Genomic DNA, 56,071 nt, shown 5'->3' with positions numbered 1-56,071 from the left:
CGTATTACCTGATGATCCCGGAACGCAAGGTCGAGTCAGCATCATTACGCGCTTTTCGCGATTGGCTGGTTGCGCAAGCCGAACGCTACGCCGCAGCCCATAAGGACGACAGCCACAACCTGACCCCGTAGTCAGTAAAAATGGAGCCCTACAGATGTACGGAAATGTCGCAATTAACACAACTGTTTCGGCACCCCCTTCAACAACCCTTAACCCTGCTAATTATGCGGCTTTCACCGCATAAATCGCGTTTTGAACAGCGCATTCAGAGAATTCGGCGGAATTTTTTCAAAAATTACCGTAATCTCCCTGAAGCCCGCAGTAGGCGGGCTCCAGGCCCGTTCTTGCGACATTCGGTCACAGGGTGACTTGTAGTTTGATTACCGTCACCCTTCAAAACTGGTTGAAGCGACTCAGGAATCGCCTGCAAAATGCCGCGCCCCGCCTGAATTTGGCGGGATCGTGCTGATCGGCCGCCCCAGACGCACCATCCGCAGTGCGCTGGTTTACCAACAAAAGATCACGCAGGAGATTTGACGTGCACATTGGTGTTCCACTGGAAACGCAGACGGGCGAAACACGGGTTGCTGCAACCCCCGAAACCATCAAGAAACTGATTGGTCAGGGGCATCAGGTCACCGTCCAGCGTGGCGCCGGCATTAATGCCAGCGTTCCGGACAGTGCCTATGAAGCAGCAGGCGCCACTATTGGCAGCGCTGCCGATGCGTTTGGTGCACAGCTGGTACTGAAGGTTGTGGCTCCCGACGATAGCGAACTGGTCCAGATCAAGAGCGGCACTGTTCTGGTCGGCATGCTCAATCCATTCAACAACGACATCATCGCCAAGATGGCTGAGCGCGGCATTACCGCCTTCGCCCTCGAGGCTGCTCCGCGCACCTCGCGAGCGCAAAGCCTTGATGTGCTGTCTTCGCAGGCCAACATTGCCGGCTATAAGGCCGTGCTACTGGCTGCTCATCACTATCCGCGCTTCATGCCGATGCTGATGACCGCCGCAGGCACCGTCAAAGCTGCGCGAGTGCTGATTCTCGGTGCCGGTGTGGCCGGGTTGCAGGCCATCGCGACGGCCAAGCGCCTCGGTGCAGTGATCGAAGCCTCGGACGTGCGTCCGGCGGTGAAGGAGCAGATTGAGTCGCTGGGCGCCAAATTCATCGACGTTCCTTACGAGACCGATGAAGAACGTGAATGCGCAGAAGGTGTCGGCGGTTACGCACGACCGATGCCCGCCAGCTGGATGCAGCGTCAGGCACTGGCGGTGCATGAGCGCGCCAAACAGGCCGACATCGTCATCACCACGGCATTGATCCCCGGGCGCAAGGCGCCGACCCTGCTAAGCGCTGAAACTGTCGCGCAGATGAAGCCCGGTTCCGTCGTCATCGATCTGGCCGCAGCCCAGGGTGGCAACTGCCCACTGACTGTCGCCGATCAGGTGGTCGTCGAGAATGGCGTGACTATTGTTGGCCCGACCAACCTGCCTGCGCAGGTAGGGGCCGATGCCTCGGCCCTGTATGCACGTAACCTGCTCGACTTCATGAAGCTGCTGTTCGACAAAGACAGCGCGCTGGTGATCAACCTCGAAGACGATATCGTCGCCGCGTGCCTGATGTGCCGCGACGGCCAGATCATCCGCAAGAACGGATAAGGAGCCAGACAATGGAAGACATGCTGATCTCTCACGGCGTCTACAACCTGATCATCTTCGTGCTGGCGATCTATATCGGTTATCACGTGGTGTGGAACGTCACCCCTGCATTGCATACCCCCCTGATGGCGGTTACCAACGCCATTTCCGCCATCGTCATCGTCGGTGCCATGTTGGCCGCCGCCCTGACCGTGACACCGCTGGGCAAGACCATGGGCACCCTGGCGGTAGCCCTGGCAGCGGTTAACGTATTTGGTGGTTTCCTGGTCACCCGGCGCATGCTGGAGATGTTCAAGAAGAAAGCCGCAAAGGCTGAGGGGAAGCAGTAAACATGAGCATGAACCTGGTAACACTTCTCTACCTCGTCGCCTCGGTGTGCTTCATTCAGGCACTCAAGGGCCTGTCGCACCCGACCACGTCGCGACGTGGCAACCTGTTCGGCATGCTCGGCATGGCACTGGCAGTGATCACTACCATCGGCCTGATCTACAAGCTGGGGGCAGAACTTGCGACCGATGGGATCGGCTATGTAATTGTCGGCCTGCTGGTCGGCGGTACCGCCGGCTCGATCATGGCAAAACGCGTCGAAATGACCAAGATGCCTGAGCTGGTTGCCTTCATGCACAGTATGATCGGTCTGGCCGCGGTGTTCATTGCCATTGCCGCAGTGGTCGAACCGCAGTCGCTGGGTATCGTCTCCAGCATCAGCGACCCAATCCCCACCGGCAACCGCCTGGAGCTGTTCCTTGGCGCTGCCATCGGTGCAATCACCTTCTCCGGTTCGGTGATTGCCTTCGGCAAGCTCTCGGGCAAGTACAAGTTCCGCCTGTTCCAGGGCGCACCGGTACAGTTCAGCGGCCAACACAAGTTGAACCTGGTTCTGGGGCTGGCAACCATCGGTCTGGGCCTGATCTTCACCTTCACCGGCAGCTATAGCGCTTTTGCCTTGATGCTGATTCTGGCCTTCGTCATGGGCGTGCTGATCATCATCCCGATTGGCGGCGCTGACATGCCGGTCGTGGTATCGATGCTCAACAGCTATTCGGGCTGGGCTGCAGCCGGTATCGGCTTCTCGCTGAACAACTCGATGCTGATTATCGCAGGCTCGCTGGTGGGTTCGTCCGGTGCCATCCTCTCGTACATTATGTGCAAGGCGATGAACCGCTCGTTCTTCAACGTGATCCTCGGCGGTTTCGGTGGTGCGACAGATGTTACTGGCCCAGCTGGTGCTCAGGAAGCCCGTCCGGTGAAATCCGGCTCGGCCGATGATGCGACGTTCCTGCTGAGCAACGCCGACACCGTCATCATCGTTCCCGGCTATGGCCTGGCGGTGGCACGCGCCCAGCACGCGCTCAAGGAACTGACCGAAAAGCTGACGCACAACGGCGTGAACGTGAAGTACGCGATTCACCCGGTAGCGGGGCGTATGCCAGGCCATATGAACGTATTGCTAGCCGAAGCCGAAGTGCCGTACGACCAGGTGTTCGAGATGGAAGACATCAACTCTGAGTTCGGACAGGCCGACGTGGTGCTGGTGCTCGGCGCCAACGACGTGGTCAACCCGGCGGCAAAGAACGATCCGAAATCGCCAATCGCCGGCATGCCGATCCTTGAGGCCTTCAAGGCTAAGACCATCATCGTCAACAAGCGCTCCATGGCCAGTGGCTATGCCGGTCTTGATAACGAATTGTTCTACCTGGACAAAACCATGATGGTTTTCGGTGACGCCAAGAAGGTCATCGAAGACATGGTCAAGGCAGTCGACTAAGCCTTTGCCAGGCTGTGACAATTAGCCCCAGCGCGGTATCGGCTGGGGCTTTTTAATGCCCGGCCCGCCGACAGAAGACTCTACTTCATGGCTTTGCATTCGACCTTGGTCGCGGGACGCCGAGCTACTAAATCACTAGACTGCGCATCTAGCTTTAGTAGCCCGAGATAACAATCCATGTACCGTGATCGTATCCGCTTGTCCTCCCTGCACAGCAAGGTAATGAGTGCGGCTGATGCCGCTGGCCTGATCGAGGACGGCATGACCGTCGGCATGAGCGGTTTCACCCGCGCCGGCGAAGCCAAGGCTGTGCCCCATGCACTGGCCGAACGTGCCAAGCAATCACCGCTGCAAATCAGCTTGATGACCGGTGCCAGCCTGGGCAACGACCTGGACAAGGAGCTGACCGAAGCCGGTGTACTGGCTCGTCGTATGCCATTCCAGGTCGACAGCACGCTGCGCAAGGCTATCAACGAAGGCAAGGTCATGTTCATCGACCAGCACCTGTCGGAAACCGTAGAACAGCTGCGCAACCAGCAACTGAAGCTGCCGGACATCGCCGTCATCGAAGCCGTCGCCATCACAGAACAAGGCCACATTGTGCCAACCACCTCGGTGGGCAACTCGGCCAGCTTCGCGATTTTTGCCAAACAGGTGATCGTTGAGATCAACATGGCGCACAACGCCAACCTCGAAGGCCTGCATGACATCTACATCCCGACTTACCGTCCAACCCGCACGCCGATCCCGCTGGTAAAAGTCGATGACCGCATCGGCAGCACCGCGATTCCGATCGACCCGGCGAAGATCGTCGGTATCGTCATCACTGAGCAACCAGACTCGCCGTCCACTGTGCTGCCACCAGACGACGAAACCCAAGGCATCGCCAACCACCTGATCAACTTCCTCAAGCAGGAAGTGGACGCAGGTCGCATGACCAACAAGCTCGGCCCGCTGCAAGCCGGTATCGGCAGCATCGCCAACGCGGTGATGTGCGGCCTGATCGATTCGCCGTTCGAAGACCTGACCATGTACTCCGAAGTACTGCAGGACTCGACCTTTGACCTGATCGACGCTGGCAAGCTGAGCTTTGCTTCGGGTAGTTCCATCACCCTGTCGACCCGCCGCAACGCCGACGTGTTCGGCAACTTGGAGCGCTACAAGGACAAGCTGGTCCTGCGCCCACAGGAAATCTCCAATCACCCGGAAGTGGTCCGCCGCCTGGGCATTATCGGCATCAACACTGCTCTTGAGTTCGACCTGTACGGCAACGTCAACTCTACCCACGTCTGCGGCACCCGCATGATGAACGGTATCGGTGGTTCCGGCGACTTCGCTCGCAACGCGCACCTGGCGATCTTCGTGACCAAGTCCATCGCCAAGGGCGGCGCAATCTCCAGCGTGGTGCCAATGGTCAGTCACGTCGACCACACCGAGCATGACGTCGATATCCTCGTCACCGAGCAAGGCTTGGCCGACCTTCGTGGCCTGGCGCCACGCGAGCGTGCGCGGGTGATCATCGACAACTGCGTGCACCCAGACTACCGCGAAGCGCTCAATGACTACTTCACCCGCGCTTGCGAGCGTGGAGGTCATACTCCGCACATCCTGCGGGAAGCACTGGCTTGGCACGAAAACCTCGAAGAAACCGGGCGCATGCTCGCTAGCTGAGTGTGACAGTTTTCAGCCGGTGAAGCGCAACGCTCACCGGCTGAACAGTTACAACCAATAATTTATCAAAAACTGTTCTACTGTACCGGCGTTTTGACCCTCTGATTCACCTCCCGCACACCCTTCTCGATCAAAAACGCACCAATGTAGTGCCTACCAGTACAGTTACGCCTATTCAGAGTGCAACAGTGCTCTTAAACAGTTAACTGGCCCATCACAATCTAGGTGAACTGTATCTACTGTTATGGACGGCAGAGGAGGATCATTGGCATCAGTTAAATCACTACCTAATGCCGCCACAAGCGGAAGGATGACATCATGGAACGTACCCTCAGTTCCGATCTGGTTTTCGAAAGCACCAATCAACAATCCAAGGCCGCGCTGCCACTGCGCCTGCTGGCTAACCTGATGCTGTGGCAACGCCGCATTGCCAGCCGCCACCAATTGGCCCGCCTGGATTCGCGCCTGCTGGCCGACGCTGGCATCAGCGAAGCACAACGCTACGAAGAGCTGAGCAAGCCGTTCTGGCGTTAATGCAGGGCTCGCCGGCCAAGGCCGGCACCTCGAATTCCCAAAACCCGTCGCAGGTGACTGCTGACGGGTTTTGTCGTTCTGAAGCCGTGTAATAGAGCGGTTGCACTACGCATAGGTACAGTTTTAATAGAGTTATTTTTTATAGGTACAGTTGATAAATTGCGCTGCGACCTTGTCCAACTCGCAGACGCTTATCGCGTGATACCCTTACTGCACCCAGCTTGAATAAGAAGTAGCGCAACAAGCTGAGCGTGCGTCTGATACAAGAACCAGCCTTAACTAGGAGATCGACCATGTTCCGTTCACGCTTGTTTGGCGCCGCAGTACTGTTGGCCCTGGCATCTACCGCCAACGCCACCAGCTTCGTCGTGACCACTGACACCATCGTTCGCGGTGTTGCCGCCTCTACCGATGCCACCTCTGATGTGTCTTCGTCGTTCCGGGACGACAAAATCGTCCGCGCTGCCCGTGACGACGCTGCCAGTTTCGTTGCCAGCCACGGTGATATCCGCGGCGCCAAGCTCGAAAGTGCGTTTGCCCACATCCGTCAGCAGGCGCCAAGCCTGCAGGCCAGCGACGCGCAATTGGCCCAGGCTATCCTGGCCCTCTAAGCTCGTCTGATTCCGGCTTCATCATGTAACAACATGCAACGAAGCCGGGAACCCTGCGCTGGTCCTTGCCAGCGCATTGGGATAGCCTTTGCCGCTTGATTGACCAGCCTTACGAGACCCATGCGTTATCTATCATTGCTGTTGCTTGTGCTGTGCTGGACCAAGTCCGCCCAGGCCTTGGACCTCACCACTGCCAACCTTGTCGTCAGCGGTTATGTCACCAGCAAGGTGACCTCAGCGCCCTTCGATCGCAAACTGCTGCTGGAAGCGCACGACGGTGCTGCCGCATTTGTCGCCAGCGACGGCCAGATCCGCGGTGCCCGACTGCAGGCTGCCTTGAACCTGCTGCGCCAGACCAACCCTGAACTTCATGCCGGCGACCTTGAACTGGCGCAGGCAATTCTCGTCCAATGATTACCCTCGTTCTTCCGGAGATGCTCCATGCGTAACCCGCTGATTGCCGCCACTCTTGGCCTTCTGTTACTGGCCGATGTAGCCCAGGCACAAACCCTGGTGGCCACCAGCAACATTATCGTGCGCGCTTTCGGTCGTTCAATCGACTTTACGTCTGATACGACCACCTCGATTCGTGACTCCAAGGTTGTGCGCGAGGCCCGTGACGATGCGGCCAGTTACGTCGCCAGCCGCGGTGAGATCCGTGGCGCACAACTGGAAGCCGCCTTCGATACCCTGCGCCAGCGAGTGCCTGAAGCACGCCAGGCCAGCGATCAGGATTTGGCTGAAGCTATCCTCGCCCTGTGAATACCCTGCGCGCCTGGTTGCTCGGTGGCCTGCTGACGCTACTGGGTAGCCCAGCACTGGCCGATCTGCAGTTGCAATTGCAGACTGACGGCCTTGAGCCGGCGCAACAACGCGCCAGCCAGACGTTGCTGGATGAAGCCATGCGGGCACTGCCAGCCAGCTTCAAAACACGCCTGGACCGCCGCATCCAGGTCAGCTGGAGCGCGAAGATGCCTGAGGATGCCTACGGCCAGGCATCACTCGTATCAACCCTGCAACTCAATCAACGGCTATTGCCCAGCCTCACTGACGGCAGCGCGGCCACCCACAAGACCGGGCGTCCCCACGGCACGGTACGCCAGGAGTTGCTAGCCACAGTACTGCACGAGCTGACTCACATTTATGATCGCTCTCGCCTCTGGCAAGGCGCTGAACGGCGCCTGATCAATCAATGCACCAGACACATGAGCAGCCAGGGTAAGGTAGGCCTGCCCGAACAATGCCGCGGCCAGACCGAGCGGCGCTTTACCCTCAGTGATGACCCTCGCCTGCTCGACCTGGCAGGCTGGCCGCAATACGTCGGCCGGCGAGGGGAGCGCGAGCAGCATAACCACCAAGTGGCGCGCAGCCCCGACAGTTATGAATTGAGCAGCCCTAAGGAGTTCATCGCGGTCAACATGGAGTACTTCCTCCTTGACCCGAGCTTCGCCTGCCGTCGACCCGCACTGCAAAACTACCTGCAAGCACATTTCAATTGGGCTCCGGAGCACCCGGCCTGCGCGCAAGCGCTGCCCTTTCTGAACGCGGGTAACGACTTCGCCAAAACGCCCCTGGGCGAGATCGATCCAGAGCGCGTATATGCCGTGGACTACTTGCTCGCTGAAGCCAACCAGAACCTGGTCAGCCGCTGGGGCCACAGCATGCTGCGCCTGGTCATCTGCGCCCCCGGGCGCCCGCGCGGGCCGGACTGTCGGCTCGACCTCGACCAGCACCTGGTACTGTCTTACCGTGCCTTCGTCAATGATGTGCAACTGTCGAGCTGGGACGGTCTGACCGGCGCTTATCCTTCACGCCTGTTCGTCCTGCCGCTTGCCCAGGTCATCGACGAGTACACCAAGACAGAACTGCGCAGCCTCGCTTCGATCCCGCTCAAGCTTGACCGCAATGAGCTGGAAAACCTGGTCCGCCAGGCGGCCGAGATGCACTGGAGCTACGACGGCAACTACTACTTTCTGTCCAACAACTGTGCGGTGGAAACCCTCAAACTGTTGCGCAGCGGTACTGCCAATCCACGCCTGACGGACCTGGACAGCATCATGCCCAATGGCTTGCTGGAAGTGCTCAAAGGCCGTGGACTGGCTGATGTCAGCGTGCTTGATGACCCACGTGAAGCACTACGCCTGGGTTACCGCTTCGACTCCTACCGCGACCGCTACCAGGCCATGTTCCTGGTCCTCAAGCAGCAGCTACCGATCCCTCAGGACAGTGTCGAAGCCTGGCTGGAGCAAACCGCCCATCAACGCCAGCAATGGTTTGCCCGCGCCGACCTGCGCACCAGCGCAGCATTGCTCCTGCTGGAGCAGGCCAGCCTGCGCCAGCAATTGCTGCAGGCGCAGGACGAGGTCAAGCAGCGTTACCTGAGCGGACGCGAGCAGAACGATGCCACTGTGGCCAAGGCCAACGGCACGCTGCAGCAGATTCTTGCAAACAGCGGCTTCCTCAGTCGGCCGGCAGAACTGCTGGGCAGCAGCGGCTACGGCTTGCCGCAAACGAGTGAGCGCCAGCAATTGATCAGTGAAACCAGCCAACGGCAAAAGCAGCTGCAAACCCTCAGCGCCGATCTGGACAAAGAGGTCCGTGCGCTGCTGGACCCAGCCAGGGCGGCGGAAATTGCCGCCGTCGAGGCCAACATCAAGCAGGTCGGCGAACATTTGCGCACGCTGCACAAAGCTGCAGGTGGTCTGCAGTTGCCCTAAAGGCTTTCTTCGGGCTCACCTGGCAGCTGTTCATCCAGATGCAGCCAGGGTAGGCGGCTGCTGGTCCAGATATGCCGGTTAGGCTGGGCCAGTTCTGGTTGGTCGAGGGTCGTGATGGTGATGTCGATGGTTTCCGGGCTCAAATCAGTAGCCAACGCCACATGCGCCCCGCAGCGGCTGCAGAAGTAGCGCACGCAGCTGGGTGATGAGTCATAGCATTGCGGGCTACCGTTCAACCACTGGAAATCAGCACAGGGCAGGGTGGCCCAGGTCACCAGCAGTCCACCACTGACCCGACGGCACACCGAGCAATGACAATGGGCCACGTCCGAGAACGGCCCACGCACCCGGTAACGCAGGGCGCCACAATGGCAACCGCCTTCATACGTATCGCGCATCAATTCTCCCTCCCGAGCATTGGTCTTCCCCTCAACAATGCACCTCTCGTCGCCTTTGGGCCAGCGAAAGCTGGCTGAAAGCTTGCCGCCTTAGGATGACCGCCACTACCGGCACAGACCGGTCAGCCAGGGCACCTGACTCCTTGTACAGCGCCCGGCCCAATTAACAACAACAATGGTGATTCTGATGCTTGCTTACAACCGCCTCCCTGCAGCATACCCTCCGCTACTCCATGTGCCGCGCTTCGCGCGCTGATCCGCCCGACTCGTTCCTTTTCGACGCGATACGCCTGGAGTACTCCCATGCTGACCTTCCTCGGCTTTGCCATGGTCATTACCTTCATGTACCTGATCATGACCAAGCGCCTATCGGCCTTGATCGCCCTGATTCTGGTACCGATCCTGTTCGCCCTGTTCGGCGGTTTCTCGGGCGATATCGGTCCGATGATGTTGCAAGGCATCACCAAGCTGGCTCCAACCGGGGTGATGCTGATGTTTGCCATCCTGTATTTCGGCCTGATGATCGACTCCGGTCTGTTCGACCCGGCGGTGCGCAAAATCCTCAAGATGGTCAAAGGTGACCCACTGAAGGTCTCGGTCGGTACTGCCGTACTGGCCCTGGTCGTGTCACTGGATGGCGACGGCGCCACCACCTACATGATCTGCGTGGCGGCCATGCTGCCGCTGTACAGCCGCCTGGGCATGAGTCCTCGAATCATGGCTGGCTTGATCATTCTCGCCGGCGGGGTAATGAACATGACCCCATGGGGTGGCCCGACCGCCCGCGCAGCCAGCGCCCTGCATGTCGATCCTTCGGACATTTTCGTACCGATGATCCCCGCCATGCTCTTCGGTGTGCTGGCCATTTTGGCTATTGCCTACATGTACGGAAAACGTGAGCGTGCTCGCCTGGGCGAGCTGCACCTGCCGGGTGATGAAATCGACCACAGCGAAATCAGCGTTTCGCAGTTCCCCGATGCCCGCCGACCGAAAATGATCTGGTTCAACGGCGCCCTGACCGCAGCACTGATGGTTGCCCTGATCGCCGGCCTGTTGCCTCTGCCAGTCCTGTTCATGGTGGCCTTCAGTATCGCCATGATCGTCAACTATCCGTGCCTGCAGATGCAGAAAGATCGCGTTGCCGCCCACTCTGGCAGCGTCCTGGCGGTAGTCGGGCTAATCTTTGCCGCCGGCATCTTTACCGGCATCCTCTCGGGCACCGGCATGGTTGAAGCCATGTCCAAGAGCCTGCTAGCGGTGATCCCCGATGCGTTGGGGCCTTACCTGGCAGTGATCACCGCAATCGTGAGCATGCCGTTCACCTTCTTCATGTCCAACGACGCCTTCTATTACGGCGTACTGCCGGTGCTTTCCGAAGCAGCCAGTCACTACGGCATCTCGCCAGTGGAAATGGCCCGTGCGTCGATCGTCGGCCAGCCCGTGCACTTGCTAAGCCCGCTGGTACCCTCTACCTATCTGCTGGTGGCACTGGCGGGTATCGACTTTGGCGATCATCAACGCTTCACCCTGAAGTGGGCAGTGTTGGTTTGCCTGTGCATAATGCTCGCCGCGCTGCTCATGGGAATTTTCCCGCTGTTCAGCAGCCTATAAGACAACAGATTGATCAAATCGCAGTGGCGCCCCTTGCCCGGGCCCACTGCACCTATCACGCGAAGGAATACACATGGAATGGCTGACCAGCCCAGAAATCTGGGTTGCCTTTTTTACCCTGACGGCCCTTGAGATCGTTCTCGGCATCGACAACATCATCATGATCTCGATCCTGGTCAGCCGCATGCCCAAGCACATGCAGCAACGCACCCGGATTTTCGGCCTGGCCCTGGCTATGGTCACCCGTATCCTCCTGCTGCTGTCGATCACCTGGGTCATGCGTCTGACCGCCGACCTGTTTGTGGTGTTCGACCAGGGTATTTCCGGTCGCGACCTGATCTTGTTCTTCGGTGGCTTGTTCCTGCTGTGGAAAAGCTCCCAGGAGATCTACCACGGCCTGGAAGGCGAAGATGAAACCCACGACGAACCTGCCGGCAAAGGTGGCAAGTTCCTCTACACCATCATCCAGATTGCCATCATCGACATCGTGTTCTCCCTCGATTCAGTGATCACCGCAGTCGGTATGGTCTCCCACGTGCCGGTGATGATCGCTGCAATTGTCGTCGCGGTACTGGTGATGATGCTCTGTGCCGGTGCCATCAGTAACTTCATCGACAAGCATCCTTCGCTGAAGATGCTCGCGCTGTCGTTCCTGATCGTGGTCGGTACGGTGCTGATTGCAGAAGCCTTCGAAGTGCATGTGCCAAAGGGCTACGTCTACTTCGCCATGGCGTTCTCGCTGGCAGTCGAAGCCATCAATATCAAGATGCGCACTGCCATGGCCCGCAAGAGAAACAAGGAACAAGGCGACCCGGTGAAACTTCGCAAGGATATTCCAGGTCAGTAAACCTGGAGCATCTGCAGAAAGGGCCCTATGGGGCCCTTTTTTCATGTGTTTTCATCACGGTTTAGTTTCAAACCCCGCGCGGGCTATGCGATGCTGGCGCCTAGCCTTCGGGCCGACTACAGCTTAAGTGAGCACTGGTAAAAACCGCCTGTGATCAGGCCAGGCTCACAGCATCATCCAATTGCCCCGTTGGGGCACGACCAACAGGGGGCCTGTTCAATGCTGACCCTGCTCAATCTGCTCTCCGCCGTGGCGCTGTTGATCTGGGGCACGCACATAGTGCGTACCGGCATCTTGCGGGTATACGGCTCCAACTTGCGGCGAGTACTGAGCCAGAACATGTCCAAGCGACCGCTGGCCTTCATCGCCGGTATTCTGGTAACAGCCATGGTCCAGAGCAGTAATGCGACGGCGATGCTGGTGACCTCCTTTGTCGGGCAAGGGTTGATGACCTTGACCCCTGCACTAGCCATCATGCTCGGTGCGGATGTCGGCACGGCACTGATGGCGCGGGTGCTGACCTTTGATCTATCGTGGCTATCGCCACTGCTGATCTTTCTTGGGGTGATCTTCTTTCTGTCGCGCAAGCAGACGCGTGCCGGGCAACTGGGCCGTGTCGGGATCGGTTTGGGCCTGATTATTCTCGCGTTGCAACTGATCGTCGAAGCCGCCGCACCCATTACCCAGGCGCAAGGCGTGAAGGTGCTGTTTGCCTCACTGACCGGTGACATTCTCCTCGACGCCCTGATCGGTGCATTGTTTGCGCTGATTTCCTATTCCAGCCTTGCCGCCGTGCTGCTCACCGCGACCCTGGCCGGTGCTGAGCTGATCAGCCTGCCTGTAGCCATCGGCCTGGTGATTGGCGCCAACATCGGCAGTGGCTTGCTGGCGTTCCTCAGCACCAGCATGCAAAACGCCGCCGGGCGTCAGGTCGCCTTGGGAAGCCTGCTGTACAAGCTGATCGGCCTGATTCTGATCATCCCAGTGCTCAACCCGCTGGTGCACTGGATGGACAGCCTGAGCTTCAGTGCCCAGGAGCTGGTGATCGGCTTCCATCTGCTCTACAACAGCCTGCGTTGCCTAATCATGCTGCCGACGGTTACGCCCATGGCCCGTATCTGCAGTTGGCTGCTGCCGGAGCGGGCAGAGACCAATGGTAGGGCCAGTCCGCGCCACCTGGACCCAGCGGCCCTGAGTACGCCTAGCCTGGCGCTGGCCAACGCCGTACGTGAAACCCTGCGTGTCGGCGACTTGATCGACACCATGCTCGACGCTATGCAGGGTGTGTTGCTGGGGACCCATACAGCGATGACCCAACAGGTCCGCAGCCTTGCTGAAGACGTCGAAGCCCTTAACAATGCGATCAAACTCTATCTGGCCCAGATGCCCCGCGAGGACCTGAGCGACCAGGACAGCAAGCGCTGGGCAGAAATTATCGAGCTGGCGATCAACCTCAAGCTGGCCAGCGACCTGATCGAACGTATGCTACGCAAGGTACAACAGCAGAAAACGTCCCAGCGCCGCGAATTTTCTGACGTCGGCCTAGAAGAACTGACCGGTCTACACGGCCAATTGCTTGCAAACCTGCGCCTTGGTCTGTCGGTGTTCCTCAGTGCTGACTCGGAAAGCGCTAGACAATTACTACGGGAAAAACGCAGATTTCGTGCGCAAGAACGGCGCCTGGCCCACGCCCATGTCAGCCGGCTGCAACGTAAAGTGGTGCAAAGTATCGAAACCAGCGCTTTGCACCTGGAACTGATTGCCGATATGAAACGACTGAACTCCTTGTTCTGTAGCAGTGCCTATGTGGTATTGGGTGGTTCCGATACCGGCGGCCTGTTGCTCGATAGTGTGCCGGATGATGCCCGTTCACCTTGACCGCTCTCCCAGAACTCCCGCAAGGAAGCTCGCCATGCGTTGCCTGATGTTCTTGTGCCTGCTGCTAGGTGCGATGCCCAGCTTTGCCCTCGACCGCTCGAAAGTCGAAGGCTACCTGCTGCCCAATGGCCTGCAGGTGGTGCTCAAGTCGGGCTATGAGCGCGATCATGTATCGATTCGCCTGGTGGTCGGTGTCGGCTTCGACGACTTTCCTTGTGAGCAGCAAGAGCTGCCGCACTTGCTTGAACATGTGCTCTTCAGTGGTCTCGACGACAGCGGTGAAGGGGGCCTGGAAACGCGAATGCAGGCGCTGAGCGGGGAGTGGAATGCCTACACCAGCAGTGCCGACACGACGTTTGTCATCGAAGCACCGGCTCGCAACCAACGCAAGGTGCTCGACCTGCTGCTGGCGGTAATCAAGGACACCAAAGTCGACGAGAAGGCGCTGGCGCTGTCGAAGAAGATCGTCGAACGCGAAGACGGCGGCCACTATTCCCACCTGCAGCGCTGGCTAGACCGCCAGGATCTGGGCCACGGCGCCAACGACCAGCTCGCCGTGGAGCTAGGGCTCAAGTGCGCCGAACGCTCGGCGGTAGCTGACATGACCCTGAAGCAGGTCAGCGATGTGCGCCAACACTGGTATGCAGCCAATAACATGAGCCTGATTGTGGTGGGCGGGCTTGATCGCCTGCTGCCCGCTTATCTGGAACGTACCTATGGTGAACTGGAACCGGCCGAGCCCGGCGAGCGCCGGACGCTGGAAGGTGTCACTCATAAGGCCGACGCCCGTCGTGAGCTGAGCCGTGGCTGGCTCGGGGATAGTGCCCGCCTGCACTGGATGTTCCTGGAGCCCGTACTGGATAACGAGCACGGCCAGACATTCGACTTGCTGCAACGCTATCTGGATTGGGCAATCTACGACCAGTTACGGCTCAAGCACGGGCTGTCATATGGGCCTTTCAGCCAACGGGAAAGCTTCGGCGACACCGGCTTGATGAGTCTCAACGCCGACCTGGATCGCGCCGACGTCAAGGAAGCCGAGCAGGCTCTGGGCGACATGCTCAAACAGTTGCGTAAAAACGGCCTGGACCCGGCAACCTTCGAGCGGGTCAAGCAAGCAGCAATTGATCGCGAGGCCTGGACCACCCAAGGTAACGCGGCCCTGGCGGACTACTATTGGGGCGCCCTGAACGACTACCTCGACGGCAGCTTTACCGATCCGGTGCGGACCCTGCGCCGGGTCAGCCTGGAGGATGCCAACCAGGCCTTGCGTCAATTGCTGGCCGAGCCTGGGTATGTGCGCGTAGAACAGCCATTGATCAGTTACAACGAACTGTATGGCCTGATTGCGTTGGGCCTAGGTTTGATCTTGGCCGCCATACTGCTGTGGATAAAACGCCACCGACAGCCGTAGCCGCTACCGTGAGGCTGCGAGCGGGCGCGAAACGGCCGCAAAACCGGGCCGCCGCGATGTGTCAGGCTCAACAAAGTGCCGAATTGCAACTGCCCTGCAGTCGATCGCAGCCTCGTACCCCGTTAGCGGCTACAACTAGTCGTGAAAGGGCCTTGCCAGCAGCACTGGCTCCCGCAGGAAGAAAGGGTATCCTTGTAAACGTTTATTACCTCACCCTGCGAACACCTTCATGCCTCTCTACCTCCAGCGCGTGATCGAACTGATCAAGCGCTACCCCGGCGTCATCGCCCTTGGCGGGTTTATTTCCGGTATTGCCAGTTTCATCCTGGTCGACCGTCAGGAAAGCTTGGCCAGCTGGATCGCCATCGTGATGCTGATCAGCTGGATCTGGCTGATGCTGGAAAACACTTTCACCCAGTTGTTCAGCAAGGTGTTCAAGCGCGAGATCCCGCAGCCACTGCTGCGCTATGCCACACAGATGATTCACCAGGAAAGCCTGTTCTTCGTCCTGCCGTTCTTTTTCGTCACTACCACCTGGAACAGCGGCCAACTGGTGTTCACCGGCCTTCTAGGTGCCGCCGGGCTGATATCGATCATTGATCCCCTGTACTACAAGTGGCTAGCGCCACGACGCTGGCTGTTTCTTGCGCTGCATACCCTGACACTGTTCGCCGCGCTGCTCACAGCGTTGCCGATCATTTTGCACCTGACCACCTCGCAAAGCTTCAAACTGGCCTTGGTAATCGCCATGCTGCTGTCGTTCCCCAGCCTAGCCAGCAGTTTCCCCATCAGCCACTGGCGCCGCGGGGTGATGCTGGTGGTCATGACTCTCGCTGTCGGAGCCAGCGGTTGGATGCTCCGCTCCTGGGTGCCGCCAGCCACCTTGTGGATGGCCGAAGTGGCGGTCAGTACTCAAGTAGAAAACCGCACGCCCGGCAAGAGTCTCAAAGAGATCAAGGCCAGCGAGATTCGCAGTGGTCTCTATGCTTTCACCGCCATCAACGCCCCACGCGGGTTGAATGAGCGGATCTACCATGTCTGGCAGTTCGAAGGTAAAGAGGTCGATCGCATTGCCCTGGACATCCATGGCGGGCGCAAGGAGGGCTACCGCGCCTGGACCCATAAGCAGAATTTCCCCGGTAACCCCGTGGGCAGTTGGCTGGTCAGGGTGCTGACCGAAGATGGGCAGGTTATCGGTGTGCTGCGCTTTGAAGTGATTGACGATGGTCAAGCAACCAAGACCGAGTAACGCTATGCTCTGAGGCTTGCGAACCGTCGGTCGGACTGCATGGAGCCTATGACTACTCACGCCAGCGCAACCCTGGACACTACGAGCAACCCCGCCTGCTTGCGGATCGTTGGTGACTGGACCCTGGCCAACTACGCCAGCCTTAAGCGCCTCACTGAAAATCTGCTCGGCAACTACGATCAGAGCACCGAGGTCGACCTCGGCCAACTGGGGCAGCTGGACACCGCCGGCGCCTCACTACTGGTTGAACTGCTCGGCCCCGAACGCCTGTCGCACCTGACCGGCAGCGCTCAATTGCCGGAGGCCAGCCGCGCCCTGTTGCAGACGGTCTACTGCTCGGTACAGAACTTCTGCATCCCGGAAAAACAACCCGAACAATCGGTACTGGTGCAATTGCTCTGCCGCATCGGCTGTGCCGTCGACACGCTGTGGCAAGACACCCTGCAACTGCTGGGGTTCGTTGGCCTGATCTTACAAACCCTGTTCCTGCGCTTGTTTCAACCACGGCGCTGGCGCGTTACCGCCGTTGTCGCCCATATCGAACAGACCGGCCTTGATGCAGCCCCGATCATCGCCTTGCTGACGTTCCTGGTCGGCGCTGTGGTGGCTTTTCTGGGGGCGACGGTGCTGACCAGCTTCGGCGCCAGCATCTTCACTGTCGACCTGGTGGCGTTCTCCTTTCTACGCGAATTCGGCGTATTGCTGACCGCCATCCTCATGGCTGGCCGCACCGCCAGCGCCTTTACTGCACAAATCGGCTCGATGAAGGCCAATGAAGAAATCGATGCGATCCGCACTCTGGGCCTGGATCCGGTAGAGCTGTTAGTAGTGCCGCGAGTAATTGCGCTACTCATTGCCCTGCCGCTGCTGACCTTTGTCGCCATGCTCTGCGGCATCATCGGGGGTGCAGTGGTCTGTGCGCTGTCGCTCGATATTTCACCGGCCATGTTCTTGTCCCTGCTGCAAAGCGATATCGGCGTGCAGCACTTCCTCGTTGGCCTGGCCAAGGCGCCGTTCTTTGCCTTCCTGATTGCCGCCATTGGTTGCCTGGAAGGCTTCAAGGTCAGCGGCAGCGCCGAGTCGGTGGGCGCGCACACCACCTCCAGCGTGGTGCAATCGATCTTCGTCGTCATCGTCCTCGATGCGGTGGCCGCACTGTTCTTCATGGAGATGGGCTGGTGAGCCAGACAATCAACAGCCGCGAAACGGTGATCGAAGCACGGGGTATCTGCAACCGCTTCGGCACCCAGAGCGTGCACGAGCAACTGGACCTGGACCTGTACCGCGGTGAGATTCTGGCAGTGGTCGGTGGCTCCGGCAGTGGCAAATCGGTGCTGCTGCGCAGCATCGTTGGTCTGCGACGGCCTAACGAGGGCCAAGTGAAAGTATTCGGCCAGGACCTCACTGACGTGAGTGACGAGCAGCGCTCGCAGGTTGAGCGACGCTTCGGCGTGTTGTTCCAGAAGGGCGCGCTGTTCTCATCACTGACGGTCACCGAGAACGTTGCTTTACCATTGATCGAACATGCGGGTCTTTCCCGCGCCGATGCCGAGCACTTGGCCGGGGTCAAGCTGGCGCTGGCCGGCTTGCCGATTTCCGCTGCCGACAAGTACCCCGCGTCATTGTCCGGCGGGATGATCAAGCGCGCCGCGCTGGCCCGAGCCCTGGCTCTGGATCCGGACATCCTGTTTCTCGATGAACCCACCGCAGGCTTGGACCCGATCGGTGCCGCCGCCTTCGATCAATTGATCCTGACCCTGCGCGACGCCTTGGGCCTGAGTGTGTTCCTGATCACCCACGACCTGGACACCCTCTACACCATTACCGACCGGGTGGCGGTACTGTCGCAGAAGAAGGTATTGGTAGCGGGCCCCATCACCCAGGTCGAAGACACCGACGACGCCTGGATTCACGATTACTTCCACGGCCCGCGTGGCCGAGCGGCGAATCAGGCCGCCATCGCGGCAAAGGAGCTCTGAGATGGAAACCCGTGCACATCATGTGCTGATCGGCCTGGTCACAGTGATTGTGGTCGCCGGTGCCATGCTGTTCGGCCTGTGGCTGACCAAGACCAGCGTCGACAGCACGTTCAAGGACTATGAAGTGGTGTTCAACGAAGCCGTCTCGGGCTTGTCCCGGGGTAGCTCGGTGCAGTACAGCGGTATCAAGGTCGGCGATGTCACCAGCCTGCGCCTGGACCCAAAAGACCCGCGCCGGGTTCTGGCACAAGTACGCTTGAGCGCCGACACGCCGGTCAAAGAAGACACTCGAGCCAAGTTGACCTTGACCGGCATTACCGGCACCTCTTTCATCCAACTCAGCGGCGGTACGCCGCAAAGCCCCGAGCTCAAGGGTAAGGACGGCGAGCTGCCGGTGATCGTCGCTTCGCCGTCGCCGATCGCCCGTTTACTCGACGACGGCAGCGACCTGCTGACCAACATCAACATGCTGGTGCACAACGCAAATAACCTGTTTTCAGAAGACAACGCCACCAACCTGACCAAGACCCTGGCAAATCTGGAGCAGACCACCGCGGCGTTCAGCGAACAGCGTGGTGATATCCGTACCGCGCTCCAGCAACTGGCCCAGGTCGGTAATCAGGCCAGCAGCATGCTTGAGCAGACCAGTGCACTGATGCGCAACGCCAATGGCTTGCTCAACAGCCAGGGCAAACAGGCCTTTGGCAGCGCTGAGCAGGCCATGCAGTCGCTGGCGCAAAGCACGGCGACCATCAACAGCCTGCTCAACGACAACCGCGAAGCCCTCGACGGTGGCGCCCAAGGCCTGAACCAACTGGCTCCGGCGATACGTGAGCTGCGCGAGACCCTCAACTCGCTGAAGGCTATTTCGCAACGGCTGGAGGCCAACCCCAGCGGCTATCTGCTCGGCCGTGAGACAAATAAGGAGTTCACGCCATGAGTCGTACCTGCCGCTTTTTCGCCTTGGCCGTGGCCCTGAGCCTGGGCAGTGCCTGTTCGATCCTACCTCAGGCAGAACCTGCCGACGTCTATCGCCTGCCTTCAGCGCCAGGCAGCCGTGCAGTGCCGCAAAGCACCGCAGTCAGCTGGTCGCTGCGCTTGAACAAGCCACTGGCCAGTGATGCCCTGAACAACCCGAAAATTGCCGTGGTCCCCGAGGGCAATCTGATCAGCAGCTACAAAGGTGTTCGCTGGAGTGACCCGGCCCCCTTGCTGCTGCGTAACCGCATGCTCGATGCCTTCCAGCGCGATGGTCGAATTCCGCGACTGAGCGCTGATGACAGCAACCTGCAAGCTGACTTTGAGCTGTCAGGCGAGCTGCAGGCATTCCAGAGTGAGTACAGCGCCGACGGTCTGGCGGTGGTGATCCGCTATGACGCACGCCTGGTGCAAGGGCGCAGCCAGCGCATCCTCGCCAGCCGCCGCTTTGAAGTGCGACAGCCGTTGAGCGACAAACAAGTACCCGCCGTGGTCAGCGGCTTTGGCAGTGCCAGTGACCGGCTGATGACACAACTGGTGGACTGGAGCCTTGCTCAGGCCAACCAAGCGCAGATTCAGGCAAAGAACCAGTAGCAGACGAAGATGGCCGCAATCACTCCGGACAGCTCAGCAAGCAGGGCGCAGCCCACCGCATGGCGGGCACGCTGAATACCGACTGCACCGAAGTACACAGCTAACACGTAGAAAGTGGTTTCGGTACTGCCCTGGATAGTCGCCGCCACCAAGGCCGGGAAGCTGTCGACGCCGTGAGTCTGCATGGTCTCGATAAGCATTGCCCGCGCCGCACTACCGGAGAACGGTTTGACCAGCGCCGTGGGCAGCCCTTCGACAAAGCGGGTATCCATGCCCAGCCACTCAACGACGTGGCGGATGCCATCCAGGCTCAGCTCCAGGGCGCCTGAGGCGCGCAGCACGCCGACTGCGCAGAGCATGGCAACCAGATAGGGCAACAAGCTCTTGGCGACGTCAAAGCCCTCCCTGGCGCCTTCCACGAAGGTTTCATAGACCTTCACCCGCTTGAACGCACCAATTAGCAGAAACAGCATGATCAGGCCAAACAGAGTGAGGTTACCGAGGATCGACGACAACCCGGCCAGCGCCGTGGCCGAGAGGGTGCCAAGAAACGCCATGAACCCGGCCAGCAGCAGAGCGCCCGGTATCAGATAGGCAAGGACCACCGGATCCCACAGCCGCAGGCGTTGCATCACGGCCACCGACAGCAGGCCAACCAGGGTCGAGGCACTGGTCGCCAGCAGGATCGGCAGGAACACCAGGGTCGGGTCCATTGCCCCTTGCTGGGCGCGGTACATGAAGATGGTCACCGGCAACAAAGTTAGCGATGAAGCGTTAAGCACCAGGAACAGAATTTGCGCATTGCTGGCAGTAGTCGAACTGGGGTTCAGCTCCTGCAGCGCGCGCATGGCTTTCAGGCCAATGGGTGTAGCGGCATTGTCCAGACCCAGGCCATTGGCGGCGAAGTTCAAGGTAATCAGCCCCAGCGCCGGGTGGCCGGGCGGGACTTCGGGCATCAAGCGGGCAAACAATGGGCCGAGCACTTTAGCCAGCCATTCGACGACCCCGGCCTTTTCAGCGATTTTCAGAAAGCCCAGCCACAGGGTCAGGGTACCGAACAGCAAGACCATGACCTCGACCGACAGCTTGGCCATGGCGAAGATGCTTTCGACCATTGCGGCGAAGATCCCGGCATTGCCGCCTATCAGCCATTGCGCCAGCGCGGAGATGGCCGCGACCACAAAAAATCCAAGCCAAAGGCCGTTGAGCATCCGATGTTCCCCCACACAGTTGCGGCGAATGATAACGGGGTGGCTTGGGTGTGTGCCATAAATGTGGGCGCACCAGGCGCTTCAGGCAATAAAAAAGCCCCGACCAGGTCGGGGCTTTTCGTTTAGCCAGACTGCACCTTAGTGATTGGCAGTCTTGCCAGCAGGCGCAGCTTCTTTGCTGCGCCAGTGCGGCAGCGAGTTCCAGTAGCGCTGGCCTTTGGCATCGTCGTACATGCCTTCCCAGCGAGCGATAACCAGCACGGCCAGGGCGTTGCCGATTACGTTCAGGGCGGTACGGGCCATGTCCATGATACGGTCGACACCGGCGATGAAGGCCAGACCTTCCAGCGGAATACCGACGCTGCCCAAGGTGGCCAGCAGTACCACGAAGGACACGCCTGGCACACCGGCGATACCTTTGGAGGTCACCATCAGGGTCAGCACCAGCAGCAGCTGCTGGCTGAGCGACAGGTCAATACCGTACAGCTGGGCGATAAAGATGGCCGCGATGCTTTGGTACAGGGTCGAACCGTCAAGGTTGAACGAGTAGCCGGTCGGTACCACGAAGCTGCAGATGGCTTTAGGTGCACCGTAAGCTTCCATCTTCTCGATAACGCGCGGCAGCACGGTCTCGGAACTGGCGGTGGAGTAGGCCAGGACCAGTTCGTCCTTGAAGATGCGCATCAGTTTGATCACCGAGAAGCCGAACAGGCGAGCGATCAGGCCAAGCACCATGAAGGCGAAGAAGGCGATGGCGAAGTACACCAGCAACACCAGTTTGGCCAATGGCAGCAGCGAAGCAAAACCGAAGTTGGCAACGGTCACCGCGATCAGCGCAAACACACCGATTGGCGCGTAGTTCATGATCATGTGAGTGACCTTGAACATGGCTTCGGAGACGCCCTGGAAGGTTTTCACCAACGGATCACGAATTTCTGCCTGCAGGCTCGACAAGCCCAGGCCGAACAGCACTGAGAAGAAGATGATCGGCAGCATTTCGCCACGCATCAGCGCTGCGAAGATGTTCGACGGAATCAGGTTGAGGATGGTCTCGATGAACGCGTGTTCATGCTGGACCTCGGCCGCAGTGGCTTGATACTTGGAAATATCGACGGTACCCAGGGTACTCATGTCGATACCGGCACCCGGATGGAACAGGTTGGCCAACACCAGGCCGACCACGATCGCGATGGTCGTGACCACCTCGAAGTAAATGATGGTCTTCAGACCGATACTGCCCAGCTTTTTCGCGTCGCCTACCCCGGCGATACCCACGATCAGCGACGAAATCACGATCGGGATGACGATCATCTTGATCAGGCGAATGAAGATGTCACCAGCAGGTTGCAGGACGTTACTGATCCACCATGCCTTTTCTGCACTGAAATGATTCAGTAAAGCGCCGATCGCAATGCCCAGTACCAGACCGATGAGGATCTGCCAGGCGAGGCTTAGCTTTGCCTTCTTCATGTCGTTACCTTTTCTTCAAGTGGACACGGGCCCCTGGCTGATAACCTCGACCCAGAGCTGTTGTCAGCATCAATGATCGTTATGGGCTATCGGCAAGCGACTCCGTAAAAGGTCACCGCAAGCGAGCGTAGGAACGCTCAGGCCAGCGAAAAAAGGCGCAACTATTCCCACGTGAGGGGGGGCCGTCTAATGCCGTAAACGACTACCCCATGCCGAATCGGCATGACCTTTTCCTCTCGAAACGAGCGTCCCAGAGGGTTGAATGAAGGGCGTTCGGAATTCCGACGATGGCCAAAGCGCCACATTCCGGCAGATTTGCACGTATCCACCTGAGTGCAGGCAATGGTTGTTCGACAATCCGAATGCGTGAAATTGCCTCGCAGCGCCCCCCAGGATGAGGTGAAAAAATATCGATGTACGGTCACGCAGAAATATGCGTAGGACGCGTATGACAGATAAATAGAAAGGAGGGGAAAATGAAGGGTGATTGCCAAAGCGCTACGGAAGTCAGATCAAACATCTCCTTCTGAGGGTGACGTCCGATCTGGAACTTCCGTTACCGCTTACCCCGACCCGGCCCTCATCGGGGGTACTCCCTGTACCCCTAGGCCCCTCCGATCCTGAAACAATCAGAGCAGCCCGGCCCCTTGGTCGTGCGCCGACCTTCCTCAGGTGAGCGCAACATAGAAGCGTGAAATGCAAAAAGGTTCAGCTTCTATCTGATGTACATGGATGCCCGGACGCATTCAGTACCAGTTCGGATCTCGTTTGAGTTGCTCCTTCAACAGCGTCTGCATGCCTTCGTCGGGCTCTCCCAGCCAACGGTACTCGGCGTGGCGGGTCGGTGTTTTGTCAGTGGGCAAGCCTTCGGGAACCTCTACCACCATCCCGTAGGCGTCATCCTTGTCCCAGCTGAAAGCTACGATAAGTCGCTTGTTCAGGCATTTTTGCTCGGCTTCACACAGCGGGCCGACCAGATACTTATCGCCATCTTCCGAGACGGCAGACATTTGTTGCTCGGAAACCCCGCTGAGGTTGAGCACCCAGTCGGGCAAGCGCTCTTCCTTCTCAACCACCGCATGCCAGGTTTTTTGGTATTGGGGGTCCGAGGCCAACAATTGGTTGACCCGGACCTGGCCGTCACTGGCCGCCATTGCCGTTGTACTGCCGCCCACCAGCAGGGCGGTAGCCAGGGCTCTGTATAGCGTCCCTTTCATAATCAACCTCTGCCGCGACGACCGAAGAAGAAGGAAGCCACGAACAGCACCAGGAAGACGATGAAGAGGATCTTCGCGATACCGGTAGCGGCGCCGGCGATACCACCGAAGCCCAGCACGGCAGCGACAATGGCGATAATCAGGAAGGTGATAGCCCAACTTAACATGGTGATTCTCCTTACCGTTTTGAAAAAGCGTGTACTGACAATCAGAACACCCAGCGGTCACGGGGGGTGTTGCCATCAACCTGAGCAGCGTTGGTTGCGGCAGGTCGCGATTGCATCAGCGTTGTGAGGGCAGGCGCCGGTGCCTTGACTAGAGATTCGGCTCGGAACACTACCTCACGAGCTTCTTCTGCGACTTGCCAGCTGTGATGGAGTTGGCCGGCAATCAAGGTGAGCAGCAGTGCCAGACTGAAAAACAGCCCCTGGCGCATCTGAAGTGGAGATATCTGCACTAGGGTGGCGGTGTGGCGGTTCATGCCGTGCTCCTCCTGCTGCATTCATTGTTGTCTTGCAGGAGTTATTGCAGGGTGCATGCCAGTCTTTTGCTTAAATAAATATTCATATAAATCAATACGTTATGAAATATCCTTGGTTTCAGCGGTACGTATCCTGCACGATGCCCTCGTTCGGCTCGTGCGATTTGCATGATTAGCCCTGTACATTGCTGGCCACCTTAAGCATGTCCGCGTCAACGCCGCGCACGCCGCGAATTTGCCGAGCGACTTCAACAGCAATGGTCTTCTGTTCGCTGCTGACCACTTCGCCAGACAGCCTGACCACCCCTTCTTGAGTGGCAACCTTAATGTTTGGGCCATCAAGATTGCGGCTGTACATAAAGCTGGTCTGGACCTTGTCATTGATCCAGGCATCGCTGAGTTGCGGATCGCTCCTGACTTCTTGCTGCTCCTCGCGCAACTTGGCCATGTCGGCGGCATTCAGGCTGATCAGGTTGTTAACCAGGAACACGCCCTCGGTGGAGGTGGCAAGCACACCCGCCAGCTCCTTGGCCTCGGCACTGCTGACCTGGCCACGCAAAGTGACCACCCCTTCGCGGCTTTCGACTTCTATAGGGGCGGCCTGGGTATGAGTACTCCAGAGTAAGCGCGCGCGGATGATCGCCGCCAGGGTCGCGTCCTCCAGGCGTTGCGCATAAGCACGCCGTTCCAGCGGCTGCTCGACCAACTCAGCATTAACCTGCAAATCGTTCTGCACCTTTTCAATACCACGGGTCGCCAGGGCGACTTGCTCGGCAAGCTGACGTTCGACCTCATTTTCAACCTGGCCTTGTAAATGCGCCGTCGCACCTTGTACCTGGACCTCGATCCTGAATGGATTGAGCAGCCGGTTCAGGGCCAGGGCCGTCTGCAGCGCGCCTTCCTGGCGGGCTTGCTGCAGGTTGGATGGGACAGTCTCGGCGGCGGATGCTACCACTGGCAGTAAAAGAAATGCGGCAGCGATGACTGCCAACGGATTTGGAACTGGCATGGGTAAGCCTCCGGTGGGTCAGAACCTAGTTGGACAGCAGCCAACGCGCCAAGGTCCTATCGAGGCCATTCCCCAATATTCAAAGGGTTAGATATGTCGTAGGCCAAGGACTACCATGCATAGATCGGAATAAATCAGAAAGGAGCATGCAACTTGCCCGATTTCTCCGGCACTAATAGAGAACATTCTTGAAGGAGCGTAGGAAAAATGGAATCAGCCCAGGAGCACAAAGGCCGTATCCTGTTGGTAGACGACGAATCTGCCATCCTGCGCACTTTCCGTTATTGCCTGGAAGACGAAGGCTATAGCGTGGCCACCGCCAATAACGCCAACCAGGCCGAAACCCTCCTGCAGCGCCAAGTGTTCGACTTGTGTTTTCTCGACTTGCGCCTGGGTGAAGACAACGGTCTGGATGTCCTGGCCCAGATGCGGATTCAAGCCCCCTGGATGCGCATCGTTATTGTCACGGCCCACTCAGCGGTCGACACCGCCGTCGACGCCATCCAGGCCGGTGCAGCTGACTATCTGGTAAAGCCCTGCAGCCCCGATCAATTGCGCCTGGCCGCAGCCAAGCAGTTGGAAGTGCGCCAACTCTCGGCCCGCTTGGAAGCCCTGGAAGGTGAGGTCAACAAACCTAAAGATGGCCTGGACTCGCACAGCCCGGCCATGATGGTGGTGCTGGAGACAGCCCGCCAGGTCGCCACCACCGATGCCAACATTCTGATTCTAGGGGAGTCCGGCACCGGCAAGGGCGAACTGGCCAGGGCCATTCACGGCTGGAGCAAGCGCGCGCGCAAAGCCTGTGTGACCATCAACTGCCCTTCGCTCACCGCCGAGTTAATGGAAAGCGAGTTGTTCGGTCATAGCCGCGGTGCCTTTACCGGGGCGAGTGAAAGTACGCTGGGGCGGGTCAACCAAGCGGATGGCGGCACCTTGTTTCTCGATGAAATCGGCGACTTCCCACTGACCCTTCAGCCCAAGCTGTTGCGCTTCATTCAAGACAAGGAATACGAGCGAGTTGGCGATCCGGTCACCCGCCGTGCCGACGTAAGAATTCTGGCTGCGACCAACCTCAATCTTGAGGACATGGTCCGCGACGGCCGCTTCCGTGAGGATCTGCTGTATCGCCTGAATGTCATCACCTTGCACCTGCCGCCACTGCGCGAACGCAGCGAAGACATCCTGACGCTCGCCGACCGTTTTCTAGCCCGCTTCGTCAAAGAATACTCAAGGCCCGCACGCGGTTTCAGCGACGAAGCGCAAGCGGCGCTGCTCAATTACCGCTGGCCGGGGAACATTCGCGAACTGCGTAACGTGGTCGAACGGGCCAGTATCATCTGCCCTCAGGAACGGGTCGAAATCAGCCATCTGGGCATGGCCGAACAACCGGTGAGCAATGCCCCGCGCATCGGCGCGGCACTGAGCCTGGACGAACTGGAGCGGGCGCATATCGAAGCGGTGCTGGCCACCAGTGAGACCCTCGACCAAGCGGCCAAGACGCTTGGGATCGATGCTTCAACTCTGTATCGCAAGCGTAAGCAGTACAACCTATGAAATGGGCCATGAAGCTGCGAACGCGGCTTTTCCTCAGTATTTCGGCGTTGATTACCGTGGCCTTGCTGGGCCTGTTATTGGGGCTGGTCAGCGTCCTGCAGATGGCCAGGTCGCAACAGGCGTTGATCCAGGAAAACACTGCGATCCTCGATCTGGGTCTGAAACTGCGGCAAAACCTCGGCGAACAACTGACCTTAATGCTCAATGAATCCACCGACCGCGATGCCCTTGGAGACTTGCAGACGCAGTTCCAGGACTTGTTGGACGAAGCAATCAACAAGGAAAGCGATCCTGCTGCCGGTAAAGACTTCGCCAATACCAACAGCCATTATCAACGCTACCTCCAAGCTTTTCGTGAGACTCCCACACCCGCGCGCGGCATGGCCACCGACCAACCATTGGGCCAAGCTTTCGGTGTACTGCGAAGCGACCTGGTCGACGCCCACAAACGGGCACTGCAGCACATCAATGAAAGTGAACAGAAGTCCTATGATCGCGCCTTGCTGATTTCCAGCCTGCTCGGTCTGGTTGGTGTGGCCGTGTTGATTCTGGGCTTTGTCACCGCCCATGCAATCGCCCGACGTTTTGGCCTGCCAATCGAAGCTCTGGCCAAAGCGGCTGACCAAATTGGACAGGGCGACTTCGAAGTCACCTTACCGGTCTCCCACGCGTTGGAGGTCAACCAGTTGACCCGGCGCTTCGGTTTGATGGCCGAAGCCCTGCGCAAACATCAGGCAACCAATGTCGATGAGCTGCTCGCAGGTCAGCAGCGTCTGCAGGCGGTACTCGACAGCATCGATGACGGCCTGTTGATCATCGACCGTCAGGGGCATCTGGAGCACATCAACCCAGTCGCTCAACGACAATTGAACTGGAACGACAGCCGCTTGGGGCGTGGCCTGAGTGAAGCGCTGCAGCGTCCTGAACTGGATGAACAACTGCGCCTGGTACTACGAGGCGCCAGCCTGGATCGAGTACCGGAAGACTTGAGCCTGGAAATAGATGAAGAGCCCCGTCTCTTGGCCTACAGCTTGACCCCGGTATGTCATCCTGACGGGCAAATTCTCGGCGCTGTCATGGTGCTGCACGATGTCACCGAATTGCGGGCCTTCGAGCGGGTACGCAGCGAGTTTGTTCTGCGGGCCTCTCACGAGCTACGCACGCCAGTCACAGGCATGCATATGGCCTTCGGACTGTTGTGTGAACGCCTGAAATTCCCACCACAGGCACGTGAAACTGATTTGCTCGCCACCATCGGTGAAGAAATGCAGCGCCTGACGCAGCTGATCAACGACTTGCTGAACTTCTCCCGCTACCAGAGTGGCCAGCAAAAACTTGAGCTTACGCCATGTGCGGTCGATGAGTTATTGGCCCGCGCCAGCGAACGTTTTGCAGCGCTCGCCCAAGAAAAACACATCGATCTACAGGTAGACCTGGCAACGCAGTTACCCCATATCCAGGCCGATACTGCGCAGCTGGATCGGGTGATGGACAACCTGTTAGACAATGCCCTACGCCACACGCCGACGGCCGGCAGCATTCGCCTGCATGCCAGGCGGCATGCCGAACGGGTAATCATTAGTATCGAAGACACTGGTGAAGGCATTGCCTACAGTCAACAGGGACGGATCTTTGAACCGTTCGTTCAGGTGGGACGCAAGAAAGGCGGGGCGGGCCTGGGATTGGCACTGTGCAAGGAAATCGTTCAGCTGCATGGCGGCCGCATGGGCGTTTACTCACGTCCCGGCCAAGGCACGCAGTTCTATATGGCCTTGCCAGTCTGAGGTTGCCGCGCGTCAGGCTTCATCATCAATTCGCCGCGGCGTTATGCGCCGACCGCGGGTAATCAGCTCGACGAACTGACGGGCACTGAGGGGGTGCGCAAACAGCCATCCCTGGCCGTAGTTCACCCCTTCACTGTTGAGCAGCATAGCCTGGTCTTCATACTCGATACCTTCGGCAATAACCCGCAACTGCAGGGCGTGAGCCATACGGATGATATGTGGCGCCACCCCACTGCTGGCCGCATCATGACCCAGGGCATCGATAAACGCCTTGTCGATCTTCAGGCAATCCACTGGCAGGGTCTGTAGATAGGCCAAGCTGCAATAGCCGGTACCGAAGTCATCGATCAACACTTGGTGACCCACCGCACGCAAGGCTTGCAGGTTGTCGCGAGCAACGACGACATCGATCAACCCACGCTCGGTGACCTCAAAGGCAATCTGGCTGGCAGAGACATGATGCAATGCCAACAAACGCGCCGCGACCCGACCAATCCTTGGCACCATCACATCACAGGCGGCCAGGTTGACTGAGACATAAAGCTGTCGATTGGCCCGTAACGTTTGACCCAATTGCTCGAGCACGCGCTGCAGCACGAAATCGGTAATCTGGCGGATCTGTCCGGTATTTTCCGCCAGCGGAATGAACAGATCAGGGCTGGTCAGTGAGCCGTCAGGGCGCCGCCAGCGCACCAGGGCTTCAGCGCCCACGCAGCGACGGCTGGTCAGCTCAAAGATCGGCTGATACAGCACCTGCAACTCACCGCGGCGCAAGGCACCCTGCAACTCCGAGCTCATCGAGCGGCGTTGACGCACCAGTTGCAGCACCAGCCAACCGAGGCACCACGCCAATACCAGACTGCCTGGGAACAGTAACCAAAGCACACCGTTCATCTTCAACGGCAAACTGGCGCGAGGCGCAATCAACACGAGTTGATAGTCCGGCGATTTGGTCGGCATGCGATAGATCAAACGGTCGGGCAATTCTAGCAACGCGTCGTTAGATTGCGGGGGCCAGTCCGCTGAAGGCGGCCAGACCTGGGGCGGGCCAAGCACCGGTACGGCCCGCGTACCGTTATCCAACACCACCAGCAAACTACCGTCCGCAGGTAAGTCGACGACATCGGTCAAATGCCCGCGGGAGGTCGAAACCAGGAACTTGCCTCGCCCCAGCATCAACGCTGCAAGGTTGTCATTGGGTTCGCTGGTGGTATTGAGCCAGTAACTGTAGGTCGGCCCGCCAATGTCCGGAGGCCGCAAGGGGTTGATAGTGCGCTCACCGATTCGATTGGAACAGGCAACCGTACCATCGACATAAGCCGCTTCGTAGACAAACCGGTACTTGAAGCCAACCTGCTGCAGTACCCCCAACATCGCCGCATCACAGCCGCGCAGTGGTTGCGCCTGCAACTCGTCGACGCCTTCGCGCAGCTGGCCGAATATCTGCTCCAGGCGCTCGAGGAAACGCTCGCCCTTGGCATTCATCTGCTCACTTTCGCTCTGCTGCGCCTGGTGCATGGCAACACCGATGCTGGCGATCAGCAATAAAATTGCGCTGGCCGAAGCCGCAAGTGTGGCCAGTAACCAGGGACGATAGAGCAAGTGGCGCAGCACAGATAGGGCAGCTGACATCAAGGCATATCCAGTTGAATACCAAGAGGTATAGCAACTGCCGGTGAAATCAGCCTGCCCGTTTGGCGGCGCCGTCATTTAGCGGCTGTTGAGCACCTGCAACATCGACGCCGTTTGCGCATCAGGCACGCCATCAAAACGCTGGGGACGGAAGCGCATCTGGAACGCCGCCAGCACATGCTTGGTGCTGACGTCATAGACGCCGGTCTGCTCAATGGCATAGCCAAAGCGTGCCAGTTGTTGCTGATACCAGGTGATGCTCGGTGGGTTGACGCTGAAACGCGCCTGCTGCTGAGCGACTGCGCGCGCATCTGGCCAGACACCCAGCCCCGCATCAGCCAGGCGCTTCCAGGGGAACAACGGGCCCGGGTCCAGTTTGCGCGACGGCGCGATGTCACTGTGACCAATGATGTAGCGGGGCTGGATGTTGTTGCGTTTGACGATGTCCTTGAGCAGCGCAATCAGCGCCTCTACCTGCGCTTCGGTGTAAGGATGCCAGACCCGACCGTTAGGGGTGTCGGTAAAGCCCGGGTTGACGATCTCGATGCCTATGGAGCTGGAATTGAGCCAAGTGCGCCCATCCCACTGACTGTCACCGGCATGCCAGGCGCGTCGGCTTTCATCCACCAACTGATAGACGGTCGCGGGAGAGTCGCCCACCAGGTAGTGGCTGCTGACTTCGCCGTGAGTCAATAATTGCAGGGAGCGCTCCAGCGAGGCATTGGTGTAGTGCAGGATGACAAACTGAATGCGTCCGTCCTGATTGACCGAAGGGTGGCTGCGGTCAATTCGCAAGCCACTGCTACAACCTGCCAGGGTCAGTAGCAGGAGCGCGGTGAGTATGGCTTTCATGGAGAAGGGCACGTGTGATGATCTGCAATGCAATAGCATAACGTATCCGCGCTGCCGCCACTTATCCCTGTTCGACTCGATTTCTGCCCAGATGTTTCGCCCGGTACAGGGCTTCGTCAGCGCGCTTGAGCACCCCCTCACTGCGTTCTCCGGAGCGGAAAGCGCTGATGCCAATCGACAGGGTAATGGTCACCCGCTCGCCTTTGAAGTGAAACGGACACGCCTCAATTGCCGCACGCAAGCTCTCGGCCAACTGGCAACCGGTCGACAGTGTCGTCTGAGGGATGAGCAGCACGAACTCCTCGCCACCGAAGCGGGCGATGAAGTCGCGACTGCGCAAGTTTTTACGCAACACGTTGGCGACAATCTTCAGGACCTTGTCGCCGGCCAGGTGACCATAGCTGTCATTTATACGCTTGAAGTGATCGAGGTCGAGGATCGCCATCAACAGATGACCGCCGTTTTCCTGCCACTCCAGCACCTCTTGATCCACCCGCTCGGACCAGGCAGCCCGATTGGGCAGGCCTGTAAGAGGGTCGATCAAGGCCTTTTGGCGCTGCTCTTCAAGGTGTTCGCGATAGCCCATGGCTTCCTGCTCCATGCTCGCTACACGTTCGGCCAAACCTTGCAGGCGGCTGGCCATGTCCTGCTCACGCTGATCACGCTGGTGTTGATGCTCGTCCATGGTGCCGAGCAAGCCTTCCAGGCGGTTTTCCAGAATATGCTTGAGGCTGTCAAGGTCGGCAGCACCTTGAACACTGCTTTGCAGGCCATCAACCTGTTCACGGAGTTGGTTATCCAGATCGCGGGCGGCACACGTGTTGTCGGCATGACCTTCGCTGGCCTCATGCAAATGACTCTGGAACGACTCAAGTCGTTCGTTGAGTTGCTGCAGATATGCTTCAAACTCGTGCTGACCACTGTCGTTGATTGCCAACATGAGTACCGCCAGGTCATCCAGCACCGGCAACAGTTCGTACCAGTTCAGACCATGTTCTAGGCGCTCGCGCACCGACTGGGCTTGGACTTTGTAGCGTTCCGGCAGGGTCAGGTCATCAAGCAGGCCAAGCAAGGTTTCTTCGATATGCGTGGCGACCGAGCTGTAGCTGGGTTCAGTGCCATCCGGCAGGGCGTAGTGGGCCTCTTCGTCGTCCACCGGCGCCACTTCGGGCTGATCATCCTGACGCTCGTCTGGGCTGTGCTCGAGCAACGCCAGCACGTCCTGCTCACTCCCTCCCGGAGGCGGTTCGACCGGCGCAGGGGGCTCGGCTTCGGGCTCAAGATTGGCGGGCAGCTCGGTAATCTGCAGTGCAGGTACCGCTTCGTTTTCCAACTTTTCCCTCACGCCTGGTACATCGACTGCTGACGGCAACGGCTCGACGATTACTTCGGCAGTAGCCTCCAGCGTCTGCAGCTCGTCGACGTCCACCGTAGCGTAAGGTTGGGGTGCAACCGCTACAGAAGATTGCGCAACCGGGACAGGCTGTTCAACAACCTCAGCAACCTCAGACACACCCGACGCGACCCCGGCCAAGACGGGTTGCAGGTTTTCAGCTTCGGTTTCACGGTTGCCAAACAGACGCTGCAAAAAGCCTGGACGCTGTGCCTCTTCAGGGCGTTCAAGGGCCGACAGCGCCTGGCCTTGCAAGCCACTGAGCTCGCCCAGCAGGAGCGGGACCTCGCGAGACTGGCTGGCGCGAGCCTCAACTTGCTTGGCAAATTTCTTCAGCGGACGGCTGACATCACTGGGCAACGGCAAGGTCTGCAGTTGGCTAACCAACGAAGTGAGGGCACTGCTGACTTGAGCAACACGCGTCTCGCGGCGCTGCTCGGAGTCGAGCACGGCTTTTTCCAGACGCGGGATCAACCCGGCGAGGGCAGCGTCCATATTGTCGGTACGAATGACTTCGCGCATTTCCTTCATGCACTGGTCCACCGCACGGTCGCTACCTTCAGCGGCCAGGGTGCTGCGCACCAGACCACGGCGCAGCAGGTCGAGGCGGGCTTCCCAACGACGCTCCAGCTTCTCTTGCTGTTCGATACTCTTGAGGTACTTTTCTTTCCAGCGCTGGGCTTCGTCGGTCATGCCTGGGTCCGCAGAGGGGTGATGGCAATTAGCTCAAAGCGGGCAGGGTATCCACAGCGAGGGCATCAGGCAAACGAATCTCAACCGCGACCGGAAGATGATCGGAAATAGGCTGGGCCAGCACCTCTACCCGTTCCAGGGTCAGGCTTGAGCTGAGCAAAATGTGATCAAGGCAGCGCTGTGGCCGCCAACTAGGGAAGGTGGCTTGCACCTGAGGAGCGACCAAGCCCAGATCGCGCAGTGGCGAATGCTCAAGCAGGTCAGTAGCGTGGGTGTTCATGTCGCCCATCAACACCTGATGGCGATAGCCGCCGATCAATTCGCGGATGTAGGCGAGTTGCAGCGCACGGGTCTTGGAACCCAGCGCAAGGTGCATCATTACCACTACCAGCGCATCTTCGCCTTCACCGAATCGCACCAGAATCGCTCCCCGCCCAGCTGGGCCGGGCAGGGGGTGATCTTCAAGCAGTTGTGGTTTGAGACGGCTGAGCACACCGTTGCTGTGCTGGGCAAAGCGCCCGAGGTTGCGGTTGAGCTGCTGATACCAATAGGGGAAAGCACCGAGCTGGGCCAGGTGTTCGACCTGGTTGACGTACCCCGAGCGCAGGCTGCCACCGTCAGCTTCCTGCAGTGCCACCAGGTCGAAATCACCGAGCAGGTCACCGATCTTCTGCAGGTTGCCGGCACGCCCGTTGTGCGGCAGCAGGTGCTGCCAGCTCTTGGTCAGGTAGTGCCGGTAACGTTCGGTACTGATGCCAACCTGGATATTGAAACTGAGCAGGCGCAGCCGCCCATCCTCTGGCAGGCCATTAGCCTGCAGGTGATGTTCGTTGACCCGCGGATCGTGCAGGCCAACGCCTCGCTCAGCTCGCCAGCGGCGCATGGTAGGTAGGCGCCGCTTACTTGGCGGCGCGCTCCTTGGCGATCAACTGGTCGGCAACATTGAGGACGCCTGCCGGACCTTGGGCAGTGCCGAGGTCAAAGCGATATTTGCCGTTGACGACCATGCTTGGTACACCAGTGATTTCGTACTTCTTGGACAGCTCCTTGGCTTTTTGCACTTGGCCTTTGATAGCGAAGGAGTTGAAGGTTGCAAGGAACTTGCCCTTGTCGACACCTTGGGTGGCAAGGAAGTCAGCCATTTCTTCAGGATCGGTCAGTTTTTTGCGCTGAACCTGAATCGCTTCAAACACTGCAGCGTGAACCTTGTGCTCGACACCCATGGCTTCAAGGGTCAAGAACATCTGGCCGTGGGCATCCCATGGGCCGCCGAACATGGCCGGGATACGCTTGAAGTTGACGTCTTCTGGCAGTTGCTCGGCCCATGGGTTAACCACCGGCTCGAAGCTGTAGCAGTGCGGGCAGCCATACCAGAACAGCTCCACGACTTCGATCTTGCCTGGCACCGACACCGGTACCGGGTTGCTCAGCTCGGCATACTGCTTGCCAGCCTCGATAGGCTCGGCAGCCCCGATAGGCTGTGCAGCCTGGGCAGTCATACCGAAGACGCTGGCGGCGACCAACGTGGCGCTGAGAATCAGATTACGCATGCTTCACTCCTGAGCAGTCAATTTGGTCGCCTCGACACGACCTGCAGTGAGACAGGTCGAAGCGGGCCCGAGTTCGTTAGTGTAACGGCAGCGGGCACAAAAAAGGGCGGCCGAGGCCGCCCTTTTCATCTTTACGCTGCAGTATTAACCCAGCGTTAACGTTGTCGCGACAGGCGGGATCAGTGCAGACCCTGGATGTAGCTGGACAGCGCTTCGATGTCCTTGTTGCTGAGCTTGGCAGCGATGGTGCGCATGGTGGTGGCATCGCCATCGTTGGTGCGGTTGCCTTCGCGGAAGTCGGTCAGCTGTTTGGCCACGTAGGTAGCGTGCTGGCCGCCCAGGTGTGGGAAGCCGGCCAGGGCGATGCCAGCGCCGTTCGGCGAGTGGCAGCCGGTGCAGGCTGGCAAGCCGTTCTCGACATCACCGCCGTTGAACAGGGCACGGCCACGTTCGACCAGCTTTGGATCAGCAGCGCCGACGCTGCCATTTTGGCTGGAGAAGTAGGCAGCGATATCGGCCATATCCTGATCATTGAACGCGGCAAGCATGCCGGTCATTTCCAGCACGGTGCGCTTGCCCGACTTGATGTCGTGCAATTGTTTTTCCAGGTACTTCTCACCCTGGCCTGCAAGTTTCGGGAAATTCGGCGCCATGCTGTTGCCGTCCGGATTGTGACACGCGCCACATACAGCAGTTTTGGCCTGACCAGCAGCGGCATCCCCTTTGATAGGCTCTGCGGCATTGGCGGCACCGGTGACGCCCAAGGTCAACAGCAGACTCACGAGTAGTTTGTTCATCAGCTAATCCAACTACGGCTAAGGGTGAAAGAGTTATGTATCGGGACTCCGGCTCATCCAGTGGATGATCGCCTGGTAGTCCTCGGCACTGCAGTCCATGCACAATCCACGCGGCGGCATAGCCTTGAAACCCTGTGTAACATGCTTCACCAGCGTCTCCATCCCCTGCGCCAGCCGTGGCTCCCATGCTGCCTGGTCACCCAAACGCGGTGCCTGCGGTAGCTGTCCGGCATGGCAAGCGGCACATGCTCGCTTGTACACTGCCTGGGGATCCTGTGTAGCCTGAGCGCTGAAAAACGGTATCAAGACACCTACAGCAAGCAGCCATTTCGTCATACGAACGACCATTCAGGGTTGGGGGTTGCACTGCGTTCTACTGCGCAAGCTTGAATCAACCGCCCCCGTGCACATCCTCCTACGCCGGGATAATGCGCACACAAAAACTGGGGCATTATATACTCCCGTTACTGAAACGGAAACGACACCGCTTGCCGAGACCCCTCGCGCAACGCCCAACCGGATAAACCATGCAAGTCAAAAACCCCATCCTCGGTCTCTGCCAACAGGCCAAATTCGCCCTCAGCGCTGCCAAGGTCGACCAGTGCCCGGACGACCAGGGCTACGAAGTGGCCTTCGCCGGCCGCTCCAACGCCGGCAAGTCCAGCGCCCTGAATACCCTGACCCACGCCAGCCTGGCTCGCACCTCGAAAACTCCGGGGCGGACCCAGCTGTTGAATTTCTTCAGTCTGGACGATGAACGGCGTTTGGTCGACTTGCCCGGCTACGGTTATGCAAAAGTACCGATTCCACTCAAGCAGCACTGGCAAAAGCACCTGGAGGCCTACCTGGGCAGCCGCGAGTGCCTCAAGGGCTTGATCCTGATGATGGACGTGCGCCATCCAATGACCGACTTCGACAAGATGATGCTCGACTGGTCCCAGGCGGCGGGCATGCCCATGCACATCCTGCTGACCAAAGCCGACAAGCTGACCTTTGGCGCCGCCAAGAACACCCTGCTCAAAGTGCAGTCGGAAATCCGCAAAGGCTGGGGCGATGCCGTGACGATCCAGCTGTTCTCGGCGCCCAAGCGCCAGGGCCTGGAAGAAGCCTACGGCGTGCTGGCGAAGTGGATGGAACTGGCCGACAAGCCCGCAGAATAAGGGCTGCCCGGCAAACGCCGGGCAAAAAAAACCCCGGACTTCGTATGGGGAGGGGGAAGTTCGGGGTCCAAGTTCCGGACCGCTAGGGCGGGGTCCAGATATCTGCCAACACTTAACACAACATAGGAGCATCGAAGGGCTTCACCAGCCATTCAGTTACTCTGAGTCGTGGTTCACCGGTTTAGTTCCGAAGGTTTAGAAACTATTTGCGATAGGGCCAACATCTTTTCGCGCTAACGGCCCTGAGACGAGAAAAGCCGCGACGATATGCCGCAGCTTTTCCCTGCATTTAGCTGCATTTTTAATGCGCTTCGTCCCAATTTGCCCCCACTCCGACCTCAACCAGCAGCGGCACATCGAGCGCAGCGGCATTGCTCATGTACGGACGAATTTGCTCACGCACCTGCTCGATCAAGTCCTCGCGCACTTCCAGAACCAGTTCGTCGTGCACCTGCAGGATCACCCGCGCGTCCAGGCCCGACGCCGTCAGCCAGTTATCCACTGCCACCATGGCGCGCTTGATGATGTCTGCGGCGGTGCCCTGCATCGGCGCGTTGATCGCCGTGCGTTCCGCGCCTTTGCGCAAGGCCGGGTTTTTCGCGTTGATCTCCGGCAGGTACAACCGACGCCCAAACAGGGTTTCGACGAAGCCCTGCTCGGCAGCTTGCGCGCGGGTGCGCTCCATGTAGGCCAGGACGCCGGGGTAACGGGCAAAATAGCGATCAATGTAAGCCTGAGACTGCTTGCGGTCGACGCCGATCTGCTTGGCCAGGCCAAAGGCGCTCATGCCATAGATCAGACCGAAGTTGATCGCCTTGGCACTGCGCCGCTGGTCGGTAGTGACCTCGGCCAGGTCCACGCCGAATACCTCGGCAGCCGTTGCCCGGTGCACGTCCAGGTCGTTGCGGAAAGCGTGCAGCAGGCCCTCGTCTTTGGCCAGATGGGCCATGATCCGCAGTTCGATCTGCGAATAGTCCGCGGCCAGCAGTTTGTAGCCAGGTGCGGCGACGAATGCCTGGCGGATTCGCCGGCCTTCCGCTGTGCGGATTGGAATGTTCTGCAGGTTAGGGTCGCTGGAGGACAAACGCCCAGTGGCGGCAACGGCCTGCTGGTAAGACGTGTGGATACGCCCGGTGCGCGGGTTGATCTGCTCCGGCAATCGGTCGGTGTAGGTGCTTTTGAGCTTGCTCAGGGAGCGGTACTGCATCAGCACCTTGGGCAATGGGAAGTCCATGTCGGCCAACTCGGCCAGCACTGCTTCGGCAGTCGAAGCCTGGCCCTTGGCGGTCTTGCTGAGGACGGGCATGCCCAGCTTGTCGTAGAGGATGACGCCCAGCTGCTTGGGCGAACCAAGGTTGAACTCTTCACCAGCGATCTCGAACGCTTCACGCTCCAACTGCACCAGCTTCTCGCCCAGCTCGACGCTCTGGATGCCGAGCAGATTGGCATCGACCAGTGCACCCTGGCGCTCGATCTTCGCCAGCACCGGCACCAACGGCATCTCGATATCGGTGAGCACCGGCAACACGCTCGGCGTTTTCGCCAGTTTCTGCTGCAACGCTTGGTGCAGCCGCAGGGTGACGTCGGCGTCTTCAGCGGCATAAGGGCCGGCCTGGTCCAGGCTGATCTGGTCGAAAGTCAGCTGTTTGGCGCCCTTACCAGCAATGTCGGTAAAACCGATGGTGGTGTGGTTCAGGTACTTGAGCGCCAGGCTGTCCATGTCGTGACGGGTCGCCGTCGAATCGAGCACATAGGACTCCAGCATGGTGTCATAGGCCACGCCCTGCATCAGGATGCCATTGGCGATATCACCGCCGATGGCGCAGTTGGCGAGGATGTTCATGTCGTACTTGGCGTTCTGCCCGACTTTGAGCTTCTTCGGATCTTCGAGCAGCGGTTTAAGCGCCTGCAATACACTGTCGCGATCCAGTTGCTCGGGCGCCCCCATGTAGCTGTGCGTCAACGGCACATAGGCGGCCTCATGGGCCTGCACAGCGAACGACAGGCCAACCAACTGCGCTTGTTGCGCATCCAGGCCAGTGGTCTCGGTGTCGAAGGCGAACAGCGGCGCAGCACGCAGCTTGTCCAGCCAGGCGTCGAAACGGGCCTGATCGAGGATGGTTTCGTACTTGGCCTCAACCACTTCCTCGACCGCCTCGGCAACTATCTCCTGACCGGCACGCTTGGCGTCGCGCTGTACTTCGTCGATCCAGCTCTTGAACTCCATCTCGCTGTACAGCTCAAGCAACGCCTCGCGATCCGGCTCGCCGCAGACCAGCGCGTCGACCTCCACCTCCAGCGGTACATCGATCTTGATCGTCGCCAACTCATAGGAGAGGAAGGCCGCATCGCGGTGTTCTTCAAGCTTGGCCGGCAGGGTCTTGGCGCCACGGATAGCCAGACCGGGCACCTTGTCGAGGTTCTCGTACAGGTCGCGCAGACCGCCACCGATACCAGTCAGCAGGCCCACTGCCGTCTTTTCACCTACACCCGGCACACCGGGAATGTTATCGACCTTGTCGCCCATGAGAGCGAGGAAATCGATGATGTGCTCAGGACCGACGCCGAACTTCTCGTGTACGCCAGGGACATCAAGCACAGTTCCAGTCATGGTATTGACCAGCGTAATGTGGCCGTCGACCAATTGCGCCATGTCCTTGTCGCCGGTAGAGATAATCACCGGACGTCCGGCCGCGGCACTGCTGCGGGCCAGGGTGCCGATCACGTCGTCGGCCTCGACGCCTTCAACACACAGCAGCGGATAGCCCAGGGCCCGAACGCTGGCATGCAGCGGCTCGATCTGCACGCGCAGGTCATCCGGCATGCTTGGTCGGTTGGCTTTGTACTCGGCGAACATTTCGTCGCGGAAAGTGCCACCCTTGGCGTCGAACACCACCGCAAACAGGCTGTCCGGATACTGTTTGCGCAGGCTTTTGAGCATGTTCAGCACGCCCTTGACCGCACCGGTCGGCATGCCCTTGGAAGTAGTCAGCGGCGGCAACGCGTGAAAGGCGCGGTAGAGGTATGAGGAACCGTCCACCAGGACGAGGGGAGCTTGGCTCATGAGCAGAATCAACCTTTTCGACGGGCCCGGCGCTAGAATGTCCGGAACATTGACGACAAAGGGACAAGGTTATCATGCGTACACTAAATCGCCTGTTGCTGCTCAGCCTGCTGGCAGTCACTCCGGTCGTTGCCTTGGCTGCGGATGACGCGCCAACGGCGGATCCGGAAGTAACCATTCGCACGGAAGGCGACAAGACCATTCAGGAATACCGCCAGAACGGCTTCCTGTATGCAATCAAGGTCACCCCGAAAGGCGGTAAACCTTATTTCCTGGTACGCGCCGACGGTACGGATGCCAACTTCGTTCGCTCGGACCAGCCGGACATGCTGATCCCGTCGTGGAAGATCTTCGAGTGGAAGTAAGCCGTACCCTTCACATAAACCTGGCACTTCCCTGCAGAAGTGCCCGTATGGGCAATTTTTGATCATGTCAGTCTTCACCCCCCTGACCCGGCCTGAGCTGGAAACCTTTCTGGCGCCGTATGGCCTTGGCCGCCTGCGGGACTTCCAGGGTATTGCCGCCGGTACCGAGAACAGCAACTTCTTTGTCAGTCTGGAACAGGGAGAGTACGTGCTGACGCTGGTCGAACGCGGACCGATCCAGGACCTGCCGTTCTTCATTGAACTGCTCGACGTGCTGCATGACGCCGACCTGCCGGTGCCTTACGCCTTGCGCGGCACTGACGGTGTGGCCCTGCGCGAGCTGGCCGGCAAGCCGGCGCTGCTGCAGCCGCGGCTGTCCGGCAAGCACATCAAGGAAGTCAACAATCAGCATTGTGTGCAGATCGGCGAATGGCTTGGCCACCTGCACCTGGCCACCCGTGACAAGGTGCTGGAACGCAAGACCGACCGCGGCCTGGACTGGATGCTGGAGACCGGTGCTGAACTGATGCCGCGCCTGAACCCGCAACAGCGTCAGTTGCTCCAAGGTTGCCTGGACGAGATCAGTGCACACCAGGCACAGATCATGGCGCTACCACGGGCCAACCTGCACGCCGACCTGTTTCGTGACAACGTGCTGTTCGAAGGGACTCACCTGACCGGAGTGATCGACTTTTACAACGCGTGCTCCGGACCGATGCTTTATGACCTGGCCATCACCCTCAATGACTGGTGCTGTGACGAGCAGGGCAAGATTGACGGTCCACGGGCGCGGGCGTTGCTGGGCGCATATGCGGGGCTACGGCCATTCAGCGCAGCCGAAGCGCAGCTGTGGCCCGTGATGCTGCGCATTGCCTGCGTACGCTTCTGGCTGTCGCGCTTGATTGCTGCTGAGTCGTTTGCCGGGATGGACGTGCTGATTCACGATCCGGCCGATTTCGAAGTGCGCCTGGCGGCGCGCCAGCACGTGGAAATCGCTTTACCGTTTGCCTTGTAAGGGCTGCCTACATCACTGGTGATATGGCTGTAGCCGCTGCCGCCAGGCTGCGATCGGCCGTGAAACGGCCGTCTTTCTAGCTCATTATGGTGACTGATTGACGACTGCTTCGCAGTCGATCGCAGCCTGGCGGCAGCGGCTACAGCCTATCCAGTGCTAGAGCTTCTCCAAGCACCCTGCCAGATCATTACCAAGATTTTCCAGCAACTGCTCATACCCTTGAGCATTGACCGATGCAGTCCCACCCAGGGCATCCAGCTCAGCCAAGGTAACCGGCAAGCCCGCCGTCAGCGTTTCGGCCAGACGCGGGCGCAGCGGTGGCTCACTGAACACACAGGTCTTGCCCACTTCCTGCAGACGCTTGCGCATTGCCGCCACATGCTGGGCCCCTGGCTGCACTTCGGCAGCGACACTGAACACCCCGGTATGCTTAAGACCGTAGGCCGACTCGAAGTAATCGAAGGCTTCATGGAAAACGAAAAAGGGTTTGCCGCTAATACCCGCCAAGCGCTTTTTCAGGCGCAGGTCCAAAGCGTCCAGACGCTCGCCAAACGCTTTCAGGTTGCTTTGATAACGACCGGCATTGGCCGGATCGGCAGCGCTCAGGTCGCTGGCCATCTTCGCGGCAATCACTCGGGCATTAACCGACGACAGCCATAAGTGAGCATCCAGACTGCCGGGGCGATGATCGTGGTCATGCTCGTCGGCATCGCCATCATGATCGTGGGATTGGCTGTCTTCACCAAAGTGGCGCAACTGCAAGCCGGGCAGGCCCTGGATAGCGACGCTGGACTTGCTGCGGCCCTTGAGTACCCGCGGCAGAAAGCCCTCCATGTCCGGCCCTATCCAGTACAGAAGGTCGTAGTCATTCACCCGCCGTACGTCAGAGGGACGCAGCGCATAGTGATGCGCAGACGCGCCTGGCGGCAGCAGCACTTCAGGTGTGCCGACACCGTCCTGAACCGCTGCAGCGATCTGTTGCAGGGGCTTGATACTGGTCAGGACACGGACTTCAGCCTGTGCCTGGGCCATCACCAAGGTGGCAATAAAAGCGACAAAAAGGGCAAAAAATCGGGACACGATGACCACTCAAAGGGGCAGGAACAGGTAACATAATAACGTCTCTAATCAGAACCGTCGCCGCCCATGCCTAAAACCCCGCTGGCCAACCGCCCCCACGACCACTCCCATTGCGTCCATAGCGCCCTGGCCGAGGCCGATGCCCTGTGCGCACGCCAGGGGTTACGCCTGACGGCCTTGCGCCGCCGGGTGCTGGAACTGGTCTGGCAAAGCCACAAACCGCTGGGCGCCTACGACATACTCGCCGTACTGAGCGAGCAGGATGGTCGGCGGGCGGCGCCACCAACTGTCTATCGAGCCCTGGACTTCCTCCTGGAAAACAGCCTGGTGCATCGCATCGCATCGCTCAACGCCTTTATCGGTTGCAGCCATCCGGAACATGCCCACCAAGGGCAGTTTCTGATCTGTCGCGAATGCCACGTAGCGATCGAGCTGGAACAAACCAGCATCAGCGATGCCATCGTTGCCAGCGCCAAGGACGTCGGCTTCAGCGTCGAGACGCAGACCGTCGAAGTGGTCGGCCTGTGCAGCAACTGCCGGAGCGCCTGATGAGCAATGCGCTGATTCGCCTTGAACAGGTCGGCGTGGCGTTCTCCGGGCAAGCGGTGCTCGACAGCATCGACCTGGCGGTAGAGCCCGGCCAGATTGTCACCCTGATCGGCCCCAACGGGGCAGGTAAAACCACCCTGGTGCGTGCCGTACTGGGTTTGCTCAAACCTCATACCGGCAAGGTCTGGCGCAAGCCGCGCCTGCGCATTGGCTATATGCCACAGAAACTGCAGGTGGATGCTACCTTGCCGCTATCGGTGTTGCGCTTTCTGCGTCTGGTCCCTGGCGTCGACCGCACGGCAGCCCTGAGCGCGTTGAATGAAGTTGGCGCCGAACAGGTGATCGACAGCCCGATCCAAGGTATTTCCGGCGGTGAAATGCAGCGTGTACTGCTAGCCCGGGCGCTGCTGCGCGAGCCTGAGCTGCTGGTGCTTGATGAGCCGGTGCAAGGCGTCGATGTGGCCGGCCAGGCCGAGCTGTACAGCCTGATCACCCGCCTGCGTGACCGCCATGGTTGCGGCGTGCTGATGGTCTCCCATGATCTGCATCTGGTCATGAGTACCACAGACCAAGTGGTCTGCCTGAACCGTCATGTCTGCTGCTCGGGTCACCCAGAGCAGGTCAGCGGCGACCCGGCCTTTGTTGAGCTGTTCGGCAACAACGCGCCAAGCCTGGCGATCTACCATCACCACCACGACCATGCCCATGACCTGCATGGCTCGGTAGTAACCCCGGCCCAAGCCGGGCACGTACACGGAGAGCACTGCAAGCATGGCTGATTTTCTCCTTTACGCCCTGCTTGCAGGCTTGGCCTTGGCGCTGGTTGCCGGCCCCTTGGGGTCATTCGTGGTCTGGCGGCGCATGGCCTACTTTGGCGACACCCTCTCCCACGCCGCGCTGTTAGGCGTGGCATTGGGTTTTGTGCTGGATATCAGCCCGGCGTTGGCGGTGACGGTCGGCTGCCTGTTACTGGCGTTGCTGCTGGTCACCCTGCAGCAACGCCAGCCGTTGGCCTCCGACACCCTGCTGGGCATCCTCGCGCCAAGTACCCTGTCCCTTGGTCTGGTGGTGCTGAGTTTCATGCACGATGTACGCATCGACTTGATGGCCTATCTGTTCGGTGACCTGCTGGCGATCAGCCCGAGCGACCTGGCCTGGATCCTCGGCGGCAGCGCCGCCGTGCTATTGCTGCTGGTAGTGCTCTGGCGCCCGCTGCTAGCGGTGACCGTGCATGAAGAACTGGCCATGGTCGAAGGCCTGCCCGTGGCCACGCTGCGTCTGGCGCTAATGCTATTGATCGCCGTAGTGATTGCTGTCGCGATGAAAATCGTCGGCGTACTGTTAATCACCTCGCTGCTGATCATTCCTGCCGCGGCGGCGCAACGTCACGCCCGCTCTCCCGAACAGATGGCCCTGGGTGCCAGCCTGCTGGGGGTTACCGCGGTGTGCGGCGGCCTGGCCTTGTCCTGGTTCAAGGACACGCCGGCTGGCCCTTCGATCGTGGTCTGCGCGGCAGTGCTATTCTTGCTGAGCTTGGCCTTGCCACGTCGCTGACGCCCCTGTCTGCAGCCGCGCCGGTTGCACCCTGCGACATTTAAATCGTGCAGGGCTCTGAAGAGTTATTTTCGAGTCTGCGGACTGGGTGTAGACTTGCTCGCTTTTTGCGCAAATAGAGAGACGCAGGAATGAAGCCGTTCGCCTCCCGTTATCTGCTCCTTGCCGCGTTTTCGCTGATCCTGGCTGCGTGCTCCAGCACCCCCACCGATAACGCTGGCACAACTGCTCAGGCTGATGCCTGGCAGCAGTTGGAGCAAAGCATCGCCAGCAGTGAGCTGGCTACCGCCGAAGATCAGTTGGCCGCGTTGCAGGCCCAGGCTCCCAACGACAGCCGGGTCGAGCAATATCAGCGCAAGCTGGCTGAAGCCTACCTGCAACGCAGCCAGATCGTCCTGCAAAAGGGTGACGTCAACGCTGCCGCCACCGCCCTAAGCCGTGCCCGCGCCCTGATGCCCAAAGCACCGGCGCTAACCGGTGGCGTCAATGGCGCCATTGCCCAGGCACGCAAGGATGAACTGGACAAGGCCGAAGCGGCGCTCAAGGCTGCCGAGGCACGCCCAGCGGCGAAGCTGATCGACCCAACCGCTGAAAGTACCGTTGTGGCGCTGAAAACCACCAATATTCGGGAAATGCGTCGACAACTGGATGACATCGCCGCTGACGTCGTGAATTACCAGTGCGATGTGGTATTCCAGGTGCCGCGCAAGGATGACGCCCCATGGCTGAAGACACTGCTGGGCAAACGGGTGCATAAGCTGGACAACGAGTTCGCTCTGAACCAGACCCACGAAATCCATCGCAACCAGCCGGCGCAAGCGGTGCTGGTGCCACGCCGCCCTTGAATAAGCGGGTGCCCAGAAGGGCACCCGTAGCCGCCTCTAGGCTGGAATCGCCTGCGCTGCAGCCTCACGCTCCCACACTCGATGCTTGCCGATGGCCTTGATAAAGGCCTTGTAGGCTTTCGCATCGCTGCCCAACAGCAAGCCGCTGTCGGCCTTCAAGCCCAGTTTGTCCAGCAGCGGCTGCGCCTCACTGGCAAGCCCGATGGGCTTCAAGTGCTTGTAAGCCTCAAGCAGGAAATGCAGCGCCACACCGCTGGCCGCCAACGTTTGTAGCGATGCCTTGCCGGCAGGCACCCAGAGTGCATCGAACACTACCGACGGCAGACCCTCCATTGATGCGTCCACAGCCAGGGCTTTACCCTGCGCGGTCTTGACCGGCGCCGAGGTAGGACCAAGCAGTTTGATCTGAGCACTTTCGGCTTCTAGCGCTTTGACCAACGTGTCGACGCTGTCGCCATCCACACCATCAGCCACCAGCACCGCAACTTTGCGGCCCTTGATGCCTTCGCCCAGCAAATTCATCTGGCTCAGGGCCGGCGACTTTTTCAGGCTGGTCTCAGGTACTGCTACCGTGCCCTGTTTCGGCGCTGGCAGCCCTAGGTTCTCGGCAACCCGTGCGGCCAGCTTCAAATCGATGTTGGCGAGGATCTCGTTCACTTCCCGAGCCCGGATATGTTCGCGTTCGACCTTGCCCAGCTCAAAGCTGTAAGCGCTGATAATGTGCTCCTTCTCCGTGTTGCTCATGCTGTTGAAGAACAGCCGCGCCTGGGAGAAGTGGTCGGCAAAGGAAGGGCTGCGCTGGCGGACCTTGTGCGCTTCGATCCGCTCAGGATACGACTCGAAACCGCCATCACTGGCGGCGGGTGGCGTCTCCTTGGGCCAGCCGCCATCAATTGAGTTGGGCTCGTAAGAGGCCCGGCCCTTGTCCAGGGTAACCCGGTGCTGGGCGTCACGTTGGCCGTTATGGTTCGGCGCCAGCGGGCGGTTGATCGGAATCTCGTGGAAGTTCGGACCGCCAAGTCGGCTGATTTGCGTATCGGTGTAGGAGAACAAGCGCCCCTGCAGCAACGGGTCGTTGGAAAAGTCGATGCCGGGGACGATATGCCCCGGGCAAAAGGCAACCTGCTCGGTTTCAGCAAAGAAATTGTCCGGATTGCGGTTGAGCACCATCTTGCCCAACGGGATCACCGGCACCAGTTCTTCGGGGATGATCTTGGTCGGGTCGAGCAGGTCGAAATCAAATGCATGCTCATCCTCTTCCGCGACGATCTGCACACCGAACTCCCACTCCGGGTAGTTGCCGGTTTCAATCGCCTCCCAAAGATCGCGCCGATGGTAGTCGGTATCTTTGCCCGCAAGCTTCTGCGCTTCGTCCCATAACAGCGAACAGACACCTGCCTTGGGCTTCCAATGGAACTTTACGAAGCTCGATTTACCCTGAGCATTGACCATCCTGAAGGTGTGAACACCAAAGCCTTGCATGGTCCGCAGGCTTTTCGGGATGGCGCGGTCGGACATCGCCCAAATCACCATGTGCGCCGATTCCGGCACCAGCGAAACAAAGTCCCAGAAGGTGTCATGCGCCGAGCCGCCGGTGGGCATCTCGTTATGCGGCTCAGGCTTTACTGCATGAACGAAGTCAGGAAACTTTATCGCGTCCTGAATGAAGAACACCGGCATGTTGTTGCCGACCAGGTCGAAGTTGCCTTCATCGGTGAAAAACTTCACGGCGAAGCCACGCACATCACGCACCGTATCCCCGGAACCGCGCGGCCCTTGTACAGTGGAAAAGCGCACGAACACCGGGGTGACTTTCTCAGGGTCCTGAAGGAAGCCCGCCTTGGTCAACGCCGCATGGGATTTGTAAGTCTGGAAGTAGCCATGGGCGCCGGTGCCACGGGCGTGAACAATACGCTCCGGGATACGCTCATGGTCAAAGTGCGTGATTTTCTCACGCATGATGAAGTCTTCCAGCAGCGAAGGACCACGGTCACCGGCTTTGAGGGTGTTCTGGTTATCGGCAACCTTGACCCCCTGATTGGTGCGCAACGCCTGGCCGGTGGCATCACTGCGAAAGGTCTCCAGGCTTTGCAGCTTGGCGTTGGTGTTGGCCCGGTCCGGGGTCTGGGTGCCGGCCAGTTGGCTTTCCTTGGGCGGATTCTTCTTGCTGGGCATTGGAACGCTCTCCTCGGTCAGTCTCGATTCGACCCCACGGCGGGTCCTTTCAGTAGTGACTGGCCGAGCCCGCTGAGCGTTCATTCCGATTAACCATTGATCGCGTTATTCCTGCAGCATTGGTCAAATGCAAAATAAATGCTAAGAACCTCTATACGAACAGGCTAAAATGCGCCCCCGGCTAACCGCTGACCCAAATTTCATGCGCCCCACAAGGTTCGCTACGTGATCGAGTTTCAAAATGTGCACAAAACCTACCGCGTCGCCGGTAGGGACATCCCCGCGCTGCACCCGACCAACCTGAGTGTCGAAGACGGCCAGGTGTTCGGACTGATCGGCCATTCTGGTGCCGGTAAAAGTACGTTGCTGCGTCTGATCAACCGTCTGGAAGCTCCTAGCGGCGGCCAGATCATCGTTGACGGTGAAGATGTCACCGCGTTCAACGCCAACGACCTGCGGCGCTTTCGCCAGCAAGTCGGGATGATCTTCCAGCACTTCAACCTGCTGGCGTCCAAGACAGTGGCCGATAACGTCGCCCTGCCGCTGACTCTGGCTGGCGAGCTATCGCGCAAAGAGATCGACACCCGGGTCAGCGAATTGCTCGCCCGCGTGGGCTTGTCCGAGCACGCGAAAAAATACCCGGCGCAGCTGTCCGGTGGTCAGAAGCAACGCGTCGGCATTGCCCGCGCCCTTGCGACCAAGCCGAAAATTCTGCTCTGCGACGAAGCCACCAGCGCCCTCGACCCGCAGACTACCGCTTCGGTCCTGCAGTTGCTGGCCGAGATCAACCGTGAACTGAAGCTGACTATCGTCCTGATCACCCATGAAATGGACGTGATCCGCCGGGTTTGTGACCGGGTAGCGGTGATGGACGCAGGGCAAATTGTTGAGCATGGTCCGGTGGCCGATGTATTCCTGCATCCGCAGCACCCGACTACCAAGCGCTTCGTCCAGGAAGACGAGCAGATCGATGAGAACGAACAACGTGACGACTTCGCTCATGTCCCGGGCCGTATTGTCCGCCTGACCTTCCAGGGCGATTCCACTTATGCCCCACTGCTGGGCACCGTAGCCCGCGAGACGGGTGTGGATTACAGCATCCTCGCTGGCCGCATCGACCGCATCAAAGACACCCCGTATGGGCAGCTGACCCTGGCCGTCACTGGCGGCGACATGGAAGCGGCCTTCGCCCGCTTCACGGCGGCTGATGTTCATATGGAGGTACTGCGTTAATGGACGCTTTGAGTTTCTTTGCCAACGTCGACTGGGCTGAAATCTGGCTGGCGACGATCGATACCATGATCATGCTGTTCGGCTCGCTGTTCTTCACCGTGCTGCTCGGCCTGCCACTGGGCGTGCTGCTGTTCCTCTGCGGCCCACGCCAGCTGTTCGAGCAGAAGGGCGTGTATGCGCTGCTGTCGCTGGTGGTCAACGTGCTGCGTTCGCTGCCGTTCATCATTTTGCTGATCGTGATGATTCCGTTCACCGTGCTGATCACCGGCACCTCGCTGGGCGTAGCCGGTGCGATTCCACCATTGGTGGTGGGCGCTACGCCATTCTTCGCACGCCTGGTGGAAACCGCCCTGCGTGAGGTCGATCGCGGCATTATCGAGGCAACCCAGTCGATGGGCGCCACAACCCGGCAGATCATTACCAATGCCTTGCTGCCTGAGGCCCGTCCGGGCATCTTCGCAGCCATCACCGTCACCGCCATTACCCTGGTGTCGTACACCGCCATGGCCGGTGTGGTAGGCGCAGGCGGCCTCGGTGACCTGGCAATCCGCTTCGGCTACCAGCGTTTCCAGACGGATGTGATGGTCGTTACTGTGGTCCTGCTGCTAATACTGGTTCAAGTACTGCAAAGCGTGGGCGACAAACTGGTTGTGCATTTTTCCCGTAAGTAACCCCATGGGTCGGCAATACCGACGCACCGGGGGCCACATCGGCCCTCACAAGGAGTGATTTGATGAAAAAGCTGCTTGCTGTTGTCGCCGCCGTTGCGGCCTTCTCCGCTCAGGCCGAGACCCTGACCGTGGCTGCCACCCCGGTACCGCACGCCGAGATCCTAGAGTTCGTTAAACCGGCGCTGGCCAAAGAAGGCGTGGATTTGAAGGTGAAGGTCTTCACTGACTACATCCAACCGAACGTGCAGGTTGCCGAGAAACGTCTGGACGCCAACTTCTTCCAGCACCAGCCGTACCTGGATGAGTTCAACAAAGCCAAGGGCACCAAGCTGGTCAGCGTTGCCGGCGTTCACCTGGAACCGCTGGGCGCTTACTCGAGCAAGTTCAAAACCCTCGAAGAGCTGCCATCGACTGCGACCGTGGTCATCCCCAACGACGCCACCAACGGCGGTCGTGCCTTGCTGCTGCTGGACAAGGCGGGTGTGATCAAGCTCAAGGACAACAGCAACATTCTCTCGACCGTCAAAGACATTACCGAGAACAAAAAGAACCTGAAGTTCCGTGAACTGGAAGCGGCGACCATCCCGCGCGTGCTGACCCAGGTCGACCTGGCGCTGATCAACACCAACTATGCGCTGGAAGCCAAACTTGATCCGAGCAAAGACGCGCTGGTCATTGAAGGCGCTGACTCGCCGTATGTGAACATCCTGGTCACCCGCGAAGACAACAAGGATGCCGACGCGGTGAAGAAGCTGGTTGCAGCCCTGCACACCCCAGAAGTGAAGAAGTTCATCGAAGAGAAATACAAGGGCGCGGTCAAGCCGGCGTTCTGATCCACCGCGTCGCCTTCATCGCCGGCAAGTCCGGCTCCCACAGGCTCTTGTGGGAGCCAGCCTTGCCGGCGATTTTATTAGTCGCGCTTAAGCAATCCCGGCAGTTGAGCCACCAGCTTCTGATTGTTGAACGGCGCACGAATAAACCCACGCTGCTTGCCATCCGGCCCCAGCAGCGCCAGGTTGCCACTGTGATCAACCGTATAGTTCGGCTTGCTGGTATCGGCCGGAATGAACGGAATGCTCACCGCGTTGGCCAGCTTCTGCAGATTATCCAGTGAGCCGGTCAAGCCACGAAAATCCTTGTCGAAATAACCCAGGTACTGCTGCAACTGCGCCGGGGTATCACGGTTCGGATCGACGCTGACCAAAATCACCTGCAGCCGGTCTACCGCTTCTTTGGGCAACTCGCTTTTCACCTGACGCAACTGCGCCAGTGTCGTCGGGCAAATGTCCGGGCAGAAGGTATAGCCGAAGAACAGCAGCGACCATTTGCCCTTGAGCTCATCCATCGTCACGGTCTGACCTTTCTCGTCGGTCATCTCGATACTCGGCACCGTACGGCTTTGCGGCAGCAGGATAATGCCGGCATCAATCAGCTCGGTCGGGTTGCCTTCACTGCGGCCGTTGAGCACTTTGTTGACGGTAAGCCCGAGGATCACGGCGACCAGGGCAACGAGGATGAAGACGGTTTTCTGGGTTCGAGTCATAGGTTCAACAGTAAGTAGTGGTCTACAAGCAGCGCGATGAACAGCAAAAACAGGTACCCGATAGAGTACTTGAAGGTCTTGATCGCCGCGTGCGGCCGACTGCCACGGTACAACACCCAAGCCCATTGCAGGAAGCGCACGCCGAGAACCACAGCACAGGCCAGGTAGAGTGGCCCACTCATATGAATGGCGTAAGGCAGCAGGCTGACCGCCAATAGCACCAGGGTGTAGAGCAGGATGTGCACCTTGGTGTAATGCTCGCCATGAGTCACCGGCAACATGGGAATATCCGCTTTGGCGTACTCCTCTTTGCGGTGAATGGCCAGCGCCCAAAAATGCGGTGGCGTCCAGGCGAAAATGATCAGTACCAGCAACAACGGCTCAGCGCTGACATGGCCGCTGACCGCCACCCAGCCCAGCAACGGTGGCGCTGCGCCGGCCAGCCCCCCGATCACAATGTTCTGCGGCGTCGCCCGTTTGAGAAACCCGGTGTAGATCACCGCGTAGCCGAGCAGCGAAGCAAGGGTCAGCCAAGCAGTGAGGGCGTTGGTGAACACCAGCAACAGGGCCATACCCGCCAGCGACAGCAGCAGGGCAAAAATCAGCGCCGCCACCGGTGTCACCCGGCCTTCGGCCAGCGGCCGTTTGTGAGTACGGGCCATCAGCGCATCAATGCGCCGATCCACCACATGATTGACCGCCGCGGCGCCGCCAGCGCAGCAGGCGATACCGAGGTTGCCGAACAACAGCACGGTCCATGGCACCCCGGCGCGCGTGGCGAGGAACATGCCCACCAGCGAGGTGATCAGCATCAGCACCACCACCTTGGGCTTGGTCAGCTCCAGGTAATCGCGCCAACCGGCCTGCAGCCTGCGCTCGCTTAAAAGCGTCGCCATGAGTTATCTCCCAGGTAATGAACCACGCCACCGCTGCTAAGCGGCGTCAGGCGCCAACCCTGGCTGACCCGACGAGCCTTGGCCTTGGCCACCAAACGTATGCGGTAATTGACCAGCACCATGCACAGCAACAACATGGCGCCCCCGGCGTTATGCGCCACGGCAACAGGCAGCGGCAAGTGGAACAGCACATTGCTGACACCCAGACCGATCTGCACGGCCAACGCCAGCAACACCAGCCGCGCCAGCCTGCTCAGGCCGTGGTGGTGCAGTTTCCAACTGAGCAACAACAACACACAGGTCACCAGCAATGCACCCATGCGGTGGCTGAGATGAATGGCGGTGCGTGCATCACTGTCCAACTGCCCACCTAGATAGTTGGGGCCAATGTGTTGGATCAGGTGAAAACCGTTGGCGAAGTCCGCCTGCGGCCACCACTGACCATGGCAGGTAGGCAGATCGACACAGGCGACCGCCGCGTAGTTGGCACTGACCCAGCCTCCCAACGCGATCTGGCCGATCACCACCAACAACCCTAATGCCGCCACCCGCCGCACGCTCAGCGGCAGCTTGGGCAAAGGCGCGAACGCCCGCGACAAACGCAGGCTGAGCAGGAACAGCAGGCTCAAGGTGGCAAAGCCGCCTAATAAATGTGCAGTGACCACCTGCGGCCATAGCTTGAGGGTTACCGTCCACATACCGAACGCCGCCTGCGCAAACACCACCCCAAGCAGCAGCAAGGGTAGGCGATACGGCTGGCCCTCGCGGCCATGGCGGCGCCAGGCTTGCCAGGCGAGCAGGGTGATTACCAGCGCCAGGGTGCCGGCGAAATAGCGGTGGACCATTTCATTGCGGCCTTTGTGTGCCTCCACCGGTGTGTCGGGGTAGTGCAACTCAGCATGGACCAGTTGCGCTTCGGTCTTGGGCACGCTGATGAATCCGTAGCAGCCCGGCCAATCCGGGCAACCCAGCCCAGCATGGGTGAGGCGGGTGTAGGCACCGAGCAGGACAACAACCAGCGCCAGCATGGTGGCAAATACAGCGAGACGGTATCCAGGTCTGGCCATGACGAAGTCCTACCCGATATTGGACAGTTTCAGCAGAAGGCGCAGGTCATTGAGCAAGTCCTTGCCCTTGACCTTGGGGTCGTAGCGAAGCACCAGGTTGCCGTGAGGATCAACAATCCACAGTTGCGCATCCTGTTTGCCCTGGCTCAGCGCTGCATACTTGCTCAGGTCCAGCGGGTAGCGTTGCAGCTGAGGGTATTCGCGATCGAGCCGAGCCTGGTAATCGCTAGCCAATGGCTGGGTAGTGGCCAACGCATGACTGGCGCGACTGGCATCACGACCCAGACCGATTTGAATCTGCCGGGCCAGGTAGACCAGTTGCTGGCAGTCCAGGCCGCATTCTTTGGGTGCGCTGACCAGCAATTGCCACCGCTGTTCATCAGCGTTCACCCCAAGGTCGGCGCGGCTCTGGCCGTTGCCGATCATTTCGCCGTGATAGCTGCGGCTTTCGGGCACCCAGAACTGCAGCTTGTACATGGCGGTGGCCAGTAGCATCGGACCGAGCACCACCAGCAGGATCAGGATCAGTTGCAAGCGCCCACGGGCGCGCCCTGGCGGCGCCTTGCCTTCAGACATGTTGAGTGGACTCGTGACGGCTCCCATGCTGTTTCTCCTTTTTGTTGTTATGCCAGCCGAAGTAGAGGTAGAGCAGGACCAGTGCCAGCGCCAGGGCAAACCACTGCACGGCGTAGCCCAGATGTTTTTCCGGGCCCATGGCGACCACCGGCCAATCGAGCCGGTAGCTGGCCGGGCCGGCCTCCAGGCGTAGTTCGTGGGCGAAGCCTTCGCGCGACAACTGCGTCCATAGGTGAGCAGCATCAATGGCAGTCAGCAGCCGCGGCCAGCTACCGCTTTCAGGATCGGTCTGCAGTTGGAAGGTAGCGCCGGGCGCGATGTACACCCAGGCATCGAGACTCAGAGTCTGCTTTGGAGTGCTGAACTGCACCGCATTACGCCGGTCCGGCCAGGGCAGCCAGCCGCGATTGACCAACAACCAGAGGCCGCTGGCCTGATCGAAAAACGGCTGCAAGAGTTCGACGCCAACCTGGCCATCGCGCATGCGGTTATCCAGCAGCAGGCTGTGCTGGTTATCGAAGTGACCGAACAGATGCACCCGGCGATAGGCCGGGTCCTGCACTTGTGGCAACTGAGCTGCACCGATTGGCTCACCGGCCTGGCGCTCGGCATAGCTGGCCAGCAGGGCACGTTTATCCTCGGCACGCCCCAACTGCCAGCAGCCGAGCGCAATCAGCCCAGGTAACAGCATCAGCACCACCAGGGTCGGCACCCAGCCTGGGCGAAATGGCTTCACCCGGTCACCCCATGGTCAATCGCTATACTTAAGGTCATCGATGCATCCCCCCGGAGTTTCGCCATGCTTAAAGCCGCGATTGTCCTGATGCTGTTGGCGACCATCGCCAGCTTGTTCAGTGGCCTGTTCTTTCTGGTCAAGGACGACGGACATTCCACTCGCCTGCTCAAAGCCCTGACCGTGCGGGTCACCCTCGCTGCGCTGACCCTGGCGCTGATTACCTGGGGTTTCTACAGCGGCCAACTGGTGTCCCACGCGCCGTTTTGAACACAGCTACAGCACATAAACGAAGATAAACAGCCCTACCCAGACCACATCAACGAAGTGCCAGTACCAGCTGGCAGCCTCGAAACCGAAGTGTTTGTCGGGGTTGAAATGCCCGCGCATGATCCGCACCAGCATCACGAACAGGATCAGTGTGCCCATGGTCACGTGGGCGCCATGAAAACCGGTAAGCATGAAGAAGGTGGCGCCATAGATCCCCGACCCCAGGGTCAGGCCCAGCTCGGTATAGGCCTCGTGATATTCATAGGCCTGCAGGATCAGAAAGGCGATGCCCAGTACGATGGTCAGCCCCAACCAGAACTTCAGTGCGCCACGGTGATCCTTGCGCAAGGCATGGTGCGCAATGGTCACGGTGACACTGGAGCTGACCAGCAGGATGGTGTTGATCAGCGGCAGGTGCCACGGGTCGATGATGTCCTTGGGCGGCGGAAACAGTTTCGGGTCGGGTGTATTGAGCAACGGCCAGGAAAACTCGAAATTCGGCCAGAGCATGTGTGCGACACCTTTGGCACCTTCACCGCCCAGCCAGGGCCCAGCCAGGTTGCGCACATAAAACAGCGCACCGAAGAAGGCGATGAAGAACATCACCTCAGAAAAGATGAACCACGACATCCCCCAGCGGAAAGAGCGGTCCAGCTGCGGGCTGTACAGCCCGGCGCGACTCTCTTTGACCACCGCGCCAAACCAGCCGAAGAGCATGTACGCCAAACACAGCGCGCCGAAGAAAAAGATCCACGGGCCATGGGAATCCGGTCGCCCAGCCTTGAGGTCGTTGAACCAGGTGCCCAAGCCAAACACTGTAATGAACATGCCGATAGTGGCAATGATCGGCCACTTGCTTTGCGCCGGAACGTAATAGTGCTCATGCGAAGCCATTGAGTGTTCTCCTTATCGGGCGCCCTGTAGGTCCTGGCCCGTCAGGTGTGCAACCGGCGGGTGGCGAGCGGTGATATCGAACAGCGTGTAAGCAAGCGTCAGGTGTTTCACATCCTTGGGCAGGTCGCGATCAACGATAAAGCGCACCGGCATCTCAATACGCTCTCCCGGTTGCAGCACCTGCTGGGTAAAGCAGAAGCATTCGGTCTTGTGAAAGTACGCCGCCGCTTCGGCCGGTGTGATGCTCGGAATGGCCTGAGCACTCATCGGTTTGTCGGTCGGGTTATGGGCAACGAAGATCATCTGGTTGACCGCACCAGGATTGACGTCGATCTGATCGGCAGTGGAATAGAACTCCCAGACCATGTCGCTGGCATTGGTCGACATGAACTGCACCTTGACCACCCGGTTCGGATCGCTGACCTGGCTGCCTTCATACTGCCCACCAGTTTTGCCGTTGATGCCGAACGCCTTGCACATCACGTCGTAGATCGGCACCAAAGCAAAGCCGAAGGCAAACATCACCACAGTCAGCAGCATCAGCCGCAGCACCAGGCGTTTGAGCGAGGTCCCTTCACTCATGACTCATCCTCCGGCATTTGCCGTTCATTTCACTTCCGGTGGCGTCTGGAAGGTGTGGTAGGGCGCCGGTGACGGCACCGACCACTCCAGGCCTTCTGCACCATCCCAGGGTTTGGCCGGTGCCGGGGCACCGCCGCGAATGCACTTGATGACAATGAACAGGAAGAAGATCTGCGTGGCGCCAAAGGTAAAGGCACCAATCGAGGAGACCATGTTGAAGTCGGCGAACTGCAGGTTGTAATCAGGA

The 56,071-nt window shown here is 59.4% G+C and carries 57 protein-coding genes (2 of these 57 only partly in view); 32 read left to right on the top strand and 25 right to left on the bottom strand.

Annotated features, from left to right (window positions below):
* The 10 genes from CX511_RS01360 to CX511_RS01315 form a co-directional block, all read left to right on the top strand.
* Positions 1-131: the 3' end of a LysR family transcriptional regulator gene (locus CX511_RS01360; RefSeq protein WP_045186547.1), read on the top strand. Its footprint begins 796 nt before the window's first position; the window shows 131 of its 927 coding nt (coding positions 797-927); the start codon falls outside the window, past its left edge; it ends in the stop codon at positions 129-131.
* Between the two features lie 407 nt (positions 132-538).
* Positions 539-1,660, top strand: coding sequence for a Re/Si-specific NAD(P)(+) transhydrogenase subunit alpha (locus tag CX511_RS01355; protein WP_101293804.1), 1,122 nt, complete (start codon positions 539-541; stop codon positions 1,658-1,660).
* An 11-nt stretch (positions 1,661-1,671) separates the two neighbouring features.
* Positions 1,672-1,989 (top strand): NAD(P) transhydrogenase subunit alpha part 2, encoded by a 318-nt coding sequence (locus CX511_RS01350; RefSeq protein WP_028942678.1) that lies wholly within the window; start codon positions 1,672-1,674, stop codon positions 1,987-1,989.
* 2 nt (positions 1,990-1,991) lie between these two features.
* Positions 1,992-3,428, top strand: a complete 1,437-nt coding sequence (locus CX511_RS01345) for an NAD(P)(+) transhydrogenase (Re/Si-specific) subunit beta (RefSeq protein WP_101293805.1) — start codon at positions 1,992-1,994, stop codon at positions 3,426-3,428.
* A gap of 177 nt (positions 3,429-3,605) precedes the next feature.
* Positions 3,606-5,099 (top strand): succinyl-CoA:acetate CoA-transferase ScpC, encoded by a 1,494-nt coding sequence (gene scpC, locus CX511_RS01340; protein ID WP_045186543.1) that lies wholly within the window; start codon positions 3,606-3,608, stop codon positions 5,097-5,099.
* A gap of 318 nt (positions 5,100-5,417) precedes the next feature.
* A complete protein-coding gene (locus CX511_RS01335; protein WP_045186541.1) occupies positions 5,418-5,633 on the top strand; it encodes a DUF1127 domain-containing protein in 216 nt (71 codons plus the stop codon).
* A gap of 293 nt (positions 5,634-5,926) precedes the next feature.
* Positions 5,927-6,244 carry a DUF2388 domain-containing protein gene (locus CX511_RS01330; RefSeq protein ID WP_045186540.1) on the top strand — a complete coding sequence of 106 codons (318 nt, stop codon included), beginning with the start codon at positions 5,927-5,929 and terminating at the stop codon, positions 6,242-6,244.
* 120 nt (positions 6,245-6,364) lie between these two features.
* Complete coding sequence (locus tag CX511_RS01325) at positions 6,365-6,658, top strand: DUF2388 domain-containing protein (RefSeq protein WP_045186539.1); 294 nt, start codon at positions 6,365-6,367, stop codon at positions 6,656-6,658.
* A 27-nt stretch (positions 6,659-6,685) separates the two neighbouring features.
* The gene (locus tag CX511_RS01320; protein WP_045186538.1) at positions 6,686-7,006 is read left to right on the top strand and encodes a DUF2388 domain-containing protein; all 321 of its coding nucleotides are present in this window, start codon (positions 6,686-6,688) and stop codon (positions 7,004-7,006) included.
* A complete protein-coding gene (locus tag CX511_RS01315; RefSeq protein WP_101293806.1) occupies positions 7,003-8,961 on the top strand; it encodes a DUF7844 domain-containing protein in 1,959 nt (652 codons plus the stop codon). Before CX511_RS01320 ends, CX511_RS01315 begins: the two co-directional genes overlap by 4 nt.
* Here CX511_RS01315 and CX511_RS01310 read toward each other — a convergent pair.
* On the bottom strand, positions 8,958-9,359 hold the full coding sequence (locus CX511_RS01310) for a GFA family protein (RefSeq protein ID WP_045186535.1): 402 nt from the start codon (positions 9,357-9,359) through the stop codon (positions 8,958-8,960). The genes CX511_RS01315 and CX511_RS01310 overlap by 4 nt on opposite strands.
* 303 nt (positions 9,360-9,662) lie before the next feature.
* On the opposite strand from CX511_RS01310, the gene CX511_RS01305 reads away from it, so the two are divergent.
* The 9 genes from CX511_RS01305 (at position 9,663) to CX511_RS01265 (ending at position 19,909) form a co-directional block, all read left to right on the top strand.
* A complete protein-coding gene (locus CX511_RS01305; RefSeq protein ID WP_045186533.1) occupies positions 9,663-10,970 on the top strand; it encodes a CitMHS family transporter in 1,308 nt (435 codons plus the stop codon).
* Positions 10,971-11,043: 73 nt separating this feature from the next.
* Positions 11,044-11,817, top strand: coding sequence for a TerC family protein (locus CX511_RS01300; protein ID WP_045186531.1), 774 nt, complete (start codon positions 11,044-11,046; stop codon positions 11,815-11,817).
* A gap of 219 nt (positions 11,818-12,036) precedes the next feature.
* Positions 12,037-13,695 carry a Na/Pi cotransporter family protein gene (locus CX511_RS01295; protein WP_045186530.1) on the top strand — a complete coding sequence of 553 codons (1,659 nt, stop codon included), beginning with the start codon at positions 12,037-12,039 and terminating at the stop codon, positions 13,693-13,695.
* A gap of 34 nt (positions 13,696-13,729) precedes the next feature.
* Positions 13,730-15,109: a M16 family metallopeptidase gene (locus CX511_RS01290; protein WP_101293807.1), complete on the top strand. Its 1,380-nt coding sequence runs from the start codon at positions 13,730-13,732 to the stop codon at positions 15,107-15,109.
* A 229-nt stretch (positions 15,110-15,338) separates the two neighbouring features.
* Positions 15,339-16,358, top strand: a complete 1,020-nt coding sequence (locus CX511_RS01285) for a DUF5924 family protein (RefSeq protein WP_101293808.1) — start codon at positions 15,339-15,341, stop codon at positions 16,356-16,358.
* A 39-nt stretch (positions 16,359-16,397) separates the two neighbouring features.
* A complete protein-coding gene (locus CX511_RS01280) occupies positions 16,398-17,540 on the top strand; it encodes an ABC transporter permease (protein WP_101293809.1) in 1,143 nt (380 codons plus the stop codon).
* Between the two features lie 8 nt (positions 17,541-17,548).
* The gene (locus tag CX511_RS01275; protein WP_045186579.1) at positions 17,549-18,337 is read left to right on the top strand and encodes an ABC transporter ATP-binding protein; all 789 of its coding nucleotides are present in this window, start codon (positions 17,549-17,551) and stop codon (positions 18,335-18,337) included.
* 1 nt (position 18,338) lies between these two features.
* Positions 18,339-19,277, top strand: coding sequence for an MlaD family protein (locus tag CX511_RS01270; RefSeq protein ID WP_045186523.1), 939 nt, complete (start codon positions 18,339-18,341; stop codon positions 19,275-19,277).
* The gene (locus CX511_RS01265; protein ID WP_101293810.1) at positions 19,274-19,909 is read left to right on the top strand and encodes an ABC-type transport auxiliary lipoprotein family protein; all 636 of its coding nucleotides are present in this window, start codon (positions 19,274-19,276) and stop codon (positions 19,907-19,909) included. Before CX511_RS01270 ends, CX511_RS01265 begins: the two co-directional genes overlap by 4 nt.
* Here the strand turns inward: CX511_RS01265 and CX511_RS01260 are convergent.
* The 6 genes from CX511_RS01260 to CX511_RS01235 all read right to left on the bottom strand — a co-directional run bounded on the left by CX511_RS01260 (position 19,891) and on the right by CX511_RS01235 (position 25,297).
* The gene (locus CX511_RS01260; RefSeq protein ID WP_045186519.1) at positions 19,891-21,120 is read right to left on the bottom strand and encodes a spore maturation protein; all 1,230 of its coding nucleotides are present in this window, start codon (positions 21,118-21,120) and stop codon (positions 19,891-19,893) included. The two genes, CX511_RS01265 and CX511_RS01260, sit on opposite strands and share 19 nt — an antisense overlap.
* Before the next feature lie 138 nt (positions 21,121-21,258).
* The gene (gene gltP, locus CX511_RS01255; protein ID WP_045186517.1) at positions 21,259-22,590 is read right to left on the bottom strand and encodes a glutamate/aspartate:proton symporter GltP; all 1,332 of its coding nucleotides are present in this window, start codon (positions 22,588-22,590) and stop codon (positions 21,259-21,261) included.
* 746 nt (positions 22,591-23,336) lie between these two features.
* The gene (locus CX511_RS01250; RefSeq protein WP_045186515.1) at positions 23,337-23,807 is read right to left on the bottom strand and encodes an inhibitor of vertebrate lysozyme family protein; all 471 of its coding nucleotides are present in this window, start codon (positions 23,805-23,807) and stop codon (positions 23,337-23,339) included.
* 2 nt (positions 23,808-23,809) lie between these two features.
* Positions 23,810-23,974 (bottom strand): DUF1328 domain-containing protein, encoded by a 165-nt coding sequence (locus CX511_RS01245; protein WP_009401691.1) that lies wholly within the window; start codon positions 23,972-23,974, stop codon positions 23,810-23,812.
* A 41-nt stretch (positions 23,975-24,015) separates the two neighbouring features.
* A complete protein-coding gene (locus tag CX511_RS01240) occupies positions 24,016-24,288 on the bottom strand; it encodes a hypothetical protein (RefSeq protein ID WP_045186513.1) in 273 nt (90 codons plus the stop codon).
* A 172-nt stretch (positions 24,289-24,460) separates the two neighbouring features.
* Positions 24,461-25,297, bottom strand: coding sequence for a BON domain-containing protein (locus tag CX511_RS01235; RefSeq protein ID WP_045186511.1), 837 nt, complete (start codon positions 25,295-25,297; stop codon positions 24,461-24,463).
* Between the two features lie 207 nt (positions 25,298-25,504).
* On the opposite strand from CX511_RS01235, the gene algB reads away from it, so the two are divergent.
* Both algB and CX511_RS01225 read left to right on the top strand, forming a co-directional pair.
* Positions 25,505-26,851, top strand: a complete 1,347-nt coding sequence (algB, locus tag CX511_RS01230) for a sigma-54-dependent response regulator transcription factor AlgB (RefSeq protein WP_045186510.1) — start codon at positions 25,505-25,507, stop codon at positions 26,849-26,851.
* A complete protein-coding gene (locus tag CX511_RS01225) occupies positions 26,848-28,635 on the top strand; it encodes a KinB sensor domain-containing domain (RefSeq protein WP_045186508.1) in 1,788 nt (595 codons plus the stop codon). Before algB ends, CX511_RS01225 begins: the two co-directional genes overlap by 4 nt.
* A gap of 12 nt (positions 28,636-28,647) precedes the next feature.
* Here CX511_RS01225 and CX511_RS01220 read toward each other — a convergent pair whose 3' ends face one another.
* The 7 genes from CX511_RS01220 to CX511_RS01190 form a co-directional block, all read right to left on the bottom strand.
* Positions 28,648-30,267 (bottom strand): EAL domain-containing protein, encoded by a 1,620-nt coding sequence (locus CX511_RS01220; protein ID WP_045186506.1) that lies wholly within the window; start codon positions 30,265-30,267, stop codon positions 28,648-28,650.
* Positions 30,268-30,345: 78 nt separating this feature from the next.
* Positions 30,346-31,119: an N-acetylmuramoyl-L-alanine amidase gene (locus CX511_RS01215; protein ID WP_045186505.1), complete on the bottom strand. Its 774-nt coding sequence runs from the start codon at positions 31,117-31,119 to the stop codon at positions 30,346-30,348.
* A 61-nt stretch (positions 31,120-31,180) separates the two neighbouring features.
* Entirely contained in the window at positions 31,181-33,205 is a 2,025-nt protein-coding gene (locus tag CX511_RS01210) for a GGDEF domain-containing protein (protein ID WP_101293812.1), read from the bottom strand.
* A 28-nt stretch (positions 33,206-33,233) separates the two neighbouring features.
* Positions 33,234-34,088 carry an endonuclease/exonuclease/phosphatase family protein gene (locus CX511_RS01205; RefSeq protein ID WP_045186503.1) on the bottom strand — a complete coding sequence of 285 codons (855 nt, stop codon included), beginning with the start codon at positions 34,086-34,088 and terminating at the stop codon, positions 33,234-33,236.
* 16 nt (positions 34,089-34,104) lie between these two features.
* Positions 34,105-34,755, bottom strand: a complete 651-nt coding sequence (gene dsbA, locus CX511_RS01200) for a thiol:disulfide interchange protein DsbA (protein WP_045186502.1) — start codon at positions 34,753-34,755, stop codon at positions 34,105-34,107.
* 179 nt (positions 34,756-34,934) lie between these two features.
* Entirely contained in the window at positions 34,935-35,552 is a 618-nt protein-coding gene (locus CX511_RS01195; RefSeq protein ID WP_045186499.1) for a c-type cytochrome, read from the bottom strand.
* A 33-nt stretch (positions 35,553-35,585) separates the two neighbouring features.
* Positions 35,586-35,888 carry a c-type cytochrome gene (locus CX511_RS01190; protein ID WP_045186497.1) on the bottom strand — a complete coding sequence of 101 codons (303 nt, stop codon included), beginning with the start codon at positions 35,886-35,888 and terminating at the stop codon, positions 35,586-35,588.
* 191 nt (positions 35,889-36,079) lie between these two features.
* Between CX511_RS01190 and yihA the strand changes: the two genes are divergently transcribed.
* Positions 36,080-36,712 carry a ribosome biogenesis GTP-binding protein YihA/YsxC gene (gene yihA, locus CX511_RS01185; protein ID WP_101293813.1) on the top strand — a complete coding sequence of 211 codons (633 nt, stop codon included), beginning with the start codon at positions 36,080-36,082 and terminating at the stop codon, positions 36,710-36,712.
* Between the two features lie 301 nt (positions 36,713-37,013).
* Here yihA and polA read toward each other — a convergent pair whose 3' ends face one another.
* Positions 37,014-39,776 carry a DNA polymerase I gene (gene polA / locus CX511_RS01180; protein ID WP_101293814.1) on the bottom strand — a complete coding sequence of 921 codons (2,763 nt, stop codon included), beginning with the start codon at positions 39,774-39,776 and terminating at the stop codon, positions 37,014-37,016.
* A gap of 74 nt (positions 39,777-39,850) precedes the next feature.
* Here polA and CX511_RS01175 point away from each other — a divergent pair, with 74 nt between their 5' ends.
* A complete protein-coding gene (locus tag CX511_RS01175; RefSeq protein ID WP_045186491.1) occupies positions 39,851-40,141 on the top strand; it encodes a DUF2782 domain-containing protein in 291 nt (96 codons plus the stop codon).
* Positions 40,142-40,205: 64 nt separating this feature from the next.
* Positions 40,206-41,156 carry a homoserine kinase gene (locus CX511_RS01170; protein WP_045186489.1) on the top strand — a complete coding sequence of 317 codons (951 nt, stop codon included), beginning with the start codon at positions 40,206-40,208 and terminating at the stop codon, positions 41,154-41,156.
* Between the two features lie 156 nt (positions 41,157-41,312).
* On the opposite strand, the gene CX511_RS01165 is transcribed toward CX511_RS01170, so the two are convergent.
* Positions 41,313-42,236: a zinc ABC transporter substrate-binding protein gene (locus CX511_RS01165; protein ID WP_045186577.1), complete on the bottom strand. Its 924-nt coding sequence runs from the start codon at positions 42,234-42,236 to the stop codon at positions 41,313-41,315.
* Between the two features lie 66 nt (positions 42,237-42,302).
* Between CX511_RS01165 and zur the strand changes: the two genes are divergently transcribed.
* The 4 genes from zur (at position 42,303) to CX511_RS01145 (ending at position 45,184) form a co-directional block, all read left to right on the top strand.
* The gene (zur, locus tag CX511_RS01160; protein WP_101293815.1) at positions 42,303-42,785 is read left to right on the top strand and encodes a zinc uptake transcriptional repressor Zur; all 483 of its coding nucleotides are present in this window, start codon (positions 42,303-42,305) and stop codon (positions 42,783-42,785) included.
* On the top strand, positions 42,785-43,564 hold the full coding sequence (gene znuC, locus CX511_RS01155; protein ID WP_045186485.1) for a zinc ABC transporter ATP-binding protein ZnuC: 780 nt from the start codon (positions 42,785-42,787) through the stop codon (positions 43,562-43,564). Before zur ends, znuC begins: the two co-directional genes overlap by 1 nt.
* A complete protein-coding gene (gene znuB / locus CX511_RS01150) occupies positions 43,557-44,339 on the top strand; it encodes a zinc ABC transporter permease subunit ZnuB (RefSeq protein ID WP_045186483.1) in 783 nt (260 codons plus the stop codon). The genes znuC and znuB overlap by 8 nt, the downstream gene beginning before the upstream one ends.
* A gap of 131 nt (positions 44,340-44,470) precedes the next feature.
* The gene (locus CX511_RS01145; RefSeq protein WP_101293816.1) at positions 44,471-45,184 is read left to right on the top strand and encodes a PA5502 family lipoprotein; all 714 of its coding nucleotides are present in this window, start codon (positions 44,471-44,473) and stop codon (positions 45,182-45,184) included.
* 36 nt (positions 45,185-45,220) lie between these two features.
* Here the strand turns inward: CX511_RS01145 and katE are convergent, their stop codons facing one another.
* A complete protein-coding gene (gene katE / locus CX511_RS01140) occupies positions 45,221-47,443 on the bottom strand; it encodes a catalase HPII (protein ID WP_101293817.1) in 2,223 nt (740 codons plus the stop codon).
* 141 nt (positions 47,444-47,584) lie between these two features.
* Between katE and CX511_RS01135 the strand changes: the two genes are divergently transcribed.
* The 3 genes from CX511_RS01135 (at position 47,585) to CX511_RS01125 (ending at position 50,096) form a co-directional block, all read left to right on the top strand.
* Positions 47,585-48,592, top strand: coding sequence for a methionine ABC transporter ATP-binding protein (locus CX511_RS01135; RefSeq protein ID WP_045186479.1), 1,008 nt, complete (start codon positions 47,585-47,587; stop codon positions 48,590-48,592).
* Positions 48,592-49,263, top strand: a complete 672-nt coding sequence (locus CX511_RS01130; protein WP_038605236.1) for a methionine ABC transporter permease — start codon at positions 48,592-48,594, stop codon at positions 49,261-49,263. Before CX511_RS01135 ends, CX511_RS01130 begins: the two co-directional genes overlap by 1 nt.
* Before the next feature lie 62 nt (positions 49,264-49,325).
* On the top strand, positions 49,326-50,096 hold the full coding sequence (locus CX511_RS01125; protein ID WP_045186477.1) for a MetQ/NlpA family ABC transporter substrate-binding protein: 771 nt from the start codon (positions 49,326-49,328) through the stop codon (positions 50,094-50,096).
* A 77-nt stretch (positions 50,097-50,173) separates the two neighbouring features.
* Here the strand turns inward: CX511_RS01125 and CX511_RS01120 are convergent, their stop codons facing one another.
* The 5 genes from CX511_RS01120 to CX511_RS01100 are packed head-to-tail and all read right to left on the bottom strand — an operon-like array spanning position 50,174 to position 54,081.
* Positions 50,174-50,806, bottom strand: coding sequence for an SCO family protein (locus CX511_RS01120; protein ID WP_045186475.1), 633 nt, complete (start codon positions 50,804-50,806; stop codon positions 50,174-50,176).
* Entirely contained in the window at positions 50,803-51,702 is a 900-nt protein-coding gene (gene cyoE, locus CX511_RS01115; protein ID WP_045186474.1) for a heme o synthase, read from the bottom strand. The genes CX511_RS01120 and cyoE overlap by 4 nt, the downstream gene beginning before the upstream one ends.
* Positions 51,687-52,769 carry a COX15/CtaA family protein gene (locus tag CX511_RS01110; protein WP_101293818.1) on the bottom strand — a complete coding sequence of 361 codons (1,083 nt, stop codon included), beginning with the start codon at positions 52,767-52,769 and terminating at the stop codon, positions 51,687-51,689. The genes cyoE and CX511_RS01110 overlap by 16 nt, the downstream gene beginning before the upstream one ends.
* Positions 52,770-52,778: 9 nt before the next feature.
* On the bottom strand, positions 52,779-53,372 hold the full coding sequence (locus CX511_RS01105; protein WP_101293819.1) for a PA_0111/PP_0108 family redox-active disulfide protein: 594 nt from the start codon (positions 53,370-53,372) through the stop codon (positions 52,779-52,781).
* Positions 53,338-54,081 (bottom strand): SURF1 family protein, encoded by a 744-nt coding sequence (locus CX511_RS01100; protein ID WP_101293820.1) that lies wholly within the window; start codon positions 54,079-54,081, stop codon positions 53,338-53,340. Before CX511_RS01100 ends, CX511_RS01105 begins: the two co-directional genes overlap by 35 nt.
* Positions 54,082-54,144: 63 nt before the next feature.
* Here CX511_RS01100 and CX511_RS01095 point away from each other — a divergent pair, with 63 nt between their 5' ends.
* Entirely contained in the window at positions 54,145-54,348 is a 204-nt protein-coding gene (locus CX511_RS01095; protein WP_028942629.1) for a twin transmembrane helix small protein, read from the top strand.
* A 6-nt stretch (positions 54,349-54,354) separates the two neighbouring features.
* On the opposite strand, the gene CX511_RS01090 is transcribed toward CX511_RS01095, so the two are convergent.
* The 3 genes in view from CX511_RS01090 to ctaD are tightly spaced (at most 24 nt apart) and all read right to left on the bottom strand, a layout consistent with a single transcriptional unit that may run on beyond the window.
* Positions 54,355-55,242 carry a cytochrome c oxidase subunit 3 gene (locus tag CX511_RS01090; protein WP_045186466.1) on the bottom strand — a complete coding sequence of 296 codons (888 nt, stop codon included), beginning with the start codon at positions 55,240-55,242 and terminating at the stop codon, positions 54,355-54,357.
* Positions 55,243-55,254: 12 nt separating this feature from the next.
* Positions 55,255-55,824, bottom strand: coding sequence for a cytochrome c oxidase assembly protein (locus tag CX511_RS01085; protein WP_045186464.1), 570 nt, complete (start codon positions 55,822-55,824; stop codon positions 55,255-55,257).
* 24 nt (positions 55,825-55,848) lie between these two features.
* Positions 55,849-56,071, bottom strand: the end of a protein-coding gene (gene ctaD, locus CX511_RS01080) for a cytochrome c oxidase subunit I (protein WP_045186462.1). It continues 1,367 nt past the right edge of the window; the window shows 223 of its 1,590 coding nt (coding positions 1,368-1,590); its start codon lies beyond the right edge, outside the window — the gene reads right to left on this strand; its stop codon occupies positions 55,849-55,851.

Origin of the sequence: Pseudomonas sp. S06B 330 (genome assembly GCF_002845275.2) — a bacterium.
In the GTDB taxonomy this organism is placed as follows: Bacteria; Pseudomonadota; Gammaproteobacteria; order Pseudomonadales; family Pseudomonadaceae; genus Aquipseudomonas.
The sequence above is the reverse complement of the archived record's forward strand: the minus strand, read 5'-3'. Positions and strand labels throughout refer to the sequence as shown.

Excerpts from the sequence above, each read along its gene's own strand:
- CX511_RS01350 (WP_028942678.1), top strand. The coding sequence starts at position 1,672 with ATGGAAGACATGCTGATCTCTCACGGCGTCTACAACCTGATCATCTTC.
- CX511_RS01345 (WP_101293805.1), top strand. The coding sequence starts at position 1,992 with ATGAGCATGAACCTGGTAACACTTCTCTACCTCGTCGCCTCGGTGTGC.
- scpC (WP_045186543.1), top strand. The coding sequence starts at position 3,606 with ATGTACCGTGATCGTATCCGCTTGTCCTCCCTGCACAGCAAGGTAATG.
- CX511_RS01335 (WP_045186541.1), top strand. The coding sequence starts at position 5,418 with ATGGAACGTACCCTCAGTTCCGATCTGGTTTTCGAAAGCACCAATCAA.
- CX511_RS01330 (WP_045186540.1), top strand. The coding sequence starts at position 5,927 with ATGTTCCGTTCACGCTTGTTTGGCGCCGCAGTACTGTTGGCCCTGGCA.
- CX511_RS01325 (WP_045186539.1), top strand. The coding sequence starts at position 6,365 with ATGCGTTATCTATCATTGCTGTTGCTTGTGCTGTGCTGGACCAAGTCC.
- CX511_RS01320 (WP_045186538.1), top strand. The coding sequence starts at position 6,686 with ATGCGTAACCCGCTGATTGCCGCCACTCTTGGCCTTCTGTTACTGGCC.
- CX511_RS01310 (WP_045186535.1), bottom strand. The coding sequence starts at position 9,359 with ATGCGCGATACGTATGAAGGCGGTTGCCATTGTGGCGCCCTGCGTTAC.
- CX511_RS01305 (WP_045186533.1), top strand. The coding sequence starts at position 9,663 with ATGCTGACCTTCCTCGGCTTTGCCATGGTCATTACCTTCATGTACCTG.
- CX511_RS01300 (WP_045186531.1), top strand. The coding sequence starts at position 11,044 with ATGGAATGGCTGACCAGCCCAGAAATCTGGGTTGCCTTTTTTACCCTG.
- CX511_RS01295 (WP_045186530.1), top strand. The coding sequence starts at position 12,037 with ATGCTGACCCTGCTCAATCTGCTCTCCGCCGTGGCGCTGTTGATCTGG.
- CX511_RS01290 (WP_101293807.1), top strand. The coding sequence starts at position 13,730 with ATGCGTTGCCTGATGTTCTTGTGCCTGCTGCTAGGTGCGATGCCCAGC.
- CX511_RS01285 (WP_101293808.1), top strand. The coding sequence starts at position 15,339 with ATGCCTCTCTACCTCCAGCGCGTGATCGAACTGATCAAGCGCTACCCC.
- CX511_RS01280 (WP_101293809.1), top strand. The coding sequence starts at position 16,398 with ATGGAGCCTATGACTACTCACGCCAGCGCAACCCTGGACACTACGAGC.
- CX511_RS01270 (WP_045186523.1), top strand. The coding sequence starts at position 18,339 with ATGGAAACCCGTGCACATCATGTGCTGATCGGCCTGGTCACAGTGATT.
- CX511_RS01265 (WP_101293810.1), top strand. The coding sequence starts at position 19,274 with ATGAGTCGTACCTGCCGCTTTTTCGCCTTGGCCGTGGCCCTGAGCCTG.
- CX511_RS01260 (WP_045186519.1), bottom strand. The coding sequence starts at position 21,120 with ATGCTCAACGGCCTTTGGCTTGGATTTTTTGTGGTCGCGGCCATCTCC.
- gltP (WP_045186517.1), bottom strand. The coding sequence starts at position 22,590 with ATGAAGAAGGCAAAGCTAAGCCTCGCCTGGCAGATCCTCATCGGTCTG.
- CX511_RS01250 (WP_045186515.1), bottom strand. The coding sequence starts at position 23,807 with ATGAAAGGGACGCTATACAGAGCCCTGGCTACCGCCCTGCTGGTGGGC.
- CX511_RS01245 (WP_009401691.1), bottom strand. The coding sequence starts at position 23,974 with ATGTTAAGTTGGGCTATCACCTTCCTGATTATCGCCATTGTCGCTGCC.
- CX511_RS01240 (WP_045186513.1), bottom strand. The coding sequence starts at position 24,288 with ATGAACCGCCACACCGCCACCCTAGTGCAGATATCTCCACTTCAGATG.
- CX511_RS01235 (WP_045186511.1), bottom strand. The coding sequence starts at position 25,297 with ATGCCAGTTCCAAATCCGTTGGCAGTCATCGCTGCCGCATTTCTTTTA.
- algB (WP_045186510.1), top strand. The coding sequence starts at position 25,505 with ATGGAATCAGCCCAGGAGCACAAAGGCCGTATCCTGTTGGTAGACGAC.
- CX511_RS01225 (WP_045186508.1), top strand. The coding sequence starts at position 26,848 with ATGAAATGGGCCATGAAGCTGCGAACGCGGCTTTTCCTCAGTATTTCG.
- CX511_RS01220 (WP_045186506.1), bottom strand. The coding sequence starts at position 30,267 with ATGTCAGCTGCCCTATCTGTGCTGCGCCACTTGCTCTATCGTCCCTGG.
- CX511_RS01215 (WP_045186505.1), bottom strand. The coding sequence starts at position 31,119 with ATGAAAGCCATACTCACCGCGCTCCTGCTACTGACCCTGGCAGGTTGT.
- CX511_RS01210 (WP_101293812.1), bottom strand. The coding sequence starts at position 33,205 with ATGACCGACGAAGCCCAGCGCTGGAAAGAAAAGTACCTCAAGAGTATC.
- CX511_RS01205 (WP_045186503.1), bottom strand. The coding sequence starts at position 34,088 with ATGCGCCGCTGGCGAGCTGAGCGAGGCGTTGGCCTGCACGATCCGCGG.
- dsbA (WP_045186502.1), bottom strand. The coding sequence starts at position 34,755 with ATGCGTAATCTGATTCTCAGCGCCACGTTGGTCGCCGCCAGCGTCTTC.
- CX511_RS01195 (WP_045186499.1), bottom strand. The coding sequence starts at position 35,552 with ATGAACAAACTACTCGTGAGTCTGCTGTTGACCTTGGGCGTCACCGGT.
- CX511_RS01190 (WP_045186497.1), bottom strand. The coding sequence starts at position 35,888 with ATGACGAAATGGCTGCTTGCTGTAGGTGTCTTGATACCGTTTTTCAGC.
- yihA (WP_101293813.1), top strand. The coding sequence starts at position 36,080 with ATGCAAGTCAAAAACCCCATCCTCGGTCTCTGCCAACAGGCCAAATTC.
- polA (WP_101293814.1), bottom strand. The coding sequence starts at position 39,776 with ATGAGCCAAGCTCCCCTCGTCCTGGTGGACGGTTCCTCATACCTCTAC.
- CX511_RS01175 (WP_045186491.1), top strand. The coding sequence starts at position 39,851 with ATGCGTACACTAAATCGCCTGTTGCTGCTCAGCCTGCTGGCAGTCACT.
- CX511_RS01170 (WP_045186489.1), top strand. The coding sequence starts at position 40,206 with ATGTCAGTCTTCACCCCCCTGACCCGGCCTGAGCTGGAAACCTTTCTG.
- zur (WP_101293815.1), top strand. The coding sequence starts at position 42,303 with ATGCCTAAAACCCCGCTGGCCAACCGCCCCCACGACCACTCCCATTGC.
- znuC (WP_045186485.1), top strand. The coding sequence starts at position 42,785 with ATGAGCAATGCGCTGATTCGCCTTGAACAGGTCGGCGTGGCGTTCTCC.
- znuB (WP_045186483.1), top strand. The coding sequence starts at position 43,557 with ATGGCTGATTTTCTCCTTTACGCCCTGCTTGCAGGCTTGGCCTTGGCG.
- CX511_RS01145 (WP_101293816.1), top strand. The coding sequence starts at position 44,471 with ATGAAGCCGTTCGCCTCCCGTTATCTGCTCCTTGCCGCGTTTTCGCTG.
- katE (WP_101293817.1), bottom strand. The coding sequence starts at position 47,443 with ATGAACGCTCAGCGGGCTCGGCCAGTCACTACTGAAAGGACCCGCCGT.
- CX511_RS01130 (WP_038605236.1), top strand. The coding sequence starts at position 48,592 with ATGGACGCTTTGAGTTTCTTTGCCAACGTCGACTGGGCTGAAATCTGG.
- CX511_RS01125 (WP_045186477.1), top strand. The coding sequence starts at position 49,326 with ATGAAAAAGCTGCTTGCTGTTGTCGCCGCCGTTGCGGCCTTCTCCGCT.
- CX511_RS01120 (WP_045186475.1), bottom strand. The coding sequence starts at position 50,806 with ATGACTCGAACCCAGAAAACCGTCTTCATCCTCGTTGCCCTGGTCGCC.
- cyoE (WP_045186474.1), bottom strand. The coding sequence starts at position 51,702 with ATGGCGACGCTTTTAAGCGAGCGCAGGCTGCAGGCCGGTTGGCGCGAT.
- CX511_RS01110 (WP_101293818.1), bottom strand. The coding sequence starts at position 52,769 with ATGGCCAGACCTGGATACCGTCTCGCTGTATTTGCCACCATGCTGGCG.
- CX511_RS01105 (WP_101293819.1), bottom strand. The coding sequence starts at position 53,372 with ATGGGAGCCGTCACGAGTCCACTCAACATGTCTGAAGGCAAGGCGCCG.
- CX511_RS01095 (WP_028942629.1), top strand. The coding sequence starts at position 54,145 with ATGCTTAAAGCCGCGATTGTCCTGATGCTGTTGGCGACCATCGCCAGC.
- CX511_RS01090 (WP_045186466.1), bottom strand. The coding sequence starts at position 55,242 with ATGGCTTCGCATGAGCACTATTACGTTCCGGCGCAAAGCAAGTGGCCG.
- CX511_RS01085 (WP_045186464.1), bottom strand. The coding sequence starts at position 55,824 with ATGAGTGAAGGGACCTCGCTCAAACGCCTGGTGCTGCGGCTGATGCTG.